A 56,629-nucleotide genomic window follows, 5' to 3' on the forward strand; every position below is an offset into this window, starting at 1 on the left:
GCGCGCCACGAACCAGGACGGCGTGGTGAAGATCCGTTCCGGGGTCGGCTCGTCGGGCACCTTCTGGGGGCCGTGGTCGGGCGCGGGAGGCGGCGGTGCCGGTGCCGGTGCTGGCGGCGAGGCGCGCACGGCGATGGAGACCACGGGCGAGTGGACGACCCGGGCGCAGGAGCAGCAGTATCTCGAGTCCCTGGCCCAACATCAGGCCGTGACTCTGCTGGACCTCGGGACGTCCGTTGAGGGCCGGACTGTGCAGGGAATCCAGATCGGGAACAAGGTTGGCTGGCGCGGCACCCCGAACCCGACGATCCTGCTCATGGCGACTCAGCATGGCGACGAGATGGGTGCGCGTGAGGGCGCGCTGATCTTCGCTCGGGAACTGGCGCAGGCCACCACCCTCGCCCTGTTCGAGGTGTGTGTCGTGATCGTCCCGACCGTGAACCCTGACCGGGTCGACGTGTCCCGGACGAACGCGAACGGCGTGAACATCAACCGCGACTGGGGTTCCGCCGCCCGTGTCGAACCGGAGACGCAAGCGATCCTCACCGTGTTCGCGAACTACCCCGTGGTCGCGGCTGTGGATGCGCACGGCTTCGGATACCCGCAGGAGGTCTCCATCCGCGAGACCCGCAACCCCGCAGCCTCGACCGCCACGACCGAGCGATCGCAGCGTCTCTATGACGCGGTGTTCTCGATGCTTGAGGACGAGGGTCAGCCTGTCCGCATGTACGGCAACCCCGGTGACCCGACCACGGAGGGCACATTCGTTCACGAGGTCTCCGCCGTGGACGGGATCGCGCCTCTGCTGATCGAGATTCCCTCCCACCGCAACACCTATGGGCGGTACTCACCCAACCCGCACTGGCAGGCGCATGTCGCTCGCCTCGCGTTCCGTGAGGTCGTGGAGGTCGTCTATCGCGAGCTTGACGCATTCACCTCGGCGAAGGAGGCAGTGTGAGCACCCCGATCAATTGGCGGCACGCTCCGCGCACGCACACCCACCCCTGGTCGGAGGTCACCGGCAAGCCGTCCACGTTCACGCCCGCCGAGCACTCGCACCCGGTCACCGACGTGACCGGCCTCCAGGCCGCCCTGGACAATCTCAGCTGGACTACGGGGTGGCGTCTCATCAGCCCCGCGTCGGGCGTGACGGGGGCGGTGAAGATCAAGCGGTCCTGCGTGGGCGGGCACGACATGACGACGATCCGTCTCGAATCGGTACAGGTCCCCGCGGGGACGGGGTCAATTCTGCTCGCGTCGTTGCCTACCGGGTTCCGTCACACCGGGGAGATGTACTTCCTTGCGGACGGCAGGCAGCAGGAGGCACCGTCCGAGATTGGTCTGTATTCGGCGGCGAATGTGGCGTGGATGCTGATGTCGACCGGGTCGGCTACCCATCCGACCAATCCGATCAGTGGCGAGTTCTCGTGGTGGTCCCCTGATGCTCGCCCTACGGGGACGCTCCCTGGTGAGGCGACAACCATCTGACCTCCGCACCGATAATCATGACGCCCCGCCTGGTGGGGCTTTTTTTATGCCCGAAAGGTGGCCGCAATGGCGATGCCAACGAATGTTGACACGGGGAAGGTCGTTGGCCGATTCATCATCGGCGTCGCTGACGGACCAGACCCCGATAACGAACCGGACGCCCTCCCCGCCTCGGGGACGATCGCGTTCACCGCGTCCGTCCCCTACCTCCCCGATCCGACCGAGGGCACGACCATCCTCAAGGTCCCGATCATCGGAGTCCTCGACTCCGAGGGTTACCTGTGCGCCCCTGATCCTGCGGACCCGTCGAAGGCGGGTACGCGGGGGCTGCGGCTCATCGCGACAGATGACCCGGACCTGTCCGTTCAGGGATGGACATGGAATGTCACCTACACGTTCGGGACGGTGAATGGTGTCCGCCCGCAGGTCGCGTCGCATTCCATGGCGCTCCCCTCGGGGGCGACCATCGACCTGACGACGGTGGTGAAGGTCCCCTCGTCAACGGGGATCGGGACGGAGCAGGCGGAGGCCCTCGCCGTGCTCGCACAGCAGGCCGCCACCGACGCCGCCACCGCAGCACAGGCCGCGAACGATGCGGCCCTCGCCGCGTCGACCGCCGCGCAGGCCACCGACGCGGGAGTCGCCCTCCTCGTCACCGGCGACGGGGCGACCACCGCCGCTCTCGACCGCACCTACCGTGCCCACACCTCCGTCAAGGAGTACGGCGCACTCGGCGACGGGACCACCGATGACACGACCGCCGTGCAGGCCGCCCTCAACGCGGGTGCGGGCGGGTCCGTGTACTTCCCCCCGGGCGCGTACCGTCTCACGGGCCCGCTGACCGTCCCCACCGGCACCAGCGTCTCCGGGGCCGGATCCGGGGCCAGCCTCCTCGACTGGTCGACCAGGCCCGGGTTCGCGGCGACGAGCCTCCTCGCCTGGGCGAAGGGCACCGTCTCGGACCCGTCACCCCTCACCGTCGACACGGTCGTCGGGGACGCGCAAGTCACCGTCTCCCCCGGCCACACCTTCCAGGCCGGTGACTGGGTCCGCATCACTGCGGACGAGACGACCCTCAGCGGGGAAGCCGTGAAGGGCGAGTTTCAGCGAGTCCTCACTGTCGCCGGGAGCGTCCTCACCCTCGCCGGGTCCGTGTACGACACCTACACGCAGGCGTCCGCGGGCCGAGTGGAGCGCGCGAACCTCTCTACGGGTGCCATCTCAGGTCTCTCGATTCGAGGGAAGGGCATCAACTCGGCGGGGTACGGGGACACTGCGGTGGAGTTCTCTCTCGCCCGGGATGTGTCGGTCACCGACGTCCACTTCGAGCACATCGAGAATAAGTGCCTCCTCATGCAGTCGGTGGTGGGGTTGTCCGTCGCTGACTGCTACTTCCGCTTCCATCCCAGCTTCACCCCCTTGCAGTACGGGGTCGCTCTCACCGGAGCGTGCCAGATGGCGTCCATCCGTGGTTGCTCCTCCTGGAACGACCGCCACCTCGTCACCACCTCCACGTCGCAGTCGCTGCTCGCGGCGTCGACCGCCAGCCGCGGCATCCCCCGTATCATCACGATCACCGGATGCACTGCAAACGGGTCTTGGCAGGCCCCGATCGACACACACCGCGGCGGCGAGTATGTGACGGTCGTCGGCAACGCCCTGACCTCCGAGTCGACGGGCATCAAGATCCGTGGCGCGAACGCCCTCGTCTCCGGCAACACCATCACCGGGAAGTCCGTCAGCCTGGGCGGGTCCCCGTTCGGTGTGCGCGTCGGGATGGTCGGTGACAACGTCCGCGTCACCGGCAACGTCATCCGCGGCTTCGACACGGGCGTCCGCATCGAGACGCCGGACGGGACGACGAAGAGCCTTGTCGTCGCGGACAACTCGATCGTCGACTGCAAGTGGGCCGTCTACCTCGGCGCGAGCACGACGGTCCTCGACAAGGTCCAAGTCTGCGGGAACTACTTCTCGGTCCCCGCCACCGGCTACGGCCTCTACGTCACGACCACGGTCAATGACTTGGACGTGTCGCAGAACGTCTTCGACGGCGGAGTCCAGGGCGTCTATATGGCCTCCCCGACCCTGCCGATCACGCGCCTACTCATCCACGGCAACTCGATGCGAGGACAGTCCTCGTACGGCATGTACCTGCGGAACCTCACGGACGCGTTCGTTGCGGGGAACTTCTCCGCTACTCGGGAGATCCGCTTCGCCGCGACCTGCACCCGCGTCACCGCGGCGGTGAACGGCTGCACGATCACGGACTTGTCTGACGGGAAGACCGTCGTCATCAAGTAACCCCACCAGGCCCCGCGACCGCTCATGGTCCGGGGCCTTTCTCATGCCCAGGAGGCACCCCATGACCGACCACTGCTGGGACGACATGACCGAGGAGGACGCTGATGTGGCTGACGAAGCTCGCTGATCTCGCGGACCCCCGCTACGGACTGAGCGTCCGCTTCGAGTCGGGGTGGCGGACCCGTGGCGCGTCCGGCGGCTCACAGATGCGATCGGTCTCGGGCGTGCTCTGGCATCACACCGCGGGTGCGCGCTCCGGCACCTATCCGTCCCGTCTGATCCTCCGCGAGGGTAGGGCTGGCCTGTCCGGGCCGCTGTGCCACCTCGGCCTCGACCGGGACGGCACAGTGTGGGTCGTCGGCGCGGGGAAGGCGAACCATGCCGGGAAGGGCCGCGTTTCGGGAGTCCCGACCAATGGGGGGAACACGCGCCTGGTCGGGATCGAGATGGAGTCCGCTGGGGTGCGCCCCTGGGACTGGACCCCGGCGCAGCTCGCCGCGATGCCGAAGCTCGGGGCGGCGCTCTCCGACCTGTACGGGCTGTCCGCCTCCCAGCACTGGGGACACCTCGAGTACAGCAGCACCGGGAAGATCGACCCTGCCGGACTCCCTGGCGGCATGTCCGGTCTCAGGTCCCGGATCGCCGCCGTGAGCATCGGTGGCACCGTCACCGACCAGGCCCCCGAAGCCAGCGGTGAGTTCGCGGACGTCGACAAGACCCAGACCTGGCTTACCGCCCTCGGCTACGACCCCGGCCCGATCGACGGGAAGTACGGCGCGCGGACCGAGGCCGCGACCCAAGCCGCTCAGCAGGATCTCGGCATCACCCCGGCGGACGGCCGACCCGGCCCCGCCACCCGAACCCACCTGGAGGCAGCAGTGTCCAAGCTCGACAAGCTCGACGACATCCACGCATGGCTCGCACCGATCCACCGCGGCGGCAAGCAGATCACCATCCGGCAGGAGGTCGCCGACGCGAAGACCGCCGCCCTCGCCGCACGCGAGCAGACCGGCCCGATCCGCCGCGGCGGGAAGGACGTCACCCTCCGGCAGGAGGTCGCGGACGCGAAGACCCTCGCACTAGCCGCGGAGGCCCGCGACAAGGCGATCCTCGCCGCCATCCAGGCCGCGGCCAGCACCGGCACCCCCATCGACCTCGACGCGGTCACCGCCGCGGCCGAGCAGGGCGTCGCCAGGGCGATCGCGTCGATCAGCGCGGACGTCACCGTCACCGTCGAGGGGTGACTGCCATGCACGCGACCACCGAGGTTGATATCCGGCAACCTCCCGGCCTCGCACGGTTCCACGTCGCCCTGTTCACGGTCCTCGCCGCGTACGCCGCCTTCCGCGCCGCGTCGTTCTACATCGCCCTCGGAGGCGGTCGGGGCGGCGCGGTCCCCTCCGTGATCGATGCCGCGTTCTCCCTGCAAGTGTGGGCCGGGCTGTGGACCGCTGGAGCGGCCCTCCACCTCCTCGCGATCCGGTGGGAGTGGGCACGCTCCGCGACCCTCTGGACCTTCTCCATCAAGGGCCTCGCCGTCGCCACCGCCTTCGTCATGTCGACCGGCTCGATCGGCGGGTTCGTCTCCTACGGCTTCCCCGTCGTGGCGCTGTGGCTGATCCAATGGGCGCTCACCATGCGCACCACGGTCGTCGTCCAGGCCGTGCCTGTCATCGAGGCTCACACCGTGGCGGAAGCTGCGAGGGAGCGGCTCACGGCTGAGACCGACGAGATTCCGGAGGTCCCGTATGGCTGACCCGACCGTGCTCGTCGCCGCGATCGGTGGCGTCTCCGCGATCGTCGTCGCGCTGATCTCTCAGGGGCTGAAGCGGGCCGGTGAGCGGACCGAGCAGCAGATCAAGCAGCAAGTCCAGGAGACAACGAGATCAGCGACGAAGGCCGCTGACGAGTCCGCCCGCCAGGTCGGTGTGGACGTCGGCGGGGTCGTGTCCGCAGCGATCACCGCCGCTGTCGCACCCGTGAACGCTCGCCTCGAGATCGTCGAGGGCGAGGTGCGGATCCTCCGCTCCGACCTGGTGCCCATCGCTGTGTCCGACCGGGGCCTGGTCCTGTCGAAGGTGGCGGAGGGCCTGATCCAGCACCACCAGGTCGTGCCGATCCCCGAGTCCGTCGCGCCCCTGTACCCCCATCACCTGCGGCACGTGCCGCGCCCGAAGGAGAACCCATGATCACCACGTCCGCATTCTGGTTCGGCGCTGCCGAGCGCGCACTCAAGACCTTCTTCCAGACGTTCGTCGCCGTCATCATTGCCCAGCTCGGAGCGGAGACCGTCGGCGTGTCCGCCGGGATCCTCGACGCGGACTGGACCACTGCCGCCTCGGTCGCCGGACTCGCGACCGTCCTCTCCGTCGCCACCAGCATCGGCAACGCGGAGTTCGCCGCGGGCGATCCCGGCCACGGTCGCCGCGCACTCCGGGACGAGTGATGTTCCAGTGCCCCCTGTGCTCGGCGTCCTACTCGTCCGCGTGGGCGGCTGAGGAATGCCGCCGAGAGTGCGAGGACGCTGACCGTGACGCGCGCCGCGCGACCACTGAGCGCCGTCACTGATCGTCACTGATCGTCACTGACACACACTGACGCCCCCACTCTCCTTCGGGAGGGTGGGGGCGTTTCGTCATGCCTGGATGCTCAAGGCTCCACCGGCATCACGCCGAGGCACCCCCGCACCCGCTCCCCATCACAGCCCCTGCAAATCCACAGCGGATGCCCGCCACCGATCGCCCCGTCACACCTACAGAACCGGAAGCTGCGCATGTACCGGGTCTCCCCGCAGGGGCATGGCGGCATCGGCGGCTCAGCCCAACCCCCGGGCGTACGGACCAGCGTCATGATTCGACCCCTTTCACCAGACGGGCCTGTAGCTCCGCAGCATGCACCACCGTCGGCCGCGTCCGAGACGGGACCAGGTGCCCATAGATCCGCGTCGTCGTCGAGATGTCCGCATGCCCCAACGCCCGCGACACCTCGAAGAGGTCCGCGCCCTGCGAGAGCATGTAGGACGCGGCGAAGTGCCGGAGCCAGTGCACCGTCGGACGCGGAGACACCTTCGCCGCCGTCACCGCCGGATCCCAGTGCGACTTATAGAACGTCGAGTGCTGCACCCTGTCCCCGCGCGTGTTCGTGAAGACGTAGTCACCCGGCCGGCCCCGCTTCCCCAGCGACTCGATCACTGCCGGGTCTGTCTCCACGCGCCGCCTCGAGGTGGTCGTCTTCGTCGCACCGATCACCCGACCGGACACCTCGTCGTGCTTCCACGCCTGCCGCACGGTGAGGTGCCGCGTGTCGACGTCCCGCCATGTGAGGGCTGTCGCCTCCCCCCACCGCATCCCCGTAGCGCCGAGGAGCCACACGAGTGGCTTGTAGTGGTCGGTGATCGCGGCGTGCAGTGCGAGGAACTCCTCGACGGTCAGCACGTCGATGTGGGAGGCGGATCGGGCGGGGAGCCGGACCCCGGTGGCGACGTTCCCGGGCACCCAACCACGGGTTCGTGCGTGTCCGAGGATCGTGGCGAGGAGCCCGTGTTCGTTGCGGATCGTCTTCGGGGCGATCGGGCGGCGCGTCTTCTCGGAGACGCTGCCGGCCCGGTGCCGCACCCACGCCTCAACGTCGACGCGGGAGATCAGGTCGACGGGCAAGTCCCCCGTCAGGTCAGTGAATCCGGAGCGGGCGAGCATGCGACGGTACTCCGCGGCGGTGCCGGGGGTGATGTCGATGGCCTGCTCAATGTAGTCCTCGAGGACGGTGGCGATGGTGGGTGCGGTAGAGGTGGCGGCGCGGCCTCGCTTCGCACGCGCCGCGGCTCCGCCGATCCGTTCGACGAGTTCCTTGAAGAACTGCGCCTGGTGGGCGGTGTCGAACGTCTCGGAGACGACGCTGCCACCGGGGCGCTCGCGGAACATGACGCGGTAGGCGACTGTGCCGTTAGAACGCTGTCGGTGCTGGATCGATGCCATGGGGTGCCTCCTGGTTGCCAGGAGTGTTGCCCTTAGGTCCGACATTCGACGCCGCAAGCCTGTGACCTGCGGCGATGCAGTACCCCCAACGGGATTCGAACCCGTGTCGCCGGCGTGAAAGGCCGGTGTCCTGGGCCACTAGACGATGGGGGCCCGGGGCAGGAACTGCCCGGGAACGAGCATAGCCGCGCGCACCGCTCGCCCGCCTCCCTGTTCCCCGTCGATGCGGCGCACGCGACATGCAGCGGAGGCGGCCCACCTCGTGACCGGGCCGCTCCGGAGCGCCCAGGGCCCCGTGGTTCGATGAGCACATGATCCGCATCAGCCGTGAGGAGTTCGAGGAGGCCGTCGACGACGCGCTGGACTCGCTGCCCGAGGACATCGCTCGGGCGATCGCGCAGGCGAACGTCGCGATCCTCGTCGAGGAGGAGCCGGACGCGCACGCCGACGGGACCGAGCTGCTGGGCCTGTACGTCGGGATCCCGCTCGATCAGCGCAGCGTCTTCGCGGGGTACGCCGAGCCGGACCGGATCCTCATCTTCCGCGGGCCGCTGCAGCGGATGGCGCGGAGCCGCGAGCATCTCGTCGAGCAGATCGCGGTGACGGTCCTGCACGAGCTGGGGCACCTCTTCGGGCTGAGCGATCGCCGCCTCCACGAGCTGGGCTGGGGCTGATCGACGTCTTGCGAGGCACGAGCGATAGGAGACCAGCCAGTCCAGCGCCGGCTGATCGACGTCTTGCGAGGCACGAGCGACAGGAGACCAACCAGTCCAGCGCCGGCTGAACTCCTGCGGCGGGAGCGTCATAGGCTCGCTCCATGAGCACCGACCAGCGCAATCACCGGATCCTCCTGGCCCGTCGGCCCCATGGCGAGCCCGTCGCCGCGGACTTCCGGCATGACGTCACCCCCGTCCCCACCCCCGGACCCGGCGAGGCGCTGCTGCGCACCCTGCACGTCTCCCTCGACCCGTACGTGCGTGGGCGGATGAACGATGTACGCTCCTATGCCGCGCCGATGCAGCTCGGGGACGTGATCGTCGGCGGAACCGTCTCCGAGGTCGTCGAGTCGGCCGACGACTCCCTCTCCCCCGGTGACCTGGTGCTCGGCTACGGCGGCTGGCAGGAGTTCAGCGTCGAGCGTGTCTCCGGACTGCGGCGGCTGGACCCCGCGGCCGCCCCGGTGACGACGGCGCTCGGCGTGCTGGGCATGCCCGGCTTCACCGCCTACGCGGGGCTGCTCGCGATCGGCCGGCCGCAGCCGGGCGAGACCGTCGCGGTGGCCGCGGCGGCGGGGCCTGTCGGCTCTGCGGTCGCACAGATCGCCCGCCTGCGAGGCGCGCGGGCCGTCGCGATCGCCGGCGGCGAGGAGAAGACGGCGCTGCTGCGGGAGTTCGGCGTCGACGCAGCACTGGACCATCGCGCCCCGGACCTGCCCGGTCGACTCGCCGCGGCCGCACCCGACGGGATCGACGTCTACTTCGAGAACGTCGGCGGGGCGGTGTGGGATGCGGTGCTGCCGCTGCTGAACGAGTTCGCCCGCGTGCCCGTCTGCGGCCTCGCCGCGAGCTACAACGCCACGTCCCTGCCCGAGGGCCCGGATCGCAGCGGCGCCCTGATGGGCCAGGTGCTCTCCCGCAGCCTCACGCTGCGCGGCTTCATCCAGCGGGAGTTCGTGCCGACCATGTTCGAGGACTTCCTGCGGGACATGGGCGACTGGGTCGCCGCGGGCGAGGTGCAGTACCGGGAGGACGTCACCGAGGGACTGGATCGGGCACCCGAGGCCTTCGTCGGGATGCTGCGCGGAGAGAATCTCGGCAAGGCCCTGATCACCATCGCCTGAGCACTCCGCCGTGGCGTGCCTCTCACCGCGAGATCTCGGGTGGGAGCACGCCCCGCGGGGCTGTTACCCTGGACCTCGGCCGCCACGGCGGCCACGGCTCTGTAGCTCAGTTGGTAGAGCGTTCGACTGAAAATCGAAAGGTCACCGGATCGACGCCGGTCGGAGCCACCACCCCGAAGCCCCCTGGTCACCCAGGGGGCTTCGTCGTTCCTCGAGGTCGGCTCGATCTCCGGCGGCGCGTCCTCTGGGGGCTGTCCCCCGGGGGGATGGGGAGTCCTCCCCGTGGCGCGCGGCCGACGGGTGCCGTGGAATGGTCCCGTCACGCCGGACCGATCCGCAGGAGCAGCTCATGCCTCGCAATGCCGATCCCGACGGGCCCCGGGCCCGCTCGCTGCATCGCCGCCTCGCGATCCTGTGCGGCGCGGTCGCCGTCGCCTGGCTCGCGATCGCGCTCGGCAGCTCGGCGCTGCCCACCGGATCGATCCCCTCGATGGTGCTGCTGGGGCTCGCCGCTCCGGTCTTCGCGACCCTCGCCCTGCTCCACGCCCGCTCGGGCTGGGGCCGCCCCCTGCGGCGCTGAGCCCCGAGGTGGAGCGTCAGTCCTCCGCGGACTCGGCCCAGTCCACCCCGTCCATCGAGAGCCGCTGCGCCATGTCCTCGAGGAAGTCGATGACCACTCGGCGCTCCCCGGGAGCGAGCCGACGAGCGGCCTCGACCCGGCGGGCCTGCTGCGCCCCGACCGTGCGCACGGCGGCGGCGCGGGTCGACGGCTCGACCGCGAGCACCGTGGCGCGGCGGTCCGTCGGATGGGGCTCGCGCCGCACGTGACCCGCCCGCTCGAGGCGATCCAGCAGCTTGGTGGTCGAGGCGGTGGAGATCCCGAGAGCGCGCGCGAGGGAACCGGGGGTGGCAGGCGTCCCCCTGTTCCCGGCGACGATCAGCACGTGCAGAGCCCGCATGTCGGTCTCGCCCAGCTCCATATAGCGGAGCGACGCCTCGGCGAGCGCCTTCTCGGCGGCACGCAGACGCACGAGAGCTGCCATGACCGCGTCGATCTGGGCCACGTCCTCGTCGGCGAGTCCGCTGCGGTCCACAAGCTCTCCGCGGGGATCGCTCGCCGCGAGGCTGAACAGCGACGTCCCGAGGTCGGGGTCGGTCCGCTCTCGCTCACTCCCGGGGTCCGCTGCCATGGGAGGCATGGTAGCCCCACCTCTCTTACGAGGTAGATATCTAGCCAAGCTAGCAATGTGTGCAAGACTGGGCCGACTCCGTCCGCGAAGGGACACACCATGCCGCACTCCGCCTCCTCCCCCGCTTCGCCCGCTTCCCCCGCTTCCCCCAACCCTGCCGCTCCTGGCGCCCCGTCGGGTGGAGCCTCTGCGCACGCCGGCTCGCCGCAGAGCGGCGGGCGTCGGCATCGCCGAGACCTGCCCCGCACGCCCCGGGCGTTGCGCATCCTGCTGCCGGCGCTGCTGATCGTCGGCTGGCTCGCGCTCGCGGGGGTGGGCGGCCCCTACTTCGGGCGGGTCGACGAGGTCTCCTCGAACGACCGCACGGCCTATCTGCCCGAGTCCTCCGAGGCGACCCGCGTCGCGCAGCTCGCCCCCGAGTTCACCGGTTCCGATGCGATCCCCGCGATCATCGTCATCACGTCCCCCACCGCGATCGACGCGGAGTCCTCTGCGGCGATCGAGCAGGCCACCGCCGATCTGGCCCAGCTCGAGCAGGTCCGCGGCGACGTCTCCCCGCCGATCACCTCCGAGGACGGACTCGCGGTCCAGGTGTTCGTGCCGCTGGACGCCGAGACGGACCTCGCCGAGGCGACCACCGCCCTTCGGGCCGATCTCGAGGCCGATTTGCCGCCGGGCCTCACCGGCTACGTCACCGGGCCCGCCGGCTTCTCCGCCGATCTCGCCGAGGCCTTCGCCGGGATCGACGGGCTGCTGCTGGGCGTCGCCCTCGCTGCCGTGCTGCTGATCCTGGTGGTGGTCTACCGCTCGCTGCTGCTGCCCGCCGTCGTGCTCGCCACCAGCATGTCCGCCCTGTGCGCGGCGCTGCTGCTGATCTGGCACCTGGCCGCCGCCGATGTGCTGCTGCTGTCCGGCCAGACCCAGGGCATCCTGTTCATCCTGGTGATCGGCGCGGCCACCGACTACTCCCTGCTCTACGTCGCCCGATACCGCGACGAGCTGCGCCGCACCGCGAGCCGCTGGACGGCCACGACGAGGGCCCTGCGCGGCACGATCGAGCCCGTCCTCGCCTCGGGCGGGACAGTGATCGCGGGACTGCTGTGCCTGCTGCTCTCCGACCTGCGCTCCAACAGCTCCCTCGGACCGGTCGCCGCGGTCGGCATCCTGTTCGCGATGGCGGCCGCACTGACCTTCCTCCCCGCCGCGCTGCTGCTCCTCGGCCGTACGGCGTTCTGGCCCCGTCGACCGCGGCTCGAGACCGGGGCCGACGGCGGGGCCGAGCCCCACGGCGGGTCCGCCTCCGACGGCGGGGCCGAGACCGGGACGTCGGGCCACGGCGTCTGGGAGCGCATCGCCCGCGCCGTCCGCCGGCGCCCGCGCCCGGTGTGGGTGCTGACCGCGCTGGTCCTCGCCGTCGGCGGGGTCGGCCTGGTCCAGCTCGAGGCCGACGGGGTTCCCCAGTCGGATCTGGTGCTCGGGGAGTCCTCGGCCCGGGAGGGGCAGGCCGCGCTCGGCGAGCACTTCCCCGCCGGTGCCGGCTCCCCCGTCCAGGTGCTCGTTCCGGAGACGGACCTGCAGGCCACGGCGGATCTGCTCGCCGCGGCCGACGGCATCGACTCCGTCGCGGTGACCGCCGCGGACTCCCCCAGCGGCTCCGCCCCGGTGACCGCCGACGGGATCCAGCCCCTCGGCCCGCCCGGGAGCCCCGCCCCCGAACCGACCGTCGTCGACGGGCAGGTGCTGCTGCAGGCGACGCTGTCCAGCGCGCCGGATTCCCTCGCGGCGGAGGAGACGGTCCGCGAGCTGCGCGGCGAGCTCGCGGCGCAGGATCTGCCCGCCCTGGTCGGCGGCTCCACAGCGACCGCGCTGGACACGGACGAGACGTCCGTGCAAGACCGCGCGCTGATCATCCCGATCGTCCTCGTGGTGATCACGGTGATCCTCATGCTGCTGCTGCGCGCGATCCTCGCCCCGCTGCTGCTGATCGCCACGACGGTGCTGTCCTTCGCGACGGCGCTCGGGATCTCCGCGCTCGTGTTCGAGCACGTGTTCCGCTTCCCCGGCGCGGATCCCGCCGTCCCCCTGTACGGCTTCGTGTTCCTCGTCGCCCTCGGGATCGACTACAACATCTTCCTCATGACCCGGGTGCGGGAGGAGTCCCTGCGGCATGGGACGCGGGACGGGGTGGTCCGCGGGCTCGCCGTGACCGGCGGGGTCATCACCTCCGCCGGCCTGGTGCTCGCGGCGACCTTCGCCGCCCTCGGGGTGATCCCGATCCTGTTCCTCGCCCAGATCGCGTTCATCGTCGCCCTCGGCGTCCTGCTGGACACCTTCGTGGTCCGCACCCTGCTGGTGCCGGCCCTCGCCCTCGACCTCGGTCGGGTCATCTGGTGGCCCTCGGCGCTGTGGCGGCGCGGGAAGGCGTGAACCGGGCGCTCCACCACCGCTCGCCGCGGTCGCTCCGCAGGTCCTCGCGGAGCGACAGCGGCGAGCGGCCGCGCCTCCTAGGCTGAGGGGGATCCCCGGGAGAACCCCGGACCCGACCATCCCCTGGAGGACGACGATGTCAGCCCAGAACCCGGATCTCGAGATCGCCCAGGCGGCGACCCTGCTGCCGATCCGCGAGATCGCCGAGCGCGCCGGGATCCCCGAGGAGGCCCTGATCCCCTACGGCACGACGAAGGCCAAGGTGGACGTCCGCGCGATGGAGCCGACGGGGCGCACGGGACGCCTCGTCCTGGTCTCCGCCATGTCGCCCACCCCCGCAGGCGAGGGCAAATCCACCACCACCGTCGGCCTCGCCGACGCCTTCTCGCTGCTGGACCATCGCACGATGGTCGCCCTGCGGGAGCCCGCACTCGGCCCGATCATGGGCATCAAGGGCGGCGCGACCGGTGGCGGCCACGCCCAGGTGGTGCCGATGGAGGACATCAATCTCCACTTCACCGGCGACTTCCATGCGATCCAGATCGCGAACAACACCCTCGCGGCCCTGGTCGACAATCACCTCCAGCAGGGCAACGGGCTCGACATCGACCCGCGCCGCATCCAGTGGAAGCGGGTCGTCGACGTGAACGACCGCGCCCTGCGCCAGGTCGTCATCGGGCTCGGCGGACCCGGGCAGGGAGTGCCCCGTGAGGACGGATTCGACATCGTCGTCGCCTCCGAGATCATGGCGATCCTGTGCCTCGCGACAGATCTCGCGGACCTGCAGCGCCGCATCGACGCCATCGTCGTCGGCTACCGCCGCGACCGCACCCCGGTGACCGTCGCCGATCTCCAGGTGGGCGGCGCGATCACCATGCTGCTCAAGGACGCCCTGCTGCCGAACCTGGTCCAGACCCTCGGCGGCACGCCCGCCCTCGTGCACGGCGGACCCTTCGCGAACATCGCCCACGGCTGCAACTCCCTCGCCGCGACCCGCCTCGCGCTCTCCCTCGCGGACATCACCGTGACCGAGGCCGGCTTCGGCTCCGATCTCGGCGCGGAGAAGTTCCTCGACATCAAGTCCCGCCTCGGCGGACTCCATCCCGACGCCGTCGTGGTCGTCGCGACCGTGCGCGCCCTGAAGATGCACGGCGGGGTGGCCAAGGCCGACCTCGGCACCGAGGATCTCGACGCCGCCCTCGCCGGCACCGCGAACCTCGCCCGCCACGTGCAGAACCTGCGCAAGTTCGGGCTCGAGCCGGTGATCGCCCTGAACCGCTTCCCCACGGACACCGAGGCCGAGCTCGCCGCCGTCCTCGACTGGGCTCGGGAGCAGGGCTTCCGCGCGGCCCTCTCGGAGGTGTGGGCCGACGGCGGCGAGGGCGGCCGGGCCGTCGCCGAGCAGGTGCTCGCCGTGATCGAGGCCGGCGAGGGCGAGGGGTACCACCCGCTCTACGACCCGGCGGGCGGGATCGAGGAGTCCCTGCGCACCCTCGCCCGCGAGGTCTACGGCGCCGACGACGTGGTGCTCACCGAGCGCGCCCCCGCCCAGCTGCGGATGCTGCAGCGCAACGGCTGGGACACCCTGCCGGTCTGCGTCGCGAAGACGCAGTACTCCTTCTCGGACGATCCGACGCTGCTCGGCGCCCCCACCGGGCACGTGCTGCACGTGCGGGACCTGGTGCCCAAGATCGGTGCGGGCTTCGTCGTCGCCCTGACCGGCGCGATCATGACCATGCCGGGACTGCCCAAGGAGCCGGCCGCCCTGCGCATGGGGGTCACCGAGTCCGGGGAGTCCGTCGGGCTGTTCTGAGAGCGTCCGACGGGGGCCGGGTCGTCCGACGGGCGCCGCGGCCCGCCGGACCCGTCGGGGCTCCCGACGGGATCCGGCTCAGTGCCGCTCGTCGCGCTCGGCGACCTGCTCGGCCTCGCGCTCGGTCTCGTCATCGAGGTCGATGTCGAGGATCTCCTCGTCCTCGACCTCCTCGGCGCCGGCCTCCGGCTCCTCCCAGTTGGGGTCGATGAGGGCATCCTCGTGCTCGGCGACCACGACGTTCTCCGGGAACCGCTCGGCGCCCTCCCCCGCCAGGCCCTCGTGGTCGTCCCCTGACTCGTCGACGAAGCCGTCCTCGTCGTCATCGTCGTCGCCCGCCGCGGCCAGCCGCGGGGTGAGCTCGTCGATCGCATAGTCGCCGCCGCGCACGAAGCCGCGCCGGAAGGCTGCGCGGCCCACCATCACGCTCGCGACCGGGACGGTCAGCATCTGCGCCAGGAGGACGGCGAGGAAGAGCGCCGCGAGGGTCCAGGAGCCGGTCGCGATCGCGACGCCGGAGAACACCAGGATCAGCCCGAGGGTCTGCGGCTTCGACGCGGCGTGGAGGCGCATCAGCACCCCCTGGAAACGGTTCAGCCCGATCGCGGCGAGCACCGCGAGCAGCACGCCGAGCCCGATCAGGATCGATGCCACGATCTCGGCGACGCTCATCCTCGGCCTCCCTCGTCCGGGGCCCCGAAGGAGCCGTCGCCCGCCCCGAAGTCCTCGTCCTGCGCGTCGTGCGCGTCCTCCGCGGACCCGTCGTCCCCCGTCGGGCCATCGACGCGGGGGGCGCGATCGTCCTGCTCGTCGTCCTCGGACGCGAACCTCTCGAACCCGCGGTCCGCGCCGTCGCCGCCGAAGCCGCTCGGCTCGATGTCGAGGTCGGTCGGGACGGTGTTCGCGGACGAGGCGCCGGAGGCCGCGCCGGGCTCCGCGGCTCCCGCGCGAGACGAGGACGGACCGGGGTCGCCGTCCCCGCTGACGTCATGGATCACCTCGTGCTCGGCGGTGACGGTGTCCGGCTCCTCGGACTGCAGATGCCGCCCCTGCAGCGTATCCTCGCGGGCCACGAAGCGGGCGAAGGTCACGGTGCCGATGAAGGCCAGCCCCGTCAGGGTCAGCATCGCCGGCCCCGCCCAGGGTGCCCGCGCCTGGGCGGTGTACAGGGCGATCCCGAGCACCAGCAGCACCACGAAGGTGTCCGTGGACACCGCGCGGTCGAGGATCGTCGGCCCCACGATCATGCGGTAGACGACCACGAGCGAGGACAGGGCGAGGACCGCCCCGCACACCAGCAGCAGGATCTCGAAGGGGCTCATCGCAGACCGGCCTCCTCGAGCAGCTCCCGGCGCGCGAAAGCGCGCAGCAGACGCTCCTCCTGGGCGAGGACGTCGGCGCGCGCCGCCTCGACCTCCTCGGCGGTGCCCGGGCCGATCGTGTGGAGGAACAGCATGCCGGTGGCGCGCTGCGCCTCGACCACCACCGAGCCGGGCACCAGGGTGCACAGGATCCCGGTCATGGTCAGGAAGAAGTCGGAGCGCGAGGCGAGCTGCACGGCGATCACCGAGCCCGGCGGCGTGGGTGCCGGGCGGATCGCGTACCAGCCCACCTGCACCGCGGAGACGCACAGGTCGACGAGGAAGCGCACCAGGAAGTGGACCGCCGAGAGCGGGCGGACGGTCAGCTCGTGGCCCATCGGCGGCATCGGGAACAGCCAGAAGACGAGGATCGCCGCGAGGGCCCCGCCGAGCAGGGTGCGCAGGTCGACGGCCCCCCACAGGAGGCACCACAGCAGGACCGCCGCCAGGATCCACAACCAGGAGCGGCGCAGCTCGTCCAGTCGCCGGCTCATCGTTCCTCCACCCGCTGCCCCTGGTCGTCGATGCGGTAGACCAGCTCCTCCGCCGCCTCGTCGCCGAGCACCGCCGAGACGTACGGGGAGCGCTGCAGCACCGCGTGCGCCGCCTCGTCGGCGTAGTCCATGATCGGCCCCGCCAGCACCGTCAGCAGCAGGGAGAAGGCGATCATCGCGCCGGTGGCGCCGAGCATCACGCGCGGGATCGGCACGTCGCGCTCGACGATCTCCTGATCGGGCTCCTGCCAGAAGGCACGGTTCCAGATCTTCGCGATCGCGTAGAGGGTCAGCAGGCTCGTGATCACGCTGACGGCGATGAGCATCCATCCCGCGGCGGTGTCGAAGGAGATGCCGGCCTCGATCAGTCCGACCTTCCCGATGAAGCCCGAGAAGGGCGGGATGCCCGCGAGGTTCATCGCCGGGATGAAGAAGAGCACCGCGATCACCGGGGCGAGCTTCGCCAGACCGCCCAGCTTGATGAGGTTCGTGGTCCCGCCGCGGTGCTCGATCAGGCCCGCGGCGAGGAAGAGCGTGGACTGCACGGTGATGTGGTGGGCGACGTAGTAGATCGTCGCCGCCATGCCGGTCTGGGTGACCATGCCCAGACCGAACAGCATGTACCCCATGTGCGAGACGAGGGTGAAGGAGAGGACGCGCTTGAGGTCGGTCTGCGCGACCGCGCCCAGGATCCCGATGAACAGGCTCAGCCCCGCCGCGGCGAGCAGCAGGTTCGAGATCTGCGAAGCGGGGAAGAGCAGCGTCTCCAGGCGCAGGATCGCGTAGATGCCGACCTTGGTGAGCAGGCCCGCGAAGACCGCGGTCACCGGGGCGGGGGCGGTCGGGTACGAGTCCGGCAGCCAGGCGCTCAGAGGGAAGATCGCGGCCTTGATCGCGAAGGCCACCAGCAGCATCAGCTCGAGGATCATCCGGGTGCCGGACTCCAGGCCGTCCAGCCGCACCGCGAGCTCGGCCAGGTTCACGGTGCCCACCGCGGTGTACACCGCCGCGATGGCGGCCAGGAAGATCACCGAGCTGAGAAGGGAGACGATCACGTAGGTGGTCGCCGCGCGGATCCGGCTCGCCGAGCCGCCGAGGGTGAGCAGCACGTAGCTCGAGGCCAGCAGCACCTCGAAGCCGACGTAGAGGTTGAACAGATCGCCCGCGAGGAAGGCCATCGACACCCCGGCCACGAGCGTCAGGTAGGTGGGGTGGTAGATGGCGACCGGGGTCCGCTCCGAGGACTCGGAGACCGCCTGCGCGCTCGAGTAGACCAGCACCGCGAGGGTGACCAGGCTCGAGACCACGAGCATCATCGCGGTGAGCCGGTCGGCGACCAGCACGATGCCCAGCTGCGGGGTCCAGTTGCCGATCTGCAGCACCATCACCCCGCCCACCTCGGAGACGTGGTAGCCCACGACGAGGGAGACCGCGAGGATCGCGCCGAGGGTGAGGATCGTCAGCCACAGCTGCACGCGCACGTGGTGCCGCAGCAGCAGGGTCACCGCGGCGCCGCCGAGCGGCAGCATCACGGGCAGGGCCAGGAGGAGCTCCATGCTCAGGACTCCTCCTCGGGGACGTCGGGGGCGGGCGGGGTGTCGGAGGCGCGGGCGGTGCCGGGGGCGTCGGCCGCCCCGTGCCGCTGGTCGCGGCGCCGGCGCAGCGCAGCCCTCCGGGAGCTCGGCTCCCCCTCGTCGGCCTCGGTGTGGTCCTGCGGGACGTCCTCGGCGCTGCTGAGGTCGGAGCCGAGGGCGTCGGAGCCCTCCGCGCCGAGCCCCTGGGAGTGCATCAGCGCGCCGCGGCGGGTCTCCTCGGAGAGCGCCTGCGACCACGGCAGGTCCTCGACGTCCTCGGACCGACGGCGACGGCGGCGCAGCACGCGGCGGTCCTCGACGTCGTCGGGGACCTCGTCGTGGCCGAACAGCTGCCAGGCGCGATAGGACAGGGCGACGCCGAAGGCGGTGATGCCCAGCGCGATCACGATCGCCGTGAGCACCATCGCGAAGGGCAGCGGATCGGTCATCTCCGCGGGATCCCCCGTGCCCTCGAAGGGCGGCAGCCCCTGCCGCCCGGCGGCGACGATGAACAGGACGTTCACGCCGTTGCCGAGCAGCACGAAGCCGAGGATCACTCGGGAGAGGGTGCGCTCGAGCACCAGGTACACGCCGCAGGCGATGAGGATCCCCGCGGTGAGCAGGAGCAGCAGACTAACGGGCATCGAGATCGGCCTCCTGGTGCTGGTCGATCTGGGCGCCGAGCGAGCGCAGGAAGTCGAGTATCACGCCCACCACCACGAGGTAGACGCCCACGTCGAACAGGAGCGCGCTCGGGAAGTGCAGCTCGCCCAGCAGGGGCACGTCCACCACCGGGGTAGCGGTCGCGAAGATCGTCCCGCCGAACAGGAGCGGCAGCACCCCGGCCACGACCGCGATCGCCATGCCGCTGCCGAGCACGAAGCCGGCCTGCACGGGCATCGCCTCGGACAGCTCGTAGCGGCCACCGGCGATGTAGCGCAGGGCGAGCGCGAGCCCGGCCACCAGGCCGCCTGCGAAACCGCCGCCGGGATGGTTGTGCCCGGCCATGAGCAGGTACAGCGAGAACATCATCGTCATCGGGAAGGCGATGCGGGTGACCACCTCGAGGATCACCATGCGCCGTTCGGGCGCGAGCGTCAGCCCGGCCGAGAGCCAGGTGCGCCAGCGGTTGCCGCCCGCGACCTCGTCGGGGCGTGCGTCGAAGACGAGCGCGTTCTGCGGCAGCGCCGGATCGGCGCGGCGGCGCCAGATCGAGGGACGCTCCGAGAGGTCGCGGACCCGCGAGATGCCCTGTTCGCGACGGGTGACGAAGATGAGCGAGGCGACGCCGGTGGCGACCACCAGCAGCACCGAGATCTCGCCCATGGTGTCCCAGACGCGCGCGTCGACCAGCGCGACGTTGACGACGTTGTGGCCGCCGCCGATCTCGTAGGCGGGCTCGATCAGCAAGGGGCCGAGCGGGTCGGTGGACCGGGCGTCGGCCGCGTAGAGCACGGCGCCGCACAGCACCACGGCGGTCGAGATCGCGATCCCCCAGCGTCCCCAGGCGCCGATCCGCAGCGGCCGCCGCGAGAAATGCAGCGGCAGGCGCCGCAGCACGAGCACCAGCACGACCGTCATCGCGGTCTCCGCGAGCACCTGTGTGGTCGCGACGTCGGGCGCGCCCGCGACGAGGAAGAGCAGGGCGATGCCGTAGCCGGTCACGGAGATGAGGAAGACCGCGCGCAGCCGCCGACGGGAGCGGGCGGCGCCGATCGCCGCGAGCGCCACCACCGGCAGCACGAGCAGCTCGATCGGGTGCTGCATCAGCACCAGGTTGTCCGGGACCGGGGCGCCGACCAGCGCCACCGGGCCGACCAGCGCGATCAGCACCAGCAGCATCGTGCCCAGGGTGTAGGGCAGGGAGCCGCGCTGGAACAGCGGCGTGACCGCGATCGCGAGCAGATCGGTCGCGCGCATCAGCTTGCGGAACAGGCGCTCCGCGTCGAGCCAGTCCTGCAGCTCCTCACGGGCCCAGCGCTGCGGCGAGACGCGCTTCTGCAGCGTGTTCAGCCAGCGCATCCGCGAGGCCAGCAGCGCACCGATCCCGAGGGTCACCGCGGAGGCCAGCAGCGGCACCCCGAGATGAGGGAGGACCACCAGGTGGATGCCCTCCTCGCTCGGCGGCAGCCCCGCGGAGACGCCCAGGAGGACCTCCTCGAGCGGCCCGAGCACGGCCACCAGCGCGATGGACAGCACCGCCACCGCGGCGGGCGGAGCCCAGAAGAGCACGGGGATCGTGGGGCGCGGCAGCGGCGGCGCACCGGGTGCGGGGCCGAAGGCGCCCTTCACGAAGCGCCACGAGTAGGCGACGGTGAGGACCGACCCGGCGACCAGGGCGATCAGCAGGATGCGATGCCACGTCTCCCCGTACCAGAGCGCCGAGTAGAGCGCTTCCTTGGCGACGAAGCCGAACAGCGGGGGGATCGCCGCCATCGACGCCGCCGAGACCGTGCCGATGAGCGCGACGACGGGGGCTACCCGACCGACATCCTGCAGCACGCGCAGGTCGCGGGTGCCGAACTTCTTGTCGATGATGCCGACGACCATGAACAGCGGGGCCTTGAACACCGCGTGGGCGAGGAGCATCGAGATCCCGGCGAGGACCGCGTCCTCGGTCGCGAGCCCGGAGATCGCGGTGAGGAAGCCGAGCTGGGAGACGGTGCCGTAGGCGAGCAGCAGCTTGATGTCGGTCTGGCGGAGGGCGCGCCAGCCGCCGAGCAGCATCGTCGCGGCGCCGAGCACGGCCAGGAGGATGCTGATCGCCTCGAGATGCGAGAGAGCGGGGGCCGAGCGCAGGATCAGGTAGACGCCCGCCTTCACCATCGCGGCGGCGTGCAGGTAGGCGGAGACGGGGGTCGGCGCCGCCATCGCCCCGGGGAGCCAGAAGTGGGTGGGGACGATCGCGGACTTGCTCAGCGCCCCGACCAGCACGAGCAGCATGGCCGTGATCAGGAAGGGATCCGCCTGCGCCCACATCGGGTCCGCCACGATGTCGGAGAGCCGCATCGAGCCGGCCGAGCTCGCCATCATCAGCAGGCCCACGAGCATCGACAGGCCGCCCGCGGTGGTCGAGACCAGCGCGTTCATCGCGGCGCGGCGGGAGGCCTGCTTGTCCTGGTAGTGGCCGATCAGCAGGTAGGAGAAGACGGTGGTGAGCTCCCAGAAGGTGAACAGCACCATCGCGTCGTCGGCGAGGACCAGCCCCAGCATCGCACCGGCGAAGGCGGTGAGCACGCCCGCGAAGCGGCCCAGCCCCGGCTCGGTGTCCGAGAAGTAGCGCGCGCAGTACAGCAGCACGATCGCGCCGATCCCGGTGGCGATCAGCGCCATCACCCAGCTCAGCGGGTCCAGGCGGAGGGCGAGGTCGACCCCGAAAGCGGGGATCCACGGGACGGAGACCTCGACGGGTGCCGCGGCGAGGGCGCGCGGGTCGATCGTCGCGAGCCAGATCGCGGAGCCCGCCGGCACCAGGGCCAGGGGGTAGAACGCATTGCGCCCCATCGTCCGCACCAACCACGGGCCGAGAAGAGCCGCCGCCAGGTGGGCGAGGAGCATCGACAGCATGCGGTCTCCGTCCGGCGGGCGTGGGGAAAGGGGCCTCGACCATTCTACGGGACCGACCCCCACCGAATCTGTGTCCACCTGAACTCCCCCGGACTCCACTGGACTCGTCTGGGCTCCACTGGACTCGTCTGGACTCCACTGGACTCCTCTGGACTCTTCACCCCCGGCGCTCCGTACAGTGACCTCATGGCCACCTCCTCGGCCCCGGCCGACCCCGGGACCCCGCTCTCCGCCCGCTTCTCCCCCCGCGAGATGCGCCGCGCCGTCGCCTCCTTCTCGGCCTGGGACGGCGGCATGTCCGCTTTCAGCTCCGTGATCCTCACCTTCGTCTTCGCCACCTATGTCGCGAGCGGCGTCGCCGCCGAGGGTGTCGTCGGCGAGGCAGCCCGGAAGGCCGCCCAGGACCACGGATCGCAGGTGCTGACGACGTGGCAGTCGATCGGGGCGATCGCCATCGCCCTGCTCGCGCCGTTGCTCGGCAACCTCGCCGACCGCGGCGGCGCCCGCAACGCACTGCTGCGCGTCACCACCCTCGGCACCGTCGCGGTCGTCGCGCTCATGCCGCTGGTGGCGCTGGACCGCGACTTCCTGGTCCTGGGCGCGGTGCTGATCGCCCTCGCCGTGGTGTTCAGCGAGCTCGCCGGGGTGTTCGTGAACTCGGTGCTGCCCGAGATCTCGACCCCGGAGAATCGCGGCCGGGTCTCGGGGACCGCCTGGGCGGTCGGCTACTGGGGCTCGATCGTGTGCCTCGCGCTCGTGCTGGTGCTCTTCGTGATGCCGGGTACCGGCCTGCTCGGTCTCCCGGCCGAGGACGGCTGGAACCTGCGCGCCATCCCGCTCTTCGTCGCCGCCTGGATCCTGATCGGTACCCTGCCGCTGATGATCTGGGCGCCGCGGCACCCCGCCACCGCCCCCGAGCAGCGGTGGACCCCCTGGCAGGGCTACGCGAGCATCATCCGCCGCGTGATCCGGGCCGTGAAGGAGGAGCCGGTGATGCTGCAGTACCTGGTGGCCTCCGCGATCTACCGCGACGGGCTCGGCGCCGTCTTCTCGATCGCGGGCGTCCTCGCCGCGAACGCCTACGGGTTCTCCACGACCGAGGTGATCATCTTCGGCATCGCCGCGAACCTGGTCGCCGGCGTCGGGGTGTTCCTCGGCGGACGCGTCGACGACCGGGTGGGGCCGCGGCCGGTGATCATCGCGGGCTGCCTCGGCATCATCGCGCTGGGGCTGGTGGTGCTGGCCTTCTCCGCGACCGTCGTGTTCTGGGCCGCGGGCCTGGCGATCTGCCTCTTCGTCGGCCCCGTGCAGTCCGCCTCGCGGAACCTGCTCACCCGCCTCTCCCTGCCGGGCCGCGAGACCGAGAACTTCGGCCTCTACGCGACCACCGGCCGGGCGCTCGGCTTCCTCGGCACCGCCGCCTTCGCGATCACGGTCGCCGTCTTCCAGGACACCCGCTCGGGCATCCTCGGCATCGTGCTGGTGATGGCGATCGGACTCGTGGCCTTCCTGCCGATCCGGCTCGGAGCCGCCGGACGGCCGGCCGCGCGGGTCTGAGCGGCGCCGCGCCGGAGCGGGCCGGGATCAGGCGGGATCAGGCGAGATCTGCCGGGTCCACCAGGAAGCCCTCGAGATCCAGCACGTAGCCGCCGACGGTCTCCACGAGCAGCCCGGCGATCAGCCCGATGCGCCGGTACGCGGCGGACCACCGCGCGGCGGTCTCGGCGTCCGGGGCCTCGAGGGCGTCCTCCTCGTCGTCGGCCGGGAGGTGCACCAGCTCGTAGTCGACGGCCTGCGCCTGCCAGCTGATGGCGGCGAGGGCGCTGTGCCGGCCGCCGCGGCCGACGCGGATCTCCAGCCGGTCCCCCGCCTCGAGCGGCACGGTCAGGCTGTAGCCCGCGCGGAGGGAGTCCTCCGGGGCGCGGTCAAGCTCGGCCTCGGGCTCGAGCGGCGCCAGCAGCTGGGCGAAGGACTCGGGGGCGAGGGCGTGCGTGCTCACCACGGTGAGGTCGCGGACCGAGAAGGGATGGGGCTCGAGGCGGGTGCCGCCGTCGGTCACGACCGCGCCGTAGAGCCGGCGACCGAGGGACCAGGCGAGGTCGAGGGCACGGCGCTCGGGTCCGAAGGGGAGACCGTCCGGGAAGGCGCGGCCGTAGCCGTGGGAGTCGACGAGCTGCTCCCCGTCGGCCTCCTCGCGCACCCGCAGGGTGTCCAGGGTCCAGCGTCCGGCCCCGCGCGGTGAGCGGTCGGGCACCAGGCGGGCCCCCTCCCCCAGGTCGATCGCTCCCTCGTCGTCGAGCTCGGCGCCGGGGCGCACGTTGCGCACCATCAGCAGGACGTCCTGCGGAGCGGTGTCGCGGGGAAGCTGCAGGCGATGCCGGGTGCGCTGATCGACGAGGGCCGGGGCGGCGTCGGCGGGGGTCACTGTCCGTCCTCCACGGGGATCCGGGTGCGATGGAAGTTCTGGGCTGAGCGCGAGGGGGTCGGCCCCCGCTGACCCAGGTAGCGGTTGAGGTTGCCTTCGCTGCCGTAGGGGCGTTCTGCCGGGCTCGAGAGGCGGAAGAAGCACAGCTGACCGATCTTCATCCCGGGCCAGAGGGCGACCGGGAGCGTGGCCATGTTCGACAGCTCGAGGGTGATGTGGCCGCGGAAACCGGGATCGATGAACCCCGCCGTCGAATGGGTGAGCAGGCCCAGGCGACCCAGGGAGCTCTTGCCCTCGAGGCGCGCCGCGATGTCATCGGGCAGGCAGATCTGCTCATAGGTCGAGGCGAGCACGAACTCGCCCGGATGGAGCATGTACGCGTCGTCCGGCGCGACGGCGACCTCGCGCGTCAGATCGGCCTGCTCCACGGCAGGATCGATCATCGCGTGCTTGTGGTTGTCGAACAGACGGAAGAAGCGGTCGATCCGCACGTCGACGGACGCGGGTTGGACCATCTCCTCCTCGAAGGGTTCCAGGCGCACGCGCCCGGCCTCGATCTCGGCACGAATGTCTCGGTCGCTCAGCAGCACGGCACCCAGCCTATCCGGCGTCGCCCGGGAGCGGACAGGACGTCCCACCTCCGGGTCCCGGTTCGCGGAGCACGCCGACGGGAGGGTATGCTGACTCGCGTCCTCCTGGACCGGAGCCCTTCGAGAAGGATCTCCTCGCAGGTGGGACCGCCTTTCGCGGGTGTAGTTCAATGGTAGAACTTCAGCTTCCCAAGCTGACAGCGCGGGTTCGATTCCCGTCACCCGCTCCAGACCCGGCCCGGCCGATCCCACGGATCGCCGGGCCGTTGCCGTCTGCGGCCGAGCGTCTGGGCCGCGCCCGCCTCCCTTCTGGGCCGCGAGTCCTGTCTCCCGGCGCCCCGCTGCTGAAACTCCGTGCCAGGCGTGACCTCAATCCCTGTGGTGGCCTGAGGTCACGCCACGCGCGGAGTTTCAGTCGGGCGGACGGGGCATGCGGAGCGGACTAAGCGGGGCAGGGGAGGGCAGCGCAGGGCAGGGCAGAGCATGCGGAGCGGACGAGGCGGGGCAGGGCAGGGCAGGCGGAGCGGACGAGGCGGGGCGGGGCAGGGCAGGGCAGGCGGAGGGTGCGGGGCAGGGCAGGCGGCGGGGCGGGGGCAGGCCCGGCGCAGGCAGGCCCGGCGGGGGCAGGGGACGTGGCGCGCGCCTCAGGTCTGTCAGATCCATGCTGACACCTGCTCCCCTCGGTGCAAGAATGCGGCATGCCCAAGATCATCGGAGGGTCCCTCGAGGAGCATCGCGAGCGCACGCGCGAGAAGATCTTCGCCGCGCTGGCGGAGCTGCTCGAGACCCAGGACTTCGAGTCGGTCACCTTCTCGAAGATCGCCGGAGCCGCCGGCGTCGGCCGCACGGCGATGTACAACCACTTCCCCGACCGGGAGACGCTGCTGGTCGAGTACGCGGTGCACGAGACCGCCGACTACATCGAGCAGCTCCGCGCGGGCGTGAGCGACACCGCCTCCCCGCGCGATGCGGTCCTCGCCTACGTGCGCACCCAGCTCGACCTGTCGGTGTCCTTCCACATGCCGCACACCACCGGGAAGACGCAGCTGAGTCCCGAGACCGCGCAGCGCATGCGCGAGCACGTGGTGATGATCGAGGACGTGCTGCGCCGGATCGTGCGCGACGGCATCACGAGCGGGGACTTCGCCGACGACCTCGACGTCGACGCGACCGTGCGCATCATCAACTCGCTGCTGGTCGGCTCGAGCGCCCGCCGCATCCCGCCGGGCGCCCTGCAGGAGTTCGTGCTCCGCTCCCTCGGCGCGGCCGCCTGAGCCCACGCTCCCCCGCCCCCGGAACGCTCCGAGGCCCCTTGCTGCGCAGGTCGCGCGCAGGGGGCCTCGGCTCGTGAGGGCGGAGCTCAGTCCTCGTCGGTGGAGCCTGAGTCCTCTTCGGAGTCCTCCTCGGACTCCGCCTTCTTCCGCGCAGCCGCCTCCTGCGTGCGGCGCTGCCGGCGCTTGGGCTTCTTCGGCGCGGTCCGCACCGGGACGGCCACCTGCTCGATCTCGGCGTCCTCGTCCTCCCAGTCCATCGCCTCGAGCGGGGCCTCGGTCTCCTCGTCCGGACGGGCGAACAGCGGGCGGGCCACCTGCTCCTGGCCGTCCTCCAGGTCCACCTCGGGGGCGGTCGCGGAGACGACCCAGCACACCAGCATGATCAGCAGTGCGATCACGGCGATGCCGAGCCGCAGGTACGGATCGGTGCCGTCGGTCGAGAGCGCGACCACACCGCTCACCAGCAGTGCGGAGACGGCGGAGGTGACCAGCAGCGCGGGCGCGGCGACGGAGCCCAGCACCGCGCGCAGGATCCCCGTCAGCACCGTGGCGGTCAGCGCCCCGGAGTGCCCCCAGGAGGCGCGTCCGCCGTAGCGGCCGCGCGCGATCACGGACTCGGCGCCCTCGAGGGTGCCGGCGGCGCCGAGGGACCACAGGCCGAGTGCCGCCGCCGTCAGCACCCCGCCCACCACGACGCCGGGCAGGGCGGCGGGGCCGAGCCCGAAGGCGGCCACGACCGGCAGCAGCACGAGCACGACCAGGGGCGTGAGCGTCGCGCGGCGCAGGGTCTCGGCGAGATCGGGCAGGTCCGCCCGGTCGCGGTCCTCGAGCATCGCGGCGCGGGTGATGACCACCGCGTCGGCGCCGAGGCGTCGAACCGCGTCCAGCAGCGACGCCGTCACCAGGAGCACCCCGATGACCCCGACCCCGAGGCCGCCCAGGACGGTCAGCGAGAGCGGGGTGAGGGCGTGCAGCGCGCGGTCCTCCCACACCGTCGCGCCGCGGGCGGCGACCTGCAACGCGGTCACCACGGGGCCGACGGCGGTCACCCCGATCATCGCCGCGGCGACGAGGAGGGCGCCGTGGGGGCCGACGGGGGCCGCGGCGGAAGCCTCCCGCAGGGTGCGCGGAGACTCCGGACGGTCCCCGAGGGCCGGGGCGAACAGGGAGGCGGAGAAGCAGGCGAGGACCGCCAGAGCGGCGAGCCCGGACTGGGCCAGGAGCGCGAGGGCGAGGCCCGGCACACCGCCGCTCAGCACGCTGATCACGCCGGCGACGATCACCGCGGCGGCCAGGACGCCCGCGGCGGCGAGCGCCGTCGAGCCGAGACCCGCGGCGAGGCCGAGCGCGCCGCCGGTGCGGCTGGTGCGCGCGGCCCGCAGCACGGTGCCGCCGTTGCGCTGGGCGCTCCCGCCCAGGAGCAGCACCGCGGCGAGCGCGACGATCGCGCCGAGACCCAGCGCCGCAGCGGTGACCGCGCTCGGGGAGATCGTGTACAGGGTGAGGACGTCGAGGAAGGCACCGGCGTCCCGGCCGTCGTCCGTCGCGGAGACCCACTGGCTCATGTCCTCGACGGCGGGCAGGATCTGCTCCTCGAGGGCGTCGCGGGCCACCGGCTCGGAGCCGGCGATCGCGGGATCGGTGAACATGTCCATGCCGACGTGGGCGAAGCGCAGGTCCTGATAGGCCGAGGGCAGCCACAGGGCGGCGGCGACCACGAGGCCCACCAGCACCAGCCCGGCCGGGATCAGACCGCGCAGCCGGATCGCGTCGGCCTCCTGGCCGATCTCGTCGGCGCGCAGCGGCAGCAGGGCCACGGCGCCGGTCGCCAGCAGCGCGGTGCCCAGGGCGAGCAGCACCACGAGGATCCCCTCGGCGGCGAGCACCGGCACGCCGAGCATCACCCCGAGGGCGGCGCCGGCCGTGGTCAGGGCGACGAGGTCGGCGCTCAACCCGGCGCCGCGACGGAGCATCCCGGCGGTGCGCAGCAGGGGGCCGCCGAGGTTCTCGGCGTCGTCCGTGGTCTGGTCGTTCTCGTCCACCCCGACCAGCAGTGCGGAGGCGGCGGCCGCGGCCTCCGACGGGGCGAGGGTCACGCGGATCGCGAGCGCGGAGAGCGCCGCTCCCGCCGCGAGGGACATCAGCGCCGAGGAGCCGCCCTCCTGCAGGAACCACAGGATCAGCGTCACCGGGAGCACCGCGAGCGCGAGCGCCCCGGCGACGGACAGCGCGCCGAGGCGGGTGATCAGCCCGGTGCGCCGCTCCTCGGGCAGCACGAGCGCCGCGAGCTGCAGCGCGAGGCCCCGCCACGCGGCCAGCGGGCCGAGCAGCAGGCCCGCGAGCAGCATCGCGGAGCGCAGCAGCCGGTCATCGGTCGTCCCGGGGACCAGCCACAGCAGGCCGAGGGCGGGCACGCCCACCCAGAGCAGCAGCCAGCCGGCCGCCGAGAGCTGCTGGCCGATCCGTCGGCCCAGCTCCCCGTCGATCTCGTCGGCCTCCTCCGCGCCGCGGAGCCGGGCGGGGACCACGGTCCCCAGCACGAGCGCGGCGATCGAAAGGGCCGCGAGGACGAGGAGGGTCACGGCGAGGTCGTCGCCCAGGGGGAATTGCGTGATCAGATCCACGGAGCAGTCTTCCGACGGTGGGGCGCGGGCAGGGCGGTCGCGGGACCGGGTCTCAGGCCAGCAGGGACAGGTCCAGGGTGGTGGGGGCGCCCTCCACGATGCGGATCGGCACCCCCCAGTCCTGCTGGTGCATGTGGCAGGCCGGGAACTCGACGGCCGGATCGGCGTCGCACGAGGCGGCGCGCGCGCTGACGTGCAGCACTCCCTCGGTATAGGCGGGATCGAGCTCGAGGGTGCGCTCGAGCGCGGTGTCGACTCCCCCGCCCGAGGTGAGCATCGAGGCGGGCGTGGTCGAGATGGTGACCTGCGTGGACGGGCCGAGCGAGTCGTCGAGCTTGTGCCCCTCGGGCGGGGTGAACAGCACCCGCACCGTGAGCGGGCCGGGGCCCACCTCGGTCGCGGGACGCTCGGAGCGCTGGGCGCCCTCGTCGATGATCCGCTCGGCGGCCGGGGCGACGGGCACCCAGGTGACGCGGTGCGCTCCGGACTCGACGACGATCAGCTGGCCGATCCCGTCCACGGGCGGACCGACGATCGCGGCCGACGGTTCGTCGAGGTCGGTCGCGACGGTGACGACGGCGGCGGGGCCCGAGCCGTCGCCCTCGTCGATCAGCCGGATCGCGCCGTTGTAGGTGTCGGCGACGGCGATGCGGCCGTCCGGCAGCGCGGTCACCGAGAGGGGATGCTGCAGGCGGGCGACGTCGGCGGGGCCGTCGACGTGGCCGAAGTCGAACAGGCCCTGCCCCACGAGGGTCGCCACCCGCATGGTCTGCGGGTCCAGGACGCGCACCGCGGAGGTCTCCGAGTCGGCGATGACGATGCGGCCGTCGGGCAGCTCGTCGAGGCCCGAGGGCTGCGCCCACCAGGAGGTCACGGCCGGCCCGTCGACGAGCCCCTCCTGGGTGGTGCCCGCGAGCACCAGCAGCGCCCCGGTGACCGGGTCGAAGGTCCACAGCTGATGGATCCCGGCCATGGCGATCACGGCCCGGTTCAGGGCGTGGGACCAGGTGAGGTCCCAGGGGGTGGAGAGGGAGTAGGAGCGGGCGTCGCCCTCGCCGCGGGGCAGGGCCTCTCCCTGCATCCACTGCGCGCCGGTGCCGGCGACGGTGGTGACCTCGGTCGCGGTGCGGGAGCGCAGCAGGCGGTCCTGCCCCACCTTCACCCCGCGCAGGAGGTGGTTCGCGGTGTCGGCGACGAGCAGGTCGTAGCCGACCTCCGCGGCGACCTCGAGCGGCAGGGCGAGGACGCCGTTGGGCTCCGCGAAGGAGGCCTCGGCCCCGTCCCCGTCGGCCGCGCCGCGGGTGCCGGTGCCGATGATCTCGTCGACGGTGGCCCCGTCGGCCTGGAAGACGACGAGCCGGTGCTGCCCCGCGTCGGAGACCACGAGGCGGCCGTCGGGGAGGGTGACCAGCTTCGAGGGGAAGCGGAGGGTCTGCGGGACGCGCTCGGTGAGCACGGTCGGGGCGGGCCCGCGGCGCAGGGCGCCGTCGGCCTCGGCCTCGGCGACCAGCCGGCCGACGAGGGCGTCGAGGTTCGCGGCGTGCCCCTCGCCGGAGAGGTTCCCGGCGATGCGGCCCTGCGTGTCCAGCACCATCAGGGTCGGCCAGGCGCGGGCGCCGTACTCGGACCAGGTGGTCAGCTCGGGATCGTCGAGGACGGGGTGGGTCACCTCGTAGCGCTCGATGTTCGCGGCGAGCGCGTCGGGGTCCTTCTCGAACTCGAACTTCGGGGAGTGCACGCCGACGACGACGAGCTCGTCCGCCCACTTCTCCTCGAGGGGACGCAGCTCGTCGAGCACGTGCAGGCAGTTCACACAGCAGAACGTCCAGAAGTCCAGCAGCACGATCTTGCCGCGCAGCGACTCCAGGGAGAGCTCCGCGCCGCCGGTGTTCAGCCAGCCGCGGCCGGTGAGGGCGGAGCCGTGGGCGCGGGCCGCGAGGGGCGCGGAGGGGTCGATCGGAGTGGTCATGGGGTCCAGTGAACACCGCACCGGCTCGCGGTGGCGAACTGAGGTGACATGGGTGGACATCCGTGCCCGGGCGGGTCGCCCGGGCGGCGGCATGTCACCAGGTGTCGATCCAGGCGGCCAGATCCGGGTCGGTGAGGGCGGCGAGGGTCAGCTCGGCGACCGGGGCCGGGGCGCCGGGCGTGGGCACCCCGATGAGCCGCAGCCCCGCGGCGCGGGCGGCCTGCGCCCCGGTGCCGGAGTCCTCGAGGGCGAGGGCCTCCGCGGGGTCGACGCCCAGGGCGGCGGCCGCCGCGGCGTACATGTCGGGGGCGGGCTTGGCGCGCTCGACGGTGTCCGAGGCCTCGAGCACCGTGAAGTGCTCGCGCAGCCCGCCCGCGGTGAGCTTGTGCTCGAGCGCCTCGAGCCAGGAGTTGGACGCGCAGCCGAGCGGGACCTTCGCGCTCGCGCGGGCGAGCGTATCGGCGGCCCCGGGCATGAGCCGGATCCCGCCGGCGAGCTCGCGGTCGAACTCGCGGTGGAGCGCCTCGAGCACCTGCGCCTCCTCGCGGCCCGCGCGGGCGGCGAGGATCTCGCCGGCGACCTCGATGGTCGAGCCGTGCAGCAGGGCGTCGTCCTCGGGGGTGAGGACCGCGCCGATCTCGGCGACGACCGTGTCCTGGGCGCGCTGCCACACCGACTCGGTGTCCAGCAGCAGGCCGTCGCAGTCGAAGACCACGGCGCGCGGGGTCCAGTCGCCGAAGACGGCGGCGAAGCGGGCGGGGACGGTCATCGGCGCACCTCCCAGGTGGAGATCCACGCGGCGAGCGCGGGATCGGCGAGCGAGTCGAGCCGGCGGGGCGCGAGCGGCTCCTGGCCGGGGATCGAGGGCACCGCGATCAGCTGCAGCCCGGCCGCGACGGCGGCCTGCGCACCGGTCTCGGAGTCCTCGAGCCCGAGGCAGTCGGCGGGATCGGCGCCGAGGGCGCGGGCTGCGGCGAGGTACATGTCCGGAGCCGGCTTGGGCGCGGCGACGTCCTCGATCGCGATGCTCGCGTCGACGAGGTCCGAGAGTCCGAGGCCGGCGAGCTTCCGGTCCAGCATCTCGCGGGGCGAGTTGGAGGCGATGGCCACGGGCACCCGGTCCGCCGCCGCGCGCACGGTCTCCAGCGCCCCGGGCAAGGGGGTGAGCTCGTCCTCGAGGTGCCGGCGGTGCTCGGCGAGCAGGTCCCGCACCACCTCTTCGGGGGCGCGGCCGACGGCCTCGGCGATCGTCAGGACGACCACCTCGGCGGCGCGGCCGGTGAGGGCGCGGCGCAACGTCGGGTCGAGCGCCGTGCCGTGCCGGGCGAGGTACGCGTCCTGCACCTGGACCCACTGGCCCTCGGTGTCCACGAGCAGACCGTCGCAGTCGAAGACGACCGCGGCGGGCGACCAGCTCGGCGGCCAGGTGTCCAGCGGCGACGGGGGCAGGGGCGCGGGCTCGGTGCTCATGATGCCCCCAGCGTATCCACGCTCCCCGCCCGCGACGAACCCGGCCGCGGCGCTCTCCGCTCAGGCGGCCGCGGCGAGACCCCGCTCGAGATCGGCGAGGATGTCGTCGATGTGCTCGAGGCCGACGGAGAGGCGCACGAAGCCGGGCGCGACGCCCGCGGCGCGCTGCTCCTCCTCGCTCAGCTGCGAGTGGGTGGTGGAGGCGGGGTGGATCACGAGGCTGCGCACGTCGCCGATGTTGGCGACGTGGGAGTGCAGGGTGAGGGCGTCGACGAAGCGACGACCGGCCTCGATGCCGCCGGGCAGCTCGAAGCCGAGGACGCTGCCCGCGCCGCGCGGAAGGTAGCGCTCCGCGGTCCCGTGGTGCGGGGACGACGGCAGGGAGGCCCAGGTGACGGTCCCGACCCGGTCGTCGGCCTCGAGGAACTCGGCGACGGCGCGGGCGTTCTCCAGGTGGCGGTCCATGCGCAGCGGCAGGGTCTCGAGACCCTGCCCGATGAGGAAGGCGTTGAAGGGCGAGACGGCGGGGCCCAGGTCGCGCAGCAGGTTCGTGCGGACGCGGGTCGCGAAGGCGGCGGGCAGGCCCGCGAAGACCAGGCCGTTGTACGACTCGTCCGGCTCGTTGAACTGCGGGAACCGCGCCGGGTCGGCGGAGAAGTCGAAGCTGTCGCCGTCGACGATGACGCCCGCGATGGAGGTGCCGTGGCCGCCGAGGAACTTCGTCGCGGAGTGGACCACCACGTCGGCTCCGTGCTCGAGGGGGCGCAGCAGATAGGGCGTGGCGACGGTGTTGTCGACAATCAGCGGGACGCCGACCTCGTGGGCGACGTCCGCGACGGCCCGCAGGTCGGGGATGTCCTGCTGCGGGTTCGGGATGGACTCGACGAAGAAGGCGCGGGTGGTCTCGTCCGCGGCGGCGCGCCAGGACTCCGGATCGGTGGGGTCCGCGACCCACTGCGGGGAGATGCCGAGACGGCGGAGGGTGTGCTTGAAGAGGTTGAAGGAGCCGCCGTAGAGGCTCGGGGAGACGACCACCGAGTCGCCCGCCCCCGCGAGGTTGAGGATCGCGAGCGAGATCGCGCTCTGCCCGGAGGCGAGCAGCAGGCCCGCGGCGCCGCCCTCGAGGGCGGCGATCCGATTCTCGACCACGGCCTGCGTGGGGTTGGTGATGCGGGTGTAGATCGGGGCGGCCTCGGCGAGCGCGAAGCGGTCCGCGGCCGACTGCGCGCTCGGGAAGACGAAGCTGGTGGTCTGGTGGATCGGCAGAGCCCGCGAGCCGGTGTCGCCGTCGGGGGTCTGGCCGGCGTGGATGGCGAGGGTCTCGAACTTCTGGGGCTGCGCGGGGGTGTCGCTCATGGCGTGCTCCTGGGGTCGTGGTCGATGGCCACAGCCTCACCCGTGGCCGCTCCCCGGTCGAGGACTGTGAACATCTGTGTCCCTCCCCTCAGGCGCCGAGCTCGAGCACCTCGCCCTGCCAGCGGCGGCGCAGCCAGCGGTCGTGGGAGGCGATCAGCACCGTCCCGTCCCAGTCCTCGAGCGCGCTCTCCAGCCGGGTCGCCGTGACCAGGGCGAGATGGTTCGTCGGCTCGTCGAGGACGAGCAGCTCGGGCGGGTCCAGGAGCACCGCGGCGAGGAGGACGCGGCGCAGCTGGCCGCGGGAGAGGGCGGTGAGCGGTCGGGGGAGGTCGCGGGGGTGGACCAGCCCGAACAGCTCGGGCACGGCGTCCGGATCCTCCAGTCGCGCGGACCGCCGCAGGTGCTCGCCGACGCTCCGGCCGGGGACCGGCTCGTCGTCCTGGGCGAGGTGGCCGATCCGGAGACCCCGGGGGCGCGAGAGCGTGCCGGAGGTCGGGGCGAGAGCTCCCACCACGAGGTCGAGCAGGGTCGACTTCCCGCTGCCGTTGGGTCCGGTGACCAGGAGCCGCTCCCCCGCCCCGAGGCGCAGATCGGTCGGGCCGAGGCGGCCGGCGACCTCGACCGCGTGCGCCGCCACGAGCTCGCCGCCGGGGGCCCGGCCGACGGCCGCGGGCAGGTGGGTGAGATGCAGCTCCGCGGGCGGCTTGCGCACCTGCTCCTCCTCGAGCCGGGCGAGACGCTGCTCGGCGTCGCGCACATGGCGGGACACCCGCACGGCGTTGCGGTCGGCGAAGTACTTGCGGGCCATCCGCACCTCGGCGCGCACCTGCGATTCCCGGCCCAGGGTGTGGGCGTCGCGCGCGACCTCCCGCAGCCGGCGCAGCTCCTCCTGCTCGTGGCGGTAGCGGTGCTCCCACCGGTCGCGGGCGTCGAAGCGGGCGAGCAGGTAGTCGCTGAACCCCCCGGTGTAGGCGGTGAGGCCGCCGTCGGGCCGGGTGATCGGGCTCTCGGCGGGGTCGAGGTCGAGCTGCGCGGCGGTCGCCTCGTCGAGGAAGGCCCGGTCGTGACTCGCGAGCAGCACCGGCCCGCGATGGGCGGCGATCGAGGCGGTGAGGAAGGCGGCGGCCTCGTCGTCGAGATGGTTCGTGGGCTCGTCGAGCAGCCAGGTGGTGGGGCGGGCGATGAGCAGGTGGGCGAGGGCGAGTCGCTCGCGCTGGCCGCCGCTGAGGGCGCCGAGGGTGCGCTCGGCGGGCAGCGCCTCGAGGCCGAGGCCGGCGAGCACGGCGTCGGCCCGGTGGTCGGCGTCCCAGACGTCGGCGAGGGTCGCCTCGAGGAGCAGCCGGTTGTACTCGCGCTCCGCGGCGGCAGCATCCGTGTTCGTCTCGGCCGTACCGGTCGCGGCGAGCGCCTCGCCCGCGGCGATCAGCTCCCGCTCGAGGCGACGGGAGCGGGCGAGCGCGTCCTCGACCAGCTCGTGGACGGTCGTGGAGGCGGGGACGGGGAGGTCTTGGCGGAGCAGTCCGACGGGCCCGGGGACGCGCAGCTCGCCGCGATCCGGGACCAGCTCTCCTGCGAGCAGACGCAGCAGCGTCGACTTCCCGCTGCCGTTCTCGCCGAGCAGACCGGTGGGCGTGCCGGCGGACACCACGAGGCTCACGTCCGTGAGCACGGGACGATCGGGGAAGGCGAAGGACAGCCCGTCGCCGCGCAGGTGCAGCGACCGGTCGGGCGCAAAGGCGTCACGAGGCGCCGCGGCGACACGGGTCGCGGGGGCGTTCGGGGAGGCGAAGGGGTGGGCAGGCATGGATCAGCTCCGGGAGGGGTCGGCGTCGACGGTCGGGGGCTGATCAGATCCACATGCTGCCAGGGTAGGGGGTGCGCGGCGGCGGGGTCGAGCGATTTACGGCGCGGTGAGCGCGGCGACGGCGGTGCGGATCCCGCCGGGGTCGCCGGTCCGACGGGGATCGCGGGGGAAGCGGGCGAGGGCGTCCCGGGCGGCGGGGACGTCCGCCCCGGCCAGGAGCGCGACGAGCGCGGTCCGCAGCTCCCCGTCGGCCGACCGCAGCATCTCCTCGGCCGCCGCGGGCTCGGCTCCGGTGGCCTGCACGAGCAGGCGCACGGTGCGGCCGACGAGCTTCGCGTTCGTGGCCCGGACCTGCACCATGAGGTTCCCGTAGGTCGCGCCGAGGCGCACCATCATCGCGGTCGACAGGGCGTTCAGGGCGAGCTTCTGCGCGGTGCCGGCCTTCATCCGGGTCGAGCCGGTGATCACCTCCGGGCCGACGTCGAGCAGCACCGCCACGTCGACTGCTGCCGCGAGGGGCGCCCGGGGGTTCGCGGAGATCAGCGCGGTCGGCATCCCCGCGGCGCGGGCCGCGCGCAGGGCCCCGCCCACGAAGGGGGTGCGGCCGCTCGCGGCGAGCCCGATCACCACGTCCCCCGGGAGGCACTCGGTGCGCACCAGGTCGGCCCCCGCCTCCGCATCGTCCTCGGCACCCTCGACCGCCTCGAGGAAGGCCCCCGGCCCGCCCGCGAGGTGGGCGGTGACCATGGACGGGTCCGCATCGAAGGTGGGCGCGAGCTCGACCGCGTCGAGCACCCCCAGGCGTCCCGAGGTGCCGGCACCCACGTAGTGCACGGTCGATCCGGCGGAGATCGCCGCGACGCCGATCTCGACCAGTTCGGCGAGGGGGCGCGACTGCGCCTGGACCGCCGCGGCGACGCGCGCGTCCTCGCCGAGGATCACCCCGAGGATGCCCTCGGCGTCGCGGGCGTCGAGGTCCTCGCTCGCCGCGAGGCGCTCCTCGGTCGGCGAGTCGAGGCGAACCACGTCCTCGTCCTCGGCCTCCGCCGCGGGGGCGCGGGCGTCCGGGGCGGCGGGCTGCTCGGGCATCGATCCTCCAGGGGTGGGGCGGCCCCGTCAGGCTACCGGTGGGCCTCCCGGGCGGGGCCCGGGGACGGAGCACCTGCGGGCGCCCCGCCTACGATGGGTCCCTGAATCCGAGGGAGGGATGGACGATGGACGAGACGACCCAGGGGGCGCGGATCGCGGTGATCGCGGGCGACGTCGGGGCCACCCACGCACGGCTCGCGCTGGCCCCGCTCGGCGGCGGCGTGGTCGCCGAGGCGACCGGTCCCGGGGGGAACCTGCGCTCCTCGGGCCCCGCGGCCCTGGATCACCTCCAGGAGACGGTGCGCGCGGTCCTCGACGACGGCCGGCGGCAGCTCGGGGAGGACCTGCGGATCGCCGGGGTCGCCCTGGGCATCTCCGGCGCCGGTCCGGCGCGCGCGGCGGAGGTGCGCCGTGCCGTGGGCGAGCGGCTGGCCGACCTCGGCATTCCCACGGAGCGTCTGCTGGTCACCGACGACCTGCACACCGCCTTCCTCTCCGGCGGCGTCGGCGACGACGGCCTGCTCGTGCTCGCCGGGACCGGGGCCGTCGCCGTCCGCTTCCGGGACCGCGCGGCGATCGCCCGGCGCGACGGCATGGGCTGGCTGCTGGGCGACATCGGCTCCGCGGTGTGGCTCGGCCGCCGCACCCTGCAGGCCGTCGCCGCGGACCTCGACGGCCGCGGTCGCCGCACCCTGCTCACCGAGCGGGTCGGCGACCTGCTGGACCTCGATCTGCGCGACGGGCTGCTGCCGCCCTCCCCCACGGGCGATCCGCGGCAGGACCTGATCCGTGCCCTCGACGAGCTGCTCCCGGCGGGGGCGCCCGCCGCGCTGGGCCGCTTCGCCGCCGTCCCCGGCTCGGTGCCCGAGGACCCCGCGGCCCGCGAGATCCTCGACACCGCCGCCCGGCACGTGCGGGACACCGTCCGGGCCCTGGACCCCGAGGTCGAGCTGCCGGTGGTCCTCGCCGGCTCGGTGCTCGCCACCCCGGGTCCGATCCGCGAGGAGGTCCTCACCGGCCTGCGCGCCGAGGGCCGCTCGGTCGCGACCGTGGCCGATGCGGTGCCCGGGGCGCTGCTGCTCGCCCGCGAGCTCGCGGCCGGGGCCGCAGCCGGTGCCGCGGCCGGGGCCGACGGATGACCGGGCCCGACTCCCCGGCCGCGCCACCCCGTCCCACCCGTCGGCGGCGCGCCCGCCGTCGGACCCGCCGCCGGCTGCTCTCCGAGAATTTGCGGATGCTGCTGTCCTTCCTCGGCGCGGTGCTCGCGGGCGGCCTCGCCGCCCTCCCGCTCCTCGACCTGCTGGATCCGGACCTGCCGCCCGACGAGCGGCTCGCCCCGCTGCTCGTGGTCATCATCGTCACCGCCTCGGTCTACTCCCTCCTCTTCGCCGTCCTCACCTATGCCGCACTCCGCCGCAGGCCGCGCCGCGAGCTGCTCGCGACAGCCCGGCTCACCCGGGTGCGTCGGGGTGTTCCCGAGTACCGCTGGCTGGTGGGCCGCGCGGGAGCCTGGTCGGAGGTGCTGCAGCTGCTGCTGGTCGCCGCCCTCGCCGCCGTCCTCCTCGCGACCCAGCCAGAGCGCCTCTCCCTGACCGCGCTGCTGCTGCTCACGATCGGGGCTCTGGCCAGCGCCTGGATCGCCGCGGTGGTGACCTTCGCGATCGAGTACGCGGCGGAGGACGCCTACGGCGAGGCCTTCTCCCTCGCGGGCACGCCGGTCCCCGAGCGGGTGCTCGCCGACTACGTGTACGGGGCGGTGCTGGTGCAGACCTCGGCCGGCCCCTCCGATCTCGGGCCGCGCACCGCCGCCGCGCGCTCGCTGGTGCGCGGGCACGTCATCCTCGCGCACGTCACCAGCACCATCATCATCACCCTGGGCGTCTCGGCGGTCCTCACGGTCGTCACCTGAGGCGGCGGAGGGGCGACTAGGATGGCGCCGTCCGCCCGCCGCGACCCCCGCGCCACCCGTCCCGGAAGGCCTCACCCGATGCCCGAGCTGTCCCACCCGATCCCCACCCGCGAGAAGGTGCTGGTCATCGGCGCCGGCCCGGCGGGACTGGCCGTGTCCGCGGCGCTGCAGGCCCTCGAGGTCCCCTTCGACCTGGTGGACCGCGCGAAGCACGTCGGCGGGATCTGGGACCTCGACCGGGCGGACAGCCCGGTGTGGCCCGCGATGGAGATGATCTCCTCCCGCCGCACCACCCAGTACGAGGACCTGCTGCGCCCGGTCTCCTACCCCGAGTTCCTGCGTCCCGAGCAGATGGGCAAGTACCTCCGCGCCTACGCCGCCCGCCACGACCTCACCGAGCACTTCCGGCCCGGGGTCGCGGTCCGCCGCGCCCGTCCCTTCGAGGACGGGGTGTGGGAGGTCGAGCTGTCGACCGGCGAGATCATGATCTACCGCGCCGTGGTCTCCGCCCACGGCATCTCCGAGCGTCCCCACCGCCCCGAATGGGCCGCCGACGCCCCGCGGTCCGTGCAGGTCATGCATGCGAAGGACTGGGCCGGGGCCGACGGCCTCGAAGGCCGCCGCGTGCTCGTGGTCGGCTCCGGGCAGTCCGCCGCCGACATCGCCGTGGACGCCGCCCGCCGCGCCCTCGAGGTGCGCTGGTCGATGCGCACCGGCCACTGGGTGGTGCCGCGGCGGATCGCCGGCCGCCCCGGGGACGTGGCCCTCACGCGCGAGCCCTCGCGGCTCGGCGGGCTCAACGACCGCATCGCCGAGACCGTCATCGCCCGCACGGTCGGCCGCCCGCAGGACGTCGGCATGCCCGCGCCCGAGGCACCCCTGCTCGAGGACCAGGTGATCATCTCCGACGACGTGCTGGACCGTGTCCGGGAGGGTCGGATCACCGTGGTCGGCGAGGTGACCGGATTCCTGGAGGACGGCACCCTCACCCATGACGCCCCCCGCGGCAAGGCCGGACACCGCTCTTTCGCCGCTGATCTGGTGGTCCTCGCGACCGGCTACGAGACCGGCGCCGACCATCTGCCCGCGGAGGTCGTGCCCCGGACCGGGCAGGGCGACCCGGATCTCTTCCTCGGCGCCTTCCCGCGCGGCCGTGACGATCTCGTCCTCCTCGGTCAGCAGCGGGTGTCCGGACCGGCGCTGCCGATCCTCGTGCAGCAGGCGGATCTCGCCGCGTACCTGCTGAAGGCCACCCTCGACGGCGAGGCCGCGCCCACCTCCGCCCGGACCGCCCTGGCCGAGTTCCGCCGCCTGCGCGCGGGCTCCGAGTCCGCGGTGCCGACCGCGCCCGCCGAGGGCGAGGGCGGTCTGCGGGAGCGGCTCGGCGATCTCGTCGGCGCCCGGTCGGCGCGTCCCCGCCAGGCGGCGCGCAGCGCGCGGGATGTCGGGGACGATCTGGTGCCCGCGGCCGACGGCGCGACGCTGCTCGCGCGCCTGCGGACCGTCCGCGCCCTGTTCGAGGCCGTCGCCCGCGCCTGAGGCGTAGGTCGGGTCCGGTGCCTGAGGCGACCGCCGAACTCAGCGGAGTCCTCCGCCAGGCTGCGGCTCAGTCGCCGCGCCGCGGGCTGCGGCGCACCAGGAGCACCGCCGCGATGACGCCGAGGCCCGTCGCGAGCAGCACTCCGATCCCCGCGCGCCGCTGATCGGCGAGGGCGTCGGCGAACCAGGTCCGCCCCGTCGCCCCGAACCAGCTCGCGGCCATCAGATGGTCGGTGAGCAGCAGCGTCGTCCCCGCCGCGAGCAGCAGCAGGACGGGTGCCGCGGCGACCGGCAGCCGGGCTCCCCCCGGAGCGGTCGCGCGGACGCAGAGGGCGAGGAGCACGCCGCCGAGCCCGGCGAGCAGCTGCAGCACGAGGTGGGCAGCATGCCCGTCGAGCGCAAGGCGCAGGAACGGGCCCGCGTAGGCGGCGACGAGCAGGGCCACCGGGGCGGCGGCCGCGAGCGCTCCGAGCAGCGGGCGTCGGCCGAGCGTCCGGCGGAGCACCCCGGGCGGTCCCGCGAGGGCCGGGACCGTGCCGAGCAGCACGCCGGTGCCGAGCAGCAGCACGTGCTGCAGCACGTGCGCGGAGACCAGGACCTTGCCGTAGACGCTCAGCGGCCCGCTGGTGAGCAGCACCAGCAGCGCCGCACCGACCAGGAGGCGGCGCGTCGCCGCGCGCGGCCGTGCCGCACTCCCCGGCCACCACCACCACAGCAGCAGGGCGCTGGCGACCATCATCCCGAAGGGATCGGGCCGCCAGGCGGTCAGCACCGCGAGCAGGGTCGGAGCCGGTGGCAGCGGGTATCCGGTGAGCAGACCCGCCGTGCCCTCGGGCGGCACCCCGGCATCGGCCGGCGGCGGGGAGGAGCTCATGGCGGCGGCGAGCGCGACGGCGAGGCCCATGAGGGTCAGCTCGAGCAGGGCCAGCCGCCGATAGGACGTGACGGCCGCGCGGCCCTCCTCCCCCGCGTCGAACCCGGTGGCGAGGGCGCGCCGCTGCAGCCAGCCGAGCCCGCCGAGCAGCAGGAGCAGCAGCATCTTGAGAGCGCCGAGCTGCACATAGGCGCTCGTGAGCAGGTCGCCGGGCCCGTTCATGCGCACCGCGAGGGCCCAGACCCCGCTCAGCGCGAGCATGATCCAGCTGATCAGGGCCAGGTGCGAGTAGCCGCGCACCACCGCGGCGTCGTCCCGCGAGCGCGCCGGCAGCAGCTGCAGCGCGCCGAGCCCGCCGAGCCAGAGGCCGACGGCGAGAAGATGGGCGAGCATGGTCGAGGTCGCGGCCTCGTGGTTCGCGTCCCCCGCGGCGTGCCCCGTCATCGCGGTCGCGAAGGTCGCCAGCAGCAGACCCGCCGCGAGCATCCGGGCGACGCCACGGGAGGTGCCGGTGAGGGCCAGGGTGGTCGCGGCGGCGATGAGCACGAGCGCGGTCACGAGCCAGATGCCGAGCTCGGTGCCGAGATAGACGCCCAGGTCCGAGCCGAAGCGGGGCGAGCCGACCGGCTGCCCGGTCGCGACCGCATAGGACAGCACGAGCGCTGCGGCCCGGCCGAGGGTGGCGACGCCCGCGGCGATCGCGGCGGCGGTGAGCGCCCGGATCCGGTCCTCCCCGTCGCGCAGCAGCCAGCCGGCGACCACCGCGCCGCCGAGGCCGAGGGCGCTCGCGAGATCCGCGATCAGGGCGGCGACGGGCGCGCCATGGCGCGCGATCACCCCGGCGTCGCGGAGGACGAGGTTGCCGCCGGCGGCGGCGTCGGCCGCGAGCACCGCGACCAGAGCCAGCGCGAGCAGCGCGACGACCAGCAGGACCAGGGTCCGCGGGGCCGGTCGTGCGAGGCCGGGAGCGGTCACTGGCCGATCACCAGGCCCACCCAGAGGGCGAGCATGCCCGATCCGACGGACAGCAGCAGGTAGGCGACGGAGATCGTGATCGCACCCCGGCGCGCCAGCTCGACCACGTCCAGCGCCGCGGTGGACAGCGTCGAGAGCCCACCGCAGAAACCGGCCGCGAGCAGCAGGTACAGCAACTCGAGCGAGCCGGTCGCAGATCCCAGGCGGGCGACGATCAGCCCCAGCAGCAGGCAGGCCACGACGTTCGCGGCGAAGGTCGCCCAGTGGGTCGAGCGCGGGGTCGAGCCCCGACGGGCCTGCAGACGCGCGCCGCCCACCCGGATTCCCCAGCGGGCGAGCGATCCGGCCGCCCCGCCGACGGAGACCAGCAGCAGGGCGAGCAGGAGGACGCCGGCGCTCATGCCCCGCCCTCCTCGTCCTCGATCTGCAGGGTCGACCCGCGGCGTCGGGGCCCGCGCAGCGCGGAGGGCTGGGCGAGGCGGCGGCCGCCCACGAGGCCGAGCACCACGAGGCCGAGGCACAGCACCACGGTGAGCAGGGCGTACACGAAGGCGATGAGCGGGAAGCCCGCGCCGATCATCGCCGACCCCTCGAGCACCACGGTGGACATCGTGGTGAACCCCCCGCACAGGCCGGTGCCCAGCAGCGGCAGCATCCAGGGGCGTCCGGGACGGACCTCGAGCACACCGGTGAGGGCGCCGAGACCGAGGCAGCCGATCACGTTGACCCACAGAGTCGCCCAGGGCAGCTCCACCAGGGTGGGGGTGGTGACGGTCGGGGCGAGGACGGTCAGCGCGAAGCGCAGCCCGGCGCCGACCCCGCCGCCCGCGGCCACCAGCAGGGCGGTGCGCAGCGGGGACAGCGGAGGCGCGAGGGGCCCCGAGCCCAAGGTCGTCTCCGGGGCGAGCTCCTCCGCCGTGAGGGCCGCCATCTCCACGGTGTGCATCCGCGGATCATGTCGGCGCGGGGTGCGCGGCGGAGGGACGGGGCTCGAGGTCACCGGGACAGGGTACCGAGGCCCGCCGTGACGCCGCCCTCCGGCCGTGGGCCGCTCATCCCCAGACCAGTCCCAGCGCCGGGTCCTCGAGCACCGCGGAGATGTCCCGCAGCAGCTCGGCGCCGAGCGCCCCGTCGATCAGGCGGTGGTCGAAGCTCAGCGCGAGCTGGGCGACCTTACGGATCTCGATCCGCCCCTCGACCGCCCAGGGCTTGTCCTTGATCGCGCCGACGCCGAGGATCACGGACTCCCCCGGGTTGAGGATCGGGGTGCCCGAGTCGATGCCGAAGACGCCGAAGTTGGTGATCGTGATCGTGCCGTCGCGGGTGTCGGACAGCGAGGTGCGGCCGCCGCGGGCGGTGCGGGCCAGCTCGTCGATCCCCTCGGCGAGCTCGCGCAGCGTCATCAGGTGCGCGTCCTTGAGGTTCGGCACGATGAGCCCGCGCGGGGTCGCCGCGGCGATCCCCAGGTTCACGTAATGCTTGTAGACGATCTCCTGCGCGGCCTCGTCCCAGGAGGCGTTGACCTCGGGGTTGCGGCGGATGGCGACGAGCAGCGCCTTCGCGATCACCGCGAGCGGGCTGATCTTGACGTCCTTCCACTCGCGGGAGGAGCGGAGATCCTCGATGATGCGCACCGTCCGCGTCATGTCGATCTCGTTGAACACGGTGACGTGCGGGGCGGTGAAGGCGGAGGCGACCATCGCCTCGGCGGTGCGCTTGCGGACCGAGCGGATCGGCACCCGGGTGGTGCGCTCGTCGGCCGTGACACCGGCGAACGGCTGGTGGCGGGTGGACTTCATCGCGCCGCCGAGCCCCTCGGGGGCCTGCGGCGACTCCTCGGGGAAGTAGGCGGTCGAGCCCGCGCCGCCGCTCCGGCCCGGCAGCTCCCCCGCCCCGGAGGCTCCCGCGATGGCCCGCTGCTGGGCCGCGAGGACGTCCTCCCGGGTGACGGTGCCGTCGGGCCCGGTCGCGAAGACGTCGGCGAGCGCGACGCCGAGGTCGCGGGCGAGCTTGCGGACGGGCGGCTTGGCGAGGATCCGGTCGATGGGGACCTGCTGCGCCTCGTCGGCGTCCGCGTAGGTCCGCTTGCGGCGGCGCCGCTGCGGCGCGGCGGAGGCGCCGTAGCCGACCAGGGTGCGCGGCTCCTCCTCCGCGGGCGCGGATCCGGCGGCCGGCTCCTGCACTGTCTCTGACTCCGGCTCCGGTGCCGATTCCGCGGTCTGATCCTGCTCGGCCGACGGCGGCTCGGCCGACGGGGCGGGCCCGCCCGCGGTGTCGATCTCCAGCAGCGGGGCGCCGACGGGCACCTCGTCGCCCACGGCGACCAGCACTCGGACGACGGTGCCGGCGACATGGCTGGGCAGCTCGACCGCGCTCTTGGCGGTCTCCACCTCGATCACCGGGTCGTTGATATGGACGGTGTCGCCCACCTGCACCTTGATCTCGAGGATCTCGGCCTCGGTGAGGCCCTCCCCCGGGTCGGTGAGGAGGATCTGCACGATCGCGGAGGAGCTCGGGGCAGGGGTCATGACGGGGATCCTTTCACGCGGCGACGCGCTCAGTGCTGCAGCAGACGGTCCACGCCGTCGAGCACGCGGTCGAGGTCGGGCAGGTAGGCGTGCTCCATGCGCGCCGGCGGATAGGGCAGGTGGTAACCGCCCACCCGCAGCACGGGCGCCTCGAGGTGGTAGAAGCACTCCTCGCTCACGCGGGCCGCGATCTCGCCGCCGAGTCCGCCGAGCACGGGCGCCTCGTGGACGATGAGCATCCTCCCGGTGCGGCGCACCGAGGCGAACAGGGTCGGGTAGTCGACGGGGGCGAGGGAGCGGGCGTCGATCACCTCGAGCTCGACACCGTCCTCGACCGCGGCCTGGGCGGCCTCGAGCACGAGCGGCATGCTCGGGCCCCAGGCGAGGACGGTCGCGTCGGTGCCGGGGCGCACCACCTGCGCCTGCCAGGGGCCGACGGCGGGGCGGGCATCGGTGTCGACGTCGCCCTTGATCCAGTAGCGGCGCTTGGGCTCGAGCAGGATCACCGGGTCCTCGCACTCGATCGCCTGGCGGGTCATCCAGTAGGCGTCCTGGGCGGTCGCCGGGGCGAGGATGCGCAGGCCGGCGGTGTGCGCGAAGTACGCCTCGGGGCTCTCGGAGTGGTGCTCGACCGCGCCGATCCCGCCGCCGTGGGGGATGCGGATGACCATCGGCACGTGGAGGTGGCCGCCGGTGCGGTTGTGCATCTTCGCGACCTGGGTGGTGATCTGGTTGAAGGCGGGGTAGACGAATCCGTCGAACTGGATCTCCACCACCGGCCGGTACCCGCGCACGGCGAGGCCGACGGCGGTGCCGACGATGCCGGCCTCGGCGAGCGGGGTGTCCACGACGCGCTGAGCGCCGAACTCGGCGTGCAGCCCGTCGGTGACGCGGAAGACGCCGCCGAGCACGCCGATGTCCTCGCCCATCAGGAGCACGGAGTCGTCGGCGCGCATCGCGTCGCGGAGGCCCGCGGTGATCGCCTTCGCGATCGGGAGGGTGCTGGTCGTCATCGGGTGGGCTCCTCGTCCTCGAACTGCGAGATGTACTCGAGGTACTGCTGCTTCTCGGCCTCGACGATCGGATGGGGCTCCGCGTAGGCACCGTCGAACATGCCGATCGGGTCCGGGTCCTCCATGGAGTGGATGTGGTGGTGCAGCCGCATGGCGAGGTCGTGGGCCTCGTCGTCGCAGCGTGTCACGAAGGCCTCGTCGATCTCGCCGAGCTGCTCGAGGTGCCGGCGCAGGCGCAGGATCGGGTCCTTCGCCGCCCACTCCTCCTCCTCGGCGGCGGGCCGGTAGCGGGAGGCGTCATCGCTCGTGGTGTGCGCCGCCATGCGGTAGGTGACGGCCTCGAGGAAGACCGGCCCCTGCCCCGCACGGGCCGTGTCCAGCGCGCTGCGCACCGTCGCGAGGACGGCGAGGACGTCGTTGCCGTCCACCCGGGCCGAGGGGATGCCCCAGCCGCGCGAGCGCTGCGCGAGCGGGACGCGGGACTGCACCGCGGTGGGCACGGAGATCGCCCACTGGTTGTTCTGCGTGTAGAAGACGACCGGCGCCTGCACCGAGGCGGCGAAGGTGAAGGACTCCGAGACCTCGCCCTCGCTCGAGGCGCCGTCGCCGAAGAGGGCGAGCACCGCGGTGTCCGCGGTGCGGTCGCCGGTGCCGACGAGGCCGTCGCGCTGCAGTCCCATGGCGTAGCCGACGGCATGCGGGGCCTGGGAGCCGAGCACGATCATGTACGGGTGGGTGCGCAGTTCGTGCGGGTCCCAGCCGCCGTGGCTGACGCCTCGGAAGAGCTCGAGCAGCCGCCACGGCTCGATGCCCCGCGCCCAGGCCACGCCGTGCTCGCGATACGTGGGCACGAGGTAGTCCTGGGTCCTGGCGGCGTGGCCCGCGCCGATCTGTGCGGCCTCCTGGCCGAGCGCGCTCGCCCACAGGCCCAATTGTCCCTGGCGCTGCAGGGAGGTCGCCTCGAGGTCCGCGGCCCGGATCATCACCATGTCGCGGTAGTAGCCGCGCAGGGCCTCGGGGGCGGCGAGTCCCGCCTCCTCGAGCACGGCGTCGAGCTGCTCGTGCGGGGTGCGGGTCCCGTCCGGGGCGAGGAGCTGGAGCATCGGCTCCTGCTCGGGGACGGGAGGGATCGTCGTCGCGAAAACGTTCACGACGGGAGCGTAACCTACGGTGCCGTAGGTGTCACGGAGGGTGCGCTCCGCCCCTCCTCCGCGCCGCGCAGCAGCAGGTCCACGGCCGCACGCATCAGCGGCAGACCGTCGCCGTGGGCGAAGACCAGCAGGCGATGGTCCGGGGCGGCCGCGGGCACCCCGGTGTGGACCACGATCGTGGCGGGCCGTGCTGCGAGCAGAGCGGCGAGCGCCCGCGCCTCCTCGGCGTCGGCGCGGGGCAGCCGGGTCAGCGCGAGCACCTGACCCGGCACCACGAGCGCGGGGAGCGCGGGGAGCGCGGGATCCGAGGGGAGCGCGGGATCCGCGGGGAGGACGGGATCGAGGAGCTGGGCGGGCCAGTCCGGCACGTCCGCGCGGATCCCCCGCTCGCGCAGCGCCGCGACCAGCTGCGGCGGCCGGGAGCTCGCGGCCCGGTGGGCGCCGTGGCGCAGGTCCATCACCGTGACCGGCCCGAGGTCGAGGCGGGCGTGCCCGTGCCGGGAGCGGACCGCGCGGGCCGCGGCCTCCGCTCCGAGACGATCGAGCCGGTCCAGCGCCGCCTCGAGCGGGGGCGCGGGCACGAAGCGGCGCCGTGTGCGCAGGCTGCGGATCCGCTCGCGGGCGCTCGCGGCCCGTCGTCGCAGCTCCTCGGCGTCCAGGCGGCCGGCCTCCCGGGCGGAGCGGATCGCGTCGTGCGCGCGGCGCAGCATCCCCTCGGCGTCGCCGCCGCGCGGCGAGCCGAGGCACAGCAGGTCCGCCCCGGCCTCGAGGGCGCGCACCGCGGCCTCCTGCGGGCCGGGATCCGCGGCGACCGCGGCCATGTCCAGGGCGTCGGTGATCACCAGTCCGCGGAAGACCCCGCCCACGGCCTCGTCGAGCAGCGGCCGCGACCAGGGCGAGATCGATGCGGGGCCCTCGCCCAGTGCGGGCACCAGCACGTGCGCGGTCATCACGGCGTCGAGCCACGGGGCGATGCGCCAGGGCGCGAGATGGTCGCGGGCGAGCTCCGCGGCGGTGAGGTCGATCCGGGGCAGCGCGGTGTGCGAGTCGACCGATGTGGCCCCATGGCCCGGGAAGTGCTTGGCGCAGGTGCCGATCCCGGCATCGATCAGTCCCGTCGCGAAGGCCCGGGCGTGGGCCGCGACGAGGTCGGGCTCCGCCCCGAAGGCGCGGGTGCCGATGACCGGGTTCGCGGGGTCCGTGGAGACGTCGAGCACCGGGGCCAGGTCGAGGTCCAGGTCGCAGGCGGCCAACAGGTCCCCGAGGGCCCGGCCGAGACGACGGGTCAGCTCGGGGTCGTCGATCTCGCCGAGCGCCCAGGCGCTCGGCAGGCTCGACCCGGTCCGGGCCTGGAGCCGGGTGACGTCGCCGCCCTCCTCGTCGATCGCGAGGAGCAGGTCCTCGCGACGGTCGTGGAGGGCGCGGGCGAGGCGGGCCGCGGTCGCCGGGTCGGGGGTGTTCTCGGCGAAGAGCACGACGGCGGCGAGTCCCGCATCGACGGCGCCCATGAACCCGAGAGGCACCGTCGACCTCCCCGCACCGCCGACGCAGTCCCCACCGCCGTCGCCGGGGACGCCCGGGACGGGAGCCATCAGCAGTCCCAGGATGTCCGCGTCCCACCGGTGGCCGGCACCTGCGCGCGGGTCCCCGCCGACCGACGCGTCCAGCCCCGCGACGACCGACGCGTCGTGCCCCGCGTCGACGCCTGCCACGTCCTCGTCCATGCGCCGCCTCCTCCAGGGCCGAGCCTAGTCGTGACGGGTGCTCCGGCGCGGCCCGGGACCCGGCAGGCGGTACCGGGACAAACCGGACGTCGAGGGAGACCGCGGGGTGTCAATAACTAGACTGTCTACATGGCGCACATCCTGGTGGTGGACGATGACCCGGACATCGTGGAACTGGTCTCCCTCAAGCTCCGCGCGTGCGGCCACGAGGTGACGATCGCGGGCAGCGGCGAGGCGGCGCGCGACGTGCTCGCGGCGCGCGGCGACATCGAGCTGGCCGTGGTCGACCACATGATGCCCGGGATGACCGGCGTGGACCTGGTGCGCGCCCTGCGTGCCGAGGGGTCGACCCTGCGAATCCTCATGCTCACCGCCCGCAGCCAGGAGCGGGACCTCGAGAACGGCTTCACCGCCGGGGTCGACGACTACATGACCAAGCCCTTCAGCCCGCGCGAGCTCGCAGCCCGCGTCACCGCGATCCTCGCCCGCCCGTGATCACCCTCGATCCCCGGCTGATCCTCACCGCGCTCGCGGTCCTCTGGGCGGTGATCGTCGTGGCCATCGTCGCCGTGATCCTCCTGCACGGGGTCCGGGTGCTGCTCGCGCGCCGCCGGGATCGCGCGGATGCGCAGGCCCGACCCCTCGTGATCCGCTACGCCCTCGCCGACGACGAGGATGCCGCCGATCCCGCGGAGGTCGCCCTCGCCGAGACCCTGCGCGGGGCCACCGGCCTCCTCGGCGAACGGATCGACGAGCGCCTGCTGTCCGTCCTGGAGACGCTGCGCGGCGACTCCCGGGCGCGGATCGCGGCGATGCTGATCGACCGCGGCCATCCGGCCCGCCTGCGGCGCCGCGCCCGCTCACGACGGACGACCGTGCGCGCGGCGGCAGTCCGCCGCCTCGGCCAACTGGGCCTCCCCTCCGACGAGGAGGCGGTGCGCCGGGCGACCACCGATCCCGCCCCGATCGTGCAGACCGTCGCGGTGCGCGCCCTCGCGGCCTACCCGTCGGCCGCCTCCGTCGAGGCCGTGCTGGATCGGCTGCGCCACCGCGCCGAGGTCCCCTCCCTCGTCGTCGTCACCTCCCTCATCACCCAGGGCGGCACCGACCCGCGGGCCCTCGCGGCGATCCGGCAGGCCCTCAGCGACCCCGCCCCCAGGGTCCGCGCCGCGGCCGCCCAGACTCTCGGTGAGCTCTCGAGCGCCGCGGACACCGCCCGTCTCGGCGCCCTGCTGCGGCAGGACCCGACGCCGGGCGTCCAGCTCGCCGCCGCCACCGCCCTGACCCGCGTGGGGACGGCGGAGTCGGTGCCCGCTCTGCTCGAGGGGACCCGCTCGTCCTGGGGCATGGTGCGCAGCCACGCTCTCGGCGCCCTGCTCGCCCTGCCCCGCGAGGAGTCCGCGGAGGCGCTCGCCGCCGTCGCCGCGAGCGGCGACCCGCTGCTGACCTCCCAGCTCCGCACCGAACTCCCCGGGAGCCGCCCGTGATCCCCTGGCTCGATCTCTCCGACACCTGGGTGCACGACCTCGTGCGCACGGTCCTGATCTGGACCGCGTGGCCGACCCTGCTCTACTTCCTCGCGATCAACGCGATCTACCTCGTCCTGGTCCTCCTGGGCTTCGTCGACACCCGCCGCTCGGCGGCCCGCCGTTCCGTGCTCGACCTCCACGAGACCGCGACCGCCCCGGTCTCGTTGGGGCTGACCATCGTGATGCCCGCCTACAACGAGGCCGCGCTGATCGCGGAGACGGTGCGCTCCTCCCTCGCCCTGGACTACCCCGACCACGAGCTGGTGGTGGTCAACGACGGCTCCAAGGACGACACCCTCGAGGTGCTCCGCTCCACCTTCGACCTGGTGCCGAGCTCCCGCCGCCTCGACCCCGGCCCGAACATCACGCTCCGATCCGAGGTCCGCGGGATCTACGAGGCGCGCGACCGCAGCATCCCGCTGCTGGTGGTGGACACCGCCAACGGCGGGCGCTCCAACGCGGTCAACACCGGGATCGGCCTGGCCGCGAAGGATCTCGTGGTGCTCGTCGACGCCGACTCGGTCATGGATCCCGATGCGCTGCTGCTCGCCGCCCAGCCCTTCCTCGACGATCCGCTGCGCGTGGTCGCGACCGGCGGCAACATCCGCGCGGTCAACGGCAGCCGGGTGGTCTCGGGCCGCGTCACCGAGGAGGGCATGCCCCGCTCGTGGCTCGCCCGCTTCCAGGTCGTCGAGTACCTGCGCGCCTTCTCCCTCGGTCGAGCCGGATGGTCACGCCTGGGCGCGCTGATGCTCATCTCCGGCGCCTTCGGGGTGTACCGCCGGGACGTGCTGCTGAGCGTGGGCGCCCTGGACCCCGACACCATCGGCGAGGACTTCGAGCTGACGCTGAAGATCCACCGCTGGTGCCGCCGTCGGCGCCGGGACTACCGCATGGTCTACGTCTCCGACCCCACCTGCTGGACCGAGGTGCCGGACACCCGCGCCGTGCTGAAGCGGCAGCGCGTGCGCTGGCACCGCGGGCTCTGGGAGGTGCTGTGGGCGTATCGCGGCATGCTGCTGAACCCGCGCTACGGCCGCATCGGCCTGGTCGGCCTGCCCTACTACTGGATCTTCGAGCTGTTCGCTCCGCTGTTCGAGGTGCTCGGCATGTTCGTCATCGTCGCCGCGCTCCTCACCGGGGCGGTGAGCCCGGTGATGACCCTCGCCCTGCTGGGCGTGGCGCTGGGCTGCGGGATCCTGGTCACGGTGCTGTCCGTGCTGCTCGAGGAGGCGTCGGGCCGACGTCGCTCGACCACCCGGCACCTGCTGCTGATGGTCTCCTGCTCGCTGCTGGAGAACCTCGGCTACCGCCAGCTCACCGCCCTCTGGCGGCTGCAGGGCTGGTGGCAGGCGCTGCGCGGGGGCGAGGCGGTGTGGGGCGAGATGACCCGCACCGGCTTCTCCTCCGAGGCCGCGCGCTGAGGTCCCTCAGGTGCGGGCGAGCGGCAGCTCGAACACGACGCTGGTGCCGACCCCGACCTCCGAGGTGATCGTCATGTCGCCGCCGTGGGCGCGCAGGATCCGCCGCGTGATCATCAGCCCCAGACCGTAGCCGGGCACCCCCGCGCCGGTCGCCGTGCGCGCCCGGAAGTAGGGGGTGTACAGGCGGGCGAGATCGTCCGCGTCGATGCCGATGCCCTCGTCGGCCACCGTCAGCCGGGCCCGGCGGTCGTCCCGGGTGAGGGTCACCGTGACCAGCCCGCCCTCGTGCGCGTACTTCACGGCGTTGGAGAGCAGGTTGTCGACCGCCTGGCCGAGCCGCTCCGGGTCGGCGTTGACCAGCTCGACCGGCTCGTCGAGGCCATGGAGCTCCCAGCGCAGGCCGCGCACGGCCGCTCGCGGCCGCATCCCCTCGACCTGGTGGCGCACCAGCTCGTCGAAGGAGGTCACCCGGCGCGGACCGCCCTCGGAGCCGATCCGGTCGCTGCTCACCGAGCGGGCGGTCTCGAGCAGGCCGAGGATCAACTGCTGCAGCCGGACCACGTTGCGGGTGACCACCTCGAGGTGGGAGCGGATCACGGAGGGGTCTCCGCCGCCGGGCCCGTCCAGCTCGTCCTCGACCAGCTCGACGTAGCCGGTGATCGAGGTGAGCGGGGTCTTCAGCTCGTGCGAGACGTTGGCGAGGAACTGCTCCTCCTGGAGCACGGCGCCGAGGGAGAGGGTCACGTCGTGGACGACCAGCAGCATCCGCTGCTCGTCGAGCCGGGTCGAGGAGATCGACAGCGCCGCCCGTCGGTCGCCCTCGAGCGGCACCCACACCGACTCGCCGGTCAGCACCCGCCCACCGAGCGCACGGGCCAGCGGGCCGCGCTCGGGCGGGAGCGGCAGCCTGCCGTTCTCCGAGAACAGCGGCCCGGACAGCAGGGCGGCGACGTCCTGGGACCGGGCCGGGCCCGTGAGCCGGCCCGAGCTCTCGAGCACCGTCCCGTCCTCGAGATCGAGCACGAGGGAGACCGCGCCGAGGGCGGAGGTCACCGACTCGAGGCGACGGGCGTGCTCGTCCAGGCGCATCGTCACCGACACCACCACGATGGTCACGGCGCTCGCGAGGAAGAGCATCGCCGCCCCGCGCAGGAACACGGGGAGCAGCTCGTGGCCCGGCACGATGAACGGCCCGATCGCCATCGACACCGCCGTGATGGAGATGCCGAGGGCGGCGCCGCGCAGGCGGTGCTGCGCCGCGAGCCACACCATCGGCACCGTCATCAGGTACCCCTGGAAGCCGGAGACGTTCACCAGGGACCAGCGGGTCACGGCGAGGATCGCGAGGTCGGCCACGGGCAGGAGCACCACGGCGAGCTCGACGAACCGCGGGATCTCGGTGCGGGACCGGTTCTGCAGCCGCCCGACGAGCAGCCCGGCCAGCAGGGCGAGGGTCAGGGCGTGGATGAGCCCGTGACCCGTCCAGTACAGCCAGCCGATCCCGAGCCTCTGGTCGTCCAGCAGCAGGATGCCGATCAGCAGGCACAGGGACAGCGCGACCTGGCAGACGGCCGCGAGGCCGGGCCGCAGCATGCCTGCGGTGCCGTGGTGCGGCGAGAGAAGGAGGTGCCGGAGCCGATGTCCGCGAGGTCGGGGGGTCACGAGCGCATCGTAGCCGCGCGCCGCCGACTTCGCGGCCCCTGGCTCATCCCTGCTGTGCGGCCTGCTCCGCGGCCTCCTGGGCGGACCAGAGCACCTCGAGGTCGAGCGGCTCCTGGTCCGCATCCAGGTCCTGGACGGGCAGGGGGCAGTCGCCGAGGTCCTGGATGGGCAGGCGCGCGCCGTCGCGGTTCATCGACTGGTGGGCGATGACCCCGGGGAGGGTATACCGGGCGGCCTGCCAGGCGTTGACCATCGGCTGGGCCCCGTCGACGACGGCGCGCGCGAAGTCGTCGACCAGGAAGTGGTGCGCACCCTCATGACCGTTGGGCAGGCCCTGGAACTCCTTCGGCAGCCGCGCCTGGTGGTGGACGGGAGCGGCCCCGGCGACGAAGGCGTCGCGCAGGGCGGGCGAGACGTCGGCCAGGCGGGGGTCGTCCAGGCTCATGGTCGCGCCGGTGCGGATCTGCTCGGTCACGTCGAGCACCCGCTCCTTGTCGTGCCAGTAGGTGACGTCGATGGTCTCCTCGAAGCTGGAGGCCTCGCCGAAGAAGCGGAAACGGCTCTCGCGCTTGTGGGAGGGATAGCCGACGCGACGCAGCTCGTTGGTGCGGAAGGCGCCGCCGTTGTCCATGCCGAAGAGGGCGAAGGCGTTGGAGACGTCGTTGGCGAACATCGACACGTCCTTGTCGAAGACGCCGTCGCCGCGGGTGTCCGGGCGGCCCAGCGCCGAGACGGAGGTGGCGTGGCGCTCGCCGAGAACGCCGAGGATGCCGCCGATCGAGTGGGTCGGGTAGAGCAGGGGCGGGTAGGAAGCGGTGGACTTCCAGGCGTCGCCGCCGGAGTACTTGTAGGCGTCGTAGAAGCCGAGGTCCATGTCGTGGACGTAGTCGCCCTCGGCGTAGAACACCTCGCCGAAGGCACCGCTGCGGTGGATGCGCCGCGCGAGGACGACGGCGGCGTTGTACTGGCTGGTCTCGCCCATCATGTAGACGAGGCCTGTGCGCTGCACCTCCTCGGTGATCTGGCGGATCTCGTCCTCCTCGATGGCCATCGGCACGGCCGAGTAGACGTGCTTGCCGGCGCGGAGGGCGGCCAGGGCGTGCTGGCCGTGGGTCCACCGCTGGGTGAAGATCGCGACCGCGTCGACGTCTGAGGCGAGCAGGTCCTCGAGGGTCTCGAAGCGACCGGCGAAGCGCACGCCCCGCGCCTCGACGGCGTCGATGCGCTCGGGGACGGAGTCGACGGCATAGATCCCGTCGATCTCGGGGTGGGCGGCGAAGAGCTCCGCGAAGTGGGAGCCGAACTGGCCGATGCCGACGATACCGAGGGTGAACGACATATTTCCTCCTTGAAATTATCTACGGGGGGAACGCTACGTCACCGACGGAGAGGGCGGCAAGCCCCGTCCGGCACGATCCTCAGAGGCGGCGCCAGCGGCCGGAGCGCCAGACGTCGCGCCACGGGGGCACCTCGCGGCCCTGGGCGGCCATCCGGCGGCGCAGGGTCCGCCGGGAGACCAGCATGCCCAGCACGCCGATCGCCAGCAGCGGCAGCTGCACGGCGAAGGCCACGCGGAAGGCGTGCAGGTCGTAGTCGCCGTCGGGCCGCATCAGATCGAGCACCACGCCGATCAGCAGGATCGCGAGCAGGCCGCCGATGAACCCGCCCATGATCACCACGCCGGTCGCGGTGCCGAGGCGATGGCGGGCCAGGTCGGTGCGCGGGAAGTCGAAGCCGACGCTGCTCGCGGGACCGCCGATCGAGAAGCCGGCGACGAGCACGATCAGCAGCCACATCGGGGCGGGCCCGGGCCACAGCACGAGGGTGAGCAGCGGCACCACGATCGCCGCGACGATGAGCAGCACGAGGGTGGAACGGCGCAGCGGGTGCCGCTGGGTGAGCGCGCCGATGAGCGGTCCGGCGATCACCGCGACCACGACCAGCACGGTCATCACCGCCGAGGCCGCGGGACGGCTGAGCCCCTCCCCCGCGGTCAGGTACGGGTAGCCCCACATCATCGAGAAGGCGATCCCGGTGAACCCGGCGGTGTAGTGGGTGAAGAAGCCCAGCTGGGTCGAGGGATGTCGCACGATCCGAGCGAGCACCAGCGGGATCCGACGGAAGTCCTGCCGCACCCGCGGACGCGGCATCCCGGGCGGCGCGGCCCGGACCAGCAGCAGGATCATGACCGCCGAGATCGCGCTGAGGCTTGCCGACGCCGAGAAGGCCGCGCCCCAGCCGTGCACCGTCAGCACCGCCACGAAGGGCACCGCGGAGGCGATCTGCCCGACCTGGCCGAGGATGCCGGTCAGCTGGGTCAGCAGCGGCACGCGGGACGCCGGGAACCAGGCGGGGACCAGCCGGATCGCGCTCGAGAAGGTGAGGGCGTCGCCCGCCCCGAGGACGATCCGCGCGATCATCGCCACGCCCACCTCATCGGTCACCGACATCAGCAGTTGCCCCGCCGCCATCAGCACCGCCCCGGCCACCAGGGTGACGCGGGAGCCGTAGCGGTCCAGCAGCACGCCCGCGGGGATCTGGAACATGGCGTAGACCGCCAGCTGCAGCACCACGAAGGTGGAGACGATCGTGGCGGAGGCGCCGAAGCGCTCGGTGGCCTCGAGACCCGCGACCCCCATCGTGGTGCGCTGCAGCACCGCGACCGCATAGGCGGCGAGGGCGGCGATCCAGACGATGCGCGCGCGGGGGCCGTCGAGCACGGGGGTGGCCTGGGGGGCGGCGGTCGGGGTCATCGGGTCCTTCCGGGGGCCGGGACGGGGAGGCGACAGTCGGACCGGACGCCTCGGGCGCCCGTCCCGCAGCGGAGGGGTCCCGACCTCCCCCAGGGTATCCGCGCCGGCGCATGGACGGCAGACGTGCCCGCCCCGGACCTCGTCTACAGTGCGCTCCATGCGCACCGCGACGACGAGCTGGTGGACCGCCTGAGGGCGGTCCCCCACTGTCGCGTGCGCTGACAGGAAGCCGCCCCACACCGGGCGGCTTCTCAGCATTACAGCAACCCTGCAACGGAGCAGCCCGGGTCGGGCCCGAACCCCGGAGGACACCCATGTCGACCCCCACCCCCGTCACCACCGCGTCCCGCGCCCCGCGCACCCTCGCCGAGGCGAGCGGCCTCACCCGCTCCCCGCAGTTCGCGGGGAACACCGGCGGCCGCTTCGGCGCGCACGGCGGAGCGATCCTGCCGCCGCCCCTCGCGGGCCCGATGGCCGAGGTCGCCGCCGCCTACGAGGAGGCCCGCCATGACGAGGCGTTCTTCGCCGAGTACTCCCGGCTGCTGCGCGACTACGTCGGCCGCCCCTCCCCGATCTCCGCGGCGGACCGCCTCTCCGACAGCCTCGGCGGCGCCCGCATCCTGCTCAAGCGGGAGGACCTCAACCACACCGGCGCCCACAAGATCAACCACACGATCGGGGAGGCGCTGCTCGCGAAGCGGATGGGCAAGCGCACCCTGATCGCCGAGACCGGCGCCGGCCAGCACGGCGTCGCCCTCGCGACCGCCGCCGCGCTCGTGGGCCTCGGGTGCGAGATCCACATGGGCGCGGTCGACGTCGCCAAGCAGCGCCCCAACGTGGTGCGGATGCGACTGCTGGGAGCGAAGGTGGTCTCGGTCGAGGTCGGTCAGCGGACCCTCAAGGAGGCCGTGGACTCCG

General features: G+C 73.0%; 48 protein-coding genes and 3 tRNA genes (2 of these 51 cut by a window edge). 23 read left to right on the top strand and 28 right to left on the bottom strand.

The annotated features are described in order from the left end of the window. From ACZCAH_RS10665 to ACZCAH_RS10695, 7 genes are all read left to right on the top strand, one after another. Positions 1-958 carry the 3' portion of a M14 family zinc carboxypeptidase gene (locus tag ACZCAH_RS10665; RefSeq protein ID WP_464341056.1) on the top strand. Its footprint begins 914 nt before the window's first position, so the window shows 958 of its 1,872 coding nt (coding positions 915-1,872); the start codon falls outside the window, past its left edge; its stop codon occupies positions 956-958. Continuing rightward, positions 955-1,488: a hypothetical protein gene (locus tag ACZCAH_RS10670; protein WP_464341057.1), complete on the top strand. Its 534-nt coding sequence runs from the start codon at positions 955-957 to the stop codon at positions 1,486-1,488. Before ACZCAH_RS10665 ends, ACZCAH_RS10670 begins: the two co-directional genes overlap by 4 nt. Positions 1,489-1,560: 72 nt before the next feature. Further along, the gene (locus ACZCAH_RS10675; RefSeq protein ID WP_464341058.1) at positions 1,561-3,789 is read left to right on the top strand and encodes a glycosyl hydrolase family 28-related protein; all 2,229 of its coding nucleotides are present in this window, start codon (positions 1,561-1,563) and stop codon (positions 3,787-3,789) included. A gap of 104 nt (positions 3,790-3,893) precedes the next feature. Continuing rightward, positions 3,894-5,033, top strand: coding sequence for a peptidoglycan recognition protein family protein (locus ACZCAH_RS10680; protein ID WP_464341059.1), 1,140 nt, complete (start codon positions 3,894-3,896; stop codon positions 5,031-5,033). Then, positions 5,030-5,545 carry a hypothetical protein gene (locus ACZCAH_RS10685; RefSeq protein WP_464341060.1) on the top strand — a complete coding sequence of 172 codons (516 nt, stop codon included), beginning with the start codon at positions 5,030-5,032 and terminating at the stop codon, positions 5,543-5,545. Before ACZCAH_RS10680 ends, ACZCAH_RS10685 begins: the two co-directional genes overlap by 4 nt. Continuing rightward, positions 5,538-5,978 carry a hypothetical protein gene (locus ACZCAH_RS10690; RefSeq protein WP_464341061.1) on the top strand — a complete coding sequence of 147 codons (441 nt, stop codon included), beginning with the start codon at positions 5,538-5,540 and terminating at the stop codon, positions 5,976-5,978. The genes ACZCAH_RS10685 and ACZCAH_RS10690 overlap by 8 nt, the downstream gene beginning before the upstream one ends. Then, the gene (locus ACZCAH_RS10695; RefSeq protein WP_464341062.1) at positions 5,975-6,235 is read left to right on the top strand and encodes a holin; all 261 of its coding nucleotides are present in this window, start codon (positions 5,975-5,977) and stop codon (positions 6,233-6,235) included. The genes ACZCAH_RS10690 and ACZCAH_RS10695 overlap by 4 nt, the downstream gene beginning before the upstream one ends. 400 nt (positions 6,236-6,635) lie before the next feature. Here the strand turns inward: ACZCAH_RS10695 and ACZCAH_RS10700 are convergent, their stop codons facing one another. Next, a complete protein-coding gene (locus tag ACZCAH_RS10700; protein WP_464341063.1) occupies positions 6,636-7,763 on the bottom strand; it encodes a tyrosine-type recombinase/integrase in 1,128 nt (375 codons plus the stop codon). Between the two features lie 80 nt (positions 7,764-7,843). Further along, positions 7,844-7,916, bottom strand: a tRNA-Glu gene (locus ACZCAH_RS10705). Between the two features lie 158 nt (positions 7,917-8,074). Here ACZCAH_RS10705 and ACZCAH_RS10710 point away from each other — a divergent pair. From ACZCAH_RS10710 to ACZCAH_RS10725, 4 genes are all read left to right on the top strand, one after another. Further along, entirely contained in the window at positions 8,075-8,437 is a 363-nt protein-coding gene (locus ACZCAH_RS10710) for a metallopeptidase family protein (RefSeq protein ID WP_464341064.1), read from the top strand. A gap of 143 nt (positions 8,438-8,580) precedes the next feature. Then, positions 8,581-9,603: an NADP-dependent oxidoreductase gene (locus ACZCAH_RS10715; protein WP_464341065.1), complete on the top strand. Its 1,023-nt coding sequence runs from the start codon at positions 8,581-8,583 to the stop codon at positions 9,601-9,603. Between the two features lie 95 nt (positions 9,604-9,698). Next, positions 9,699-9,774: transfer RNA gene (locus ACZCAH_RS10720), tRNA-Phe, on the top strand. 178 nt (positions 9,775-9,952) lie between these two features. Further along, the gene (locus ACZCAH_RS10725; RefSeq protein WP_464341066.1) at positions 9,953-10,183 is read left to right on the top strand and encodes a hypothetical protein; all 231 of its coding nucleotides are present in this window, start codon (positions 9,953-9,955) and stop codon (positions 10,181-10,183) included. 16 nt (positions 10,184-10,199) lie between these two features. Here the strand turns inward: ACZCAH_RS10725 and ACZCAH_RS10730 are convergent, their stop codons facing one another. Continuing rightward, positions 10,200-10,793 (bottom strand): MarR family winged helix-turn-helix transcriptional regulator, encoded by a 594-nt coding sequence (locus tag ACZCAH_RS10730; RefSeq protein WP_464341067.1) that lies wholly within the window; start codon positions 10,791-10,793, stop codon positions 10,200-10,202. Positions 10,794-10,892: 99 nt separating this feature from the next. Here ACZCAH_RS10730 and ACZCAH_RS10735 point away from each other — a divergent pair, with 99 nt between their 5' ends. Both ACZCAH_RS10735 and ACZCAH_RS10740 read left to right on the top strand, forming a co-directional pair. Beyond that, on the top strand, positions 10,893-13,220 hold the full coding sequence (locus ACZCAH_RS10735; protein ID WP_464341068.1) for an MMPL family transporter: 2,328 nt from the start codon (positions 10,893-10,895) through the stop codon (positions 13,218-13,220). Positions 13,221-13,356: 136 nt separating this feature from the next. Beyond that, a complete protein-coding gene (locus tag ACZCAH_RS10740) occupies positions 13,357-15,033 on the top strand; it encodes a formate--tetrahydrofolate ligase (protein ID WP_464341069.1) in 1,677 nt (558 codons plus the stop codon). A gap of 78 nt (positions 15,034-15,111) precedes the next feature. Here the strand turns inward: ACZCAH_RS10740 and mnhG are convergent, their stop codons facing one another. From mnhG to ACZCAH_RS10770, 6 genes are read right to left on the bottom strand one after another with little or no spacing between them, the layout of a single operon-like run. After that, complete coding sequence (mnhG, locus tag ACZCAH_RS10745) at positions 15,112-15,705, bottom strand: monovalent cation/H(+) antiporter subunit G (protein ID WP_464341070.1); 594 nt, start codon at positions 15,703-15,705, stop codon at positions 15,112-15,114. Beyond that, positions 15,702-16,355 (bottom strand): MrpF/PhaF family protein, encoded by a 654-nt coding sequence (locus ACZCAH_RS10750; RefSeq protein WP_464341071.1) that lies wholly within the window; start codon positions 16,353-16,355, stop codon positions 15,702-15,704. The genes mnhG and ACZCAH_RS10750 overlap by 4 nt, the downstream gene beginning before the upstream one ends. Beyond that, on the bottom strand, positions 16,352-16,888 hold the full coding sequence (locus ACZCAH_RS10755) for a Na+/H+ antiporter subunit E (RefSeq protein WP_464341072.1): 537 nt from the start codon (positions 16,886-16,888) through the stop codon (positions 16,352-16,354). The genes ACZCAH_RS10750 and ACZCAH_RS10755 overlap by 4 nt, the downstream gene beginning before the upstream one ends. Then, positions 16,885-18,444 (bottom strand): Na+/H+ antiporter subunit D, encoded by a 1,560-nt coding sequence (locus tag ACZCAH_RS10760; protein ID WP_464341073.1) that lies wholly within the window; start codon positions 18,442-18,444, stop codon positions 16,885-16,887. The genes ACZCAH_RS10755 and ACZCAH_RS10760 overlap by 4 nt, the downstream gene beginning before the upstream one ends. A gap of 2 nt (positions 18,445-18,446) precedes the next feature. Continuing rightward, positions 18,447-19,106, bottom strand: a complete 660-nt coding sequence (locus tag ACZCAH_RS10765) for a Na(+)/H(+) antiporter subunit C (protein WP_464341074.1) — start codon at positions 19,104-19,106, stop codon at positions 18,447-18,449. Then, positions 19,096-22,029, bottom strand: coding sequence for a Na+/H+ antiporter subunit A (locus ACZCAH_RS10770; protein ID WP_464341075.1), 2,934 nt, complete (start codon positions 22,027-22,029; stop codon positions 19,096-19,098). Before ACZCAH_RS10770 ends, ACZCAH_RS10765 begins: the two co-directional genes overlap by 11 nt. A gap of 186 nt (positions 22,030-22,215) precedes the next feature. Here ACZCAH_RS10770 and ACZCAH_RS10775 point away from each other — a divergent pair, with 186 nt between their 5' ends. Continuing rightward, positions 22,216-23,586: an MFS transporter gene (locus ACZCAH_RS10775; RefSeq protein WP_464341076.1), complete on the top strand. Its 1,371-nt coding sequence runs from the start codon at positions 22,216-22,218 to the stop codon at positions 23,584-23,586. Positions 23,587-23,623: 37 nt separating this feature from the next. Here ACZCAH_RS10775 and ACZCAH_RS10780 read toward each other — a convergent pair whose 3' ends face one another. After that, the gene (locus ACZCAH_RS10780) at positions 23,624-24,454 is read right to left on the bottom strand and encodes a hypothetical protein (protein ID WP_464341077.1); all 831 of its coding nucleotides are present in this window, start codon (positions 24,452-24,454) and stop codon (positions 23,624-23,626) included. Then, a complete protein-coding gene (gene dcd, locus ACZCAH_RS10785) occupies positions 24,451-25,044 on the bottom strand; it encodes a dCTP deaminase (RefSeq protein WP_464341078.1) in 594 nt (197 codons plus the stop codon). Before dcd ends, ACZCAH_RS10780 begins: the two co-directional genes overlap by 4 nt. A gap of 156 nt (positions 25,045-25,200) precedes the next feature. Here dcd and ACZCAH_RS10790 point away from each other — a divergent pair. Then, a tRNA-Gly gene (locus tag ACZCAH_RS10790) sits at positions 25,201-25,274 on the top strand. 468 nt (positions 25,275-25,742) lie between these two features. Next, positions 25,743-26,318 (top strand): TetR/AcrR family transcriptional regulator, encoded by a 576-nt coding sequence (locus ACZCAH_RS10795; RefSeq protein ID WP_464341079.1) that lies wholly within the window; start codon positions 25,743-25,745, stop codon positions 26,316-26,318. A gap of 86 nt (positions 26,319-26,404) precedes the next feature. Here ACZCAH_RS10795 and ACZCAH_RS10800 read toward each other — a convergent pair whose 3' ends face one another. The 7 genes from ACZCAH_RS10800 to ACZCAH_RS10830 all read right to left on the bottom strand — a co-directional run bounded on the left by ACZCAH_RS10800 (position 26,405) and on the right by ACZCAH_RS10830 (position 36,630). Beyond that, positions 26,405-28,942, bottom strand: coding sequence for a pyrophosphatase (locus ACZCAH_RS10800; protein ID WP_464341080.1), 2,538 nt, complete (start codon positions 28,940-28,942; stop codon positions 26,405-26,407). A 52-nt stretch (positions 28,943-28,994) separates the two neighbouring features. After that, positions 28,995-30,911, bottom strand: coding sequence for an NHL domain-containing thioredoxin family protein (locus ACZCAH_RS10805; protein WP_464341081.1), 1,917 nt, complete (start codon positions 30,909-30,911; stop codon positions 28,995-28,997). A 94-nt stretch (positions 30,912-31,005) separates the two neighbouring features. Further along, entirely contained in the window at positions 31,006-31,680 is a 675-nt protein-coding gene (locus ACZCAH_RS10810; protein ID WP_464341082.1) for an HAD family hydrolase, read from the bottom strand. Beyond that, positions 31,677-32,381: an HAD family hydrolase gene (locus ACZCAH_RS10815; RefSeq protein WP_464341083.1), complete on the bottom strand. Its 705-nt coding sequence runs from the start codon at positions 32,379-32,381 to the stop codon at positions 31,677-31,679. Before ACZCAH_RS10815 ends, ACZCAH_RS10810 begins: the two co-directional genes overlap by 4 nt. A gap of 60 nt (positions 32,382-32,441) precedes the next feature. Beyond that, positions 32,442-33,737: an O-acetylhomoserine aminocarboxypropyltransferase/cysteine synthase family protein gene (locus ACZCAH_RS10820; RefSeq protein WP_464341084.1), complete on the bottom strand. Its 1,296-nt coding sequence runs from the start codon at positions 33,735-33,737 to the stop codon at positions 32,442-32,444. An 88-nt stretch (positions 33,738-33,825) separates the two neighbouring features. Beyond that, positions 33,826-35,541, bottom strand: coding sequence for an ABC-F family ATP-binding cassette domain-containing protein (locus ACZCAH_RS10825; protein ID WP_464341085.1), 1,716 nt, complete (start codon positions 35,539-35,541; stop codon positions 33,826-33,828). Positions 35,542-35,637: 96 nt separating this feature from the next. Then, a complete protein-coding gene (locus ACZCAH_RS10830) occupies positions 35,638-36,630 on the bottom strand; it encodes an N-acetylmuramic acid 6-phosphate etherase (RefSeq protein ID WP_464341086.1) in 993 nt (330 codons plus the stop codon). 125 nt (positions 36,631-36,755) lie between these two features. Between ACZCAH_RS10830 and ACZCAH_RS10835 the strand changes: the two genes are divergently transcribed. The 3 genes from ACZCAH_RS10835 (at position 36,756) to ACZCAH_RS10845 (ending at position 40,078) form a co-directional block, all read left to right on the top strand. Next, entirely contained in the window at positions 36,756-37,769 is a 1,014-nt protein-coding gene (locus ACZCAH_RS10835; RefSeq protein WP_464341087.1) for an N-acetylglucosamine kinase, read from the top strand. A 95-nt stretch (positions 37,770-37,864) separates the two neighbouring features. Next, positions 37,865-38,539: a DUF1345 domain-containing protein gene (locus ACZCAH_RS10840; RefSeq protein ID WP_464341088.1), complete on the top strand. Its 675-nt coding sequence runs from the start codon at positions 37,865-37,867 to the stop codon at positions 38,537-38,539. A gap of 78 nt (positions 38,540-38,617) precedes the next feature. Further along, positions 38,618-40,078 carry a flavin-containing monooxygenase gene (locus tag ACZCAH_RS10845; RefSeq protein WP_464341089.1) on the top strand — a complete coding sequence of 487 codons (1,461 nt, stop codon included), beginning with the start codon at positions 38,618-38,620 and terminating at the stop codon, positions 40,076-40,078. A gap of 67 nt (positions 40,079-40,145) precedes the next feature. Here the strand turns inward: ACZCAH_RS10845 and ACZCAH_RS10850 are convergent, their stop codons facing one another. The 7 genes from ACZCAH_RS10850 to ACZCAH_RS10880 all read right to left on the bottom strand — a co-directional run bounded on the left by ACZCAH_RS10850 (position 40,146) and on the right by ACZCAH_RS10880 (position 48,343). Next, positions 40,146-41,927, bottom strand: coding sequence for a copper resistance D family protein (locus ACZCAH_RS10850; protein WP_464341090.1), 1,782 nt, complete (start codon positions 41,925-41,927; stop codon positions 40,146-40,148). After that, positions 41,924-42,328 (bottom strand): fluoride efflux transporter FluC, encoded by a 405-nt coding sequence (locus tag ACZCAH_RS10855; protein WP_464341091.1) that lies wholly within the window; start codon positions 42,326-42,328, stop codon positions 41,924-41,926. The genes ACZCAH_RS10850 and ACZCAH_RS10855 overlap by 4 nt, the downstream gene beginning before the upstream one ends. Further along, positions 42,325-42,927 carry a FluC/FEX family fluoride channel gene (locus ACZCAH_RS10860; RefSeq protein ID WP_464341092.1) on the bottom strand — a complete coding sequence of 201 codons (603 nt, stop codon included), beginning with the start codon at positions 42,925-42,927 and terminating at the stop codon, positions 42,325-42,327. Before ACZCAH_RS10860 ends, ACZCAH_RS10855 begins: the two co-directional genes overlap by 4 nt. A gap of 52 nt (positions 42,928-42,979) precedes the next feature. Beyond that, positions 42,980-44,455, bottom strand: coding sequence for a dihydrolipoamide acetyltransferase family protein (locus ACZCAH_RS10865; RefSeq protein WP_464341093.1), 1,476 nt, complete (start codon positions 44,453-44,455; stop codon positions 42,980-42,982). A gap of 29 nt (positions 44,456-44,484) precedes the next feature. Next, entirely contained in the window at positions 44,485-45,468 is a 984-nt protein-coding gene (locus tag ACZCAH_RS10870; protein WP_464341094.1) for an alpha-ketoacid dehydrogenase subunit beta, read from the bottom strand. Next, the gene (locus ACZCAH_RS10875) at positions 45,465-46,571 is read right to left on the bottom strand and encodes a thiamine pyrophosphate-dependent enzyme (RefSeq protein ID WP_464341199.1); all 1,107 of its coding nucleotides are present in this window, start codon (positions 46,569-46,571) and stop codon (positions 45,465-45,467) included. Before ACZCAH_RS10875 ends, ACZCAH_RS10870 begins: the two co-directional genes overlap by 4 nt. Positions 46,572-46,633: 62 nt before the next feature. Then, on the bottom strand, positions 46,634-48,343 hold the full coding sequence (locus tag ACZCAH_RS10880) for a glycoside hydrolase family 3 N-terminal domain-containing protein (protein WP_464341095.1): 1,710 nt from the start codon (positions 48,341-48,343) through the stop codon (positions 46,634-46,636). A 129-nt stretch (positions 48,344-48,472) separates the two neighbouring features. Here ACZCAH_RS10880 and ACZCAH_RS10885 point away from each other — a divergent pair, with 129 nt between their 5' ends. Genes ACZCAH_RS10885 through ACZCAH_RS10895 form a run of 3 tightly spaced genes read left to right on the top strand, consistent with a single transcriptional unit; the run spans position 48,473 to position 51,296 of the window. Beyond that, positions 48,473-48,838: a response regulator transcription factor gene (locus tag ACZCAH_RS10885; protein WP_464341096.1), complete on the top strand. Its 366-nt coding sequence runs from the start codon at positions 48,473-48,475 to the stop codon at positions 48,836-48,838. Beyond that, positions 48,835-49,830: a HEAT repeat domain-containing protein gene (locus ACZCAH_RS10890; protein WP_464341097.1), complete on the top strand. Its 996-nt coding sequence runs from the start codon at positions 48,835-48,837 to the stop codon at positions 49,828-49,830. The genes ACZCAH_RS10885 and ACZCAH_RS10890 overlap by 4 nt, the downstream gene beginning before the upstream one ends. Next, positions 49,827-51,296 (top strand): glycosyltransferase family 2 protein, encoded by a 1,470-nt coding sequence (locus ACZCAH_RS10895; RefSeq protein WP_464341098.1) that lies wholly within the window; start codon positions 49,827-49,829, stop codon positions 51,294-51,296. The genes ACZCAH_RS10890 and ACZCAH_RS10895 overlap by 4 nt, the downstream gene beginning before the upstream one ends. Before the next feature lie 6 nt (positions 51,297-51,302). On the opposite strand, the gene ACZCAH_RS10900 is transcribed toward ACZCAH_RS10895, so the two are convergent. From ACZCAH_RS10900 to ACZCAH_RS10910, 3 genes are all read right to left on the bottom strand, one after another. Then, positions 51,303-52,958, bottom strand: a complete 1,656-nt coding sequence (locus tag ACZCAH_RS10900; protein ID WP_464341099.1) for a sensor histidine kinase — start codon at positions 52,956-52,958, stop codon at positions 51,303-51,305. Between the two features lie 43 nt (positions 52,959-53,001). Next, the gene (locus ACZCAH_RS10905; RefSeq protein WP_464341100.1) at positions 53,002-54,297 is read right to left on the bottom strand and encodes a Gfo/Idh/MocA family protein; all 1,296 of its coding nucleotides are present in this window, start codon (positions 54,295-54,297) and stop codon (positions 53,002-53,004) included. Positions 54,298-54,376: 79 nt separating this feature from the next. Further along, complete coding sequence (locus ACZCAH_RS10910) at positions 54,377-55,711, bottom strand: MFS transporter (RefSeq protein ID WP_464341101.1); 1,335 nt, start codon at positions 55,709-55,711, stop codon at positions 54,377-54,379. 314 nt (positions 55,712-56,025) lie between these two features. On the opposite strand from ACZCAH_RS10910, the gene trpB reads away from it, so the two are divergent. Continuing rightward, positions 56,026-56,629, top strand: the 5' portion of a protein-coding gene (trpB, locus tag ACZCAH_RS10915; protein ID WP_464341102.1) for a tryptophan synthase subunit beta. It continues 689 nt past the right edge of the window; 604 of the gene's 1,293 nt are visible here — the first part of the coding sequence; it begins with the start codon at positions 56,026-56,028; its stop codon lies off the right edge, out of view.

The sequence above is a fragment of the Brachybacterium sp. B718/18 genome (assembly GCF_055454375.1).

Coding starts and splice junctions, on each gene's coding strand:
- ACZCAH_RS10675 (WP_464341058.1), top strand. CDS start 1,561: ATGCCAACGAATGTTGACACGGGGAAGGTCGTTGGCCGATTCATCATC.
- ACZCAH_RS10680 (WP_464341059.1), top strand. CDS start 3,894: ATGTGGCTGACGAAGCTCGCTGATCTCGCGGACCCCCGCTACGGACTG.
- ACZCAH_RS10690 (WP_464341061.1), top strand. CDS start 5,538: ATGGCTGACCCGACCGTGCTCGTCGCCGCGATCGGTGGCGTCTCCGCG.
- ACZCAH_RS10695 (WP_464341062.1), top strand. CDS start 5,975: ATGATCACCACGTCCGCATTCTGGTTCGGCGCTGCCGAGCGCGCACTC.
- ACZCAH_RS10700 (WP_464341063.1), bottom strand. CDS start 7,763: ATGGCATCGATCCAGCACCGACAGCGTTCTAACGGCACAGTCGCCTAC.
- ACZCAH_RS10710 (WP_464341064.1), top strand. CDS start 8,075: ATGATCCGCATCAGCCGTGAGGAGTTCGAGGAGGCCGTCGACGACGCG.
- ACZCAH_RS10715 (WP_464341065.1), top strand. CDS start 8,581: ATGAGCACCGACCAGCGCAATCACCGGATCCTCCTGGCCCGTCGGCCC.
- ACZCAH_RS10725 (WP_464341066.1), top strand. CDS start 9,953: ATGCCTCGCAATGCCGATCCCGACGGGCCCCGGGCCCGCTCGCTGCAT.
- ACZCAH_RS10730 (WP_464341067.1), bottom strand. CDS start 10,793: ATGGCAGCGGACCCCGGGAGTGAGCGAGAGCGGACCGACCCCGACCTC.
- ACZCAH_RS10735 (WP_464341068.1), top strand. CDS start 10,893: ATGCCGCACTCCGCCTCCTCCCCCGCTTCGCCCGCTTCCCCCGCTTCC.
- ACZCAH_RS10740 (WP_464341069.1), top strand. CDS start 13,357: ATGTCAGCCCAGAACCCGGATCTCGAGATCGCCCAGGCGGCGACCCTG.
- mnhG (WP_464341070.1), bottom strand. CDS start 15,705: ATGAGCGTCGCCGAGATCGTGGCATCGATCCTGATCGGGCTCGGCGTG.
- ACZCAH_RS10750 (WP_464341071.1), bottom strand. CDS start 16,355: ATGAGCCCCTTCGAGATCCTGCTGCTGGTGTGCGGGGCGGTCCTCGCC.
- ACZCAH_RS10755 (WP_464341072.1), bottom strand. CDS start 16,888: ATGAGCCGGCGACTGGACGAGCTGCGCCGCTCCTGGTTGTGGATCCTG.
- ACZCAH_RS10760 (WP_464341073.1), bottom strand. CDS start 18,444: ATGGAGCTCCTCCTGGCCCTGCCCGTGATGCTGCCGCTCGGCGGCGCC.
- ACZCAH_RS10765 (WP_464341074.1), bottom strand. CDS start 19,106: ATGCCCGTTAGTCTGCTGCTCCTGCTCACCGCGGGGATCCTCATCGCC.
- ACZCAH_RS10770 (WP_464341075.1), bottom strand. CDS start 22,029: ATGCTGTCGATGCTCCTCGCCCACCTGGCGGCGGCTCTTCTCGGCCCG.
- ACZCAH_RS10775 (WP_464341076.1), top strand. CDS start 22,216: ATGGCCACCTCCTCGGCCCCGGCCGACCCCGGGACCCCGCTCTCCGCC.
- ACZCAH_RS10795 (WP_464341079.1), top strand. CDS start 25,743: ATGCCCAAGATCATCGGAGGGTCCCTCGAGGAGCATCGCGAGCGCACG.
- ACZCAH_RS10805 (WP_464341081.1), bottom strand. CDS start 30,911: ATGACCACTCCGATCGACCCCTCCGCGCCCCTCGCGGCCCGCGCCCAC.
- ACZCAH_RS10810 (WP_464341082.1), bottom strand. CDS start 31,680: ATGACCGTCCCCGCCCGCTTCGCCGCCGTCTTCGGCGACTGGACCCCG.
- ACZCAH_RS10815 (WP_464341083.1), bottom strand. CDS start 32,381: ATGAGCACCGAGCCCGCGCCCCTGCCCCCGTCGCCGCTGGACACCTGG.
- ACZCAH_RS10820 (WP_464341084.1), bottom strand. CDS start 33,737: ATGAGCGACACCCCCGCGCAGCCCCAGAAGTTCGAGACCCTCGCCATC.
- ACZCAH_RS10825 (WP_464341085.1), bottom strand. CDS start 35,541: ATGCCTGCCCACCCCTTCGCCTCCCCGAACGCCCCCGCGACCCGTGTC.
- ACZCAH_RS10830 (WP_464341086.1), bottom strand. CDS start 36,630: ATGCCCGAGCAGCCCGCCGCCCCGGACGCCCGCGCCCCCGCGGCGGAG.
- ACZCAH_RS10835 (WP_464341087.1), top strand. CDS start 36,756: ATGGACGAGACGACCCAGGGGGCGCGGATCGCGGTGATCGCGGGCGAC.
- ACZCAH_RS10840 (WP_464341088.1), top strand. CDS start 37,865: ATGCTGCTGTCCTTCCTCGGCGCGGTGCTCGCGGGCGGCCTCGCCGCC.
- ACZCAH_RS10845 (WP_464341089.1), top strand. CDS start 38,618: ATGCCCGAGCTGTCCCACCCGATCCCCACCCGCGAGAAGGTGCTGGTC.
- ACZCAH_RS10855 (WP_464341091.1), bottom strand. CDS start 42,328: ATGAGCGCCGGCGTCCTCCTGCTCGCCCTGCTGCTGGTCTCCGTCGGC.
- ACZCAH_RS10865 (WP_464341093.1), bottom strand. CDS start 44,455: ATGACCCCTGCCCCGAGCTCCTCCGCGATCGTGCAGATCCTCCTCACC.
- ACZCAH_RS10870 (WP_464341094.1), bottom strand. CDS start 45,468: ATGACGACCAGCACCCTCCCGATCGCGAAGGCGATCACCGCGGGCCTC.
- ACZCAH_RS10875 (WP_464341199.1), bottom strand. CDS start 46,571: ATGCTCCAGCTCCTCGCCCCGGACGGGACCCGCACCCCGCACGAGCAG.
- ACZCAH_RS10880 (WP_464341095.1), bottom strand. CDS start 48,343: ATGGACGAGGACGTGGCAGGCGTCGACGCGGGGCACGACGCGTCGGTC.
- ACZCAH_RS10885 (WP_464341096.1), top strand. CDS start 48,473: ATGGCGCACATCCTGGTGGTGGACGATGACCCGGACATCGTGGAACTG.
- ACZCAH_RS10905 (WP_464341100.1), bottom strand. CDS start 54,297: ATGTCGTTCACCCTCGGTATCGTCGGCATCGGCCAGTTCGGCTCCCAC.
- ACZCAH_RS10910 (WP_464341101.1), bottom strand. CDS start 55,711: ATGACCCCGACCGCCGCCCCCCAGGCCACCCCCGTGCTCGACGGCCCC.